General features: G+C 43.1%; 51 protein-coding genes and 1 other annotated feature (1 of these 52 running past the window's edge). Of the genes, 37 read left to right on the top strand and 14 right to left on the bottom strand.

All coding sequences use genetic code 11. The features are described from left to right. The 3 genes from ACQKL6_RS04895 to ACQKL6_RS04885 form a co-directional block, all read left to right on the top strand. Positions 1 to 1,432 carry the 3' portion of an acyl-CoA carboxylase subunit beta gene (locus tag ACQKL6_RS04895; protein ID WP_402874847.1) on the top strand. Its footprint begins 146 nt before the window's first position, so the window shows 1,432 of its 1,578 coding nt (coding positions 147–1,578); the start codon falls outside the window, past its left edge; its stop codon occupies positions 1,430 to 1,432. 67 nt (positions 1,433 to 1,499) lie between these two features. Beyond that, positions 1,500 to 3,056: an AMP-binding protein gene (locus tag ACQKL6_RS04890; protein ID WP_402957771.1), complete on the top strand. Its 1,557-nt coding sequence runs from the start codon at positions 1,500 to 1,502 to the stop codon at positions 3,054 to 3,056. 103 nt (positions 3,057 to 3,159) lie between these two features. Continuing rightward, positions 3,160 to 4,005 (top strand): YtnP family quorum-quenching lactonase, encoded by an 846-nt coding sequence (locus tag ACQKL6_RS04885; RefSeq protein WP_402957769.1) that lies wholly within the window; start codon positions 3,160 to 3,162, stop codon positions 4,003 to 4,005. 43 nt (positions 4,006 to 4,048) lie between these two features. Here ACQKL6_RS04885 and ACQKL6_RS04880 read toward each other — a convergent pair whose 3' ends face one another. Then, positions 4,049 to 4,366 (bottom strand): PepSY domain-containing protein, encoded by a 318-nt coding sequence (locus ACQKL6_RS04880; RefSeq protein ID WP_402874856.1) that lies wholly within the window; start codon positions 4,364 to 4,366, stop codon positions 4,049 to 4,051. 178 nt (positions 4,367 to 4,544) lie between these two features. On the opposite strand from ACQKL6_RS04880, the gene ACQKL6_RS04875 reads away from it, so the two are divergent. The 3 genes from ACQKL6_RS04875 (at position 4,545) to ACQKL6_RS04865 (ending at position 7,145) form a co-directional block, all read left to right on the top strand. Next, positions 4,545 to 5,618: a M42 family metallopeptidase gene (locus tag ACQKL6_RS04875; RefSeq protein WP_402874859.1), complete on the top strand. Its 1,074-nt coding sequence runs from the start codon at positions 4,545 to 4,547 to the stop codon at positions 5,616 to 5,618. Positions 5,619 to 5,686: 68 nt separating this feature from the next. Further along, complete coding sequence (locus tag ACQKL6_RS04870; RefSeq protein WP_402874861.1) at positions 5,687 to 6,196, top strand: DUF84 family protein; 510 nt, start codon at positions 5,687 to 5,689, stop codon at positions 6,194 to 6,196. An 85-nt stretch (positions 6,197 to 6,281) separates the two neighbouring features. After that, positions 6,282 to 7,145, top strand: coding sequence for an AraC family transcriptional regulator (locus ACQKL6_RS04865; protein WP_402874864.1), 864 nt, complete (start codon positions 6,282 to 6,284; stop codon positions 7,143 to 7,145). 85 nt (positions 7,146 to 7,230) lie between these two features. On the opposite strand, the gene ACQKL6_RS04860 is transcribed toward ACQKL6_RS04865, so the two are convergent. Continuing rightward, positions 7,231 to 7,680 (bottom strand): YtoQ family protein, encoded by a 450-nt coding sequence (locus ACQKL6_RS04860; protein WP_427650684.1) that lies wholly within the window; start codon positions 7,678 to 7,680, stop codon positions 7,231 to 7,233. Positions 7,681 to 7,809: 129 nt separating this feature from the next. Between ACQKL6_RS04860 and ACQKL6_RS04855 the strand changes: the two genes are divergently transcribed. The 5 genes from ACQKL6_RS04855 (at position 7,810) to murC (ending at position 14,412) form a co-directional block, all read left to right on the top strand. After that, positions 7,810 to 8,319, top strand: coding sequence for a hypothetical protein (locus ACQKL6_RS04855; protein WP_407407254.1), 510 nt, complete (start codon positions 7,810 to 7,812; stop codon positions 8,317 to 8,319). 139 nt (positions 8,320 to 8,458) lie between these two features. Next, positions 8,459 to 8,770 carry a thioredoxin family protein gene (locus ACQKL6_RS04850; protein ID WP_427650683.1) on the top strand — a complete coding sequence of 104 codons (312 nt, stop codon included), beginning with the start codon at positions 8,459 to 8,461 and terminating at the stop codon, positions 8,768 to 8,770. A gap of 56 nt (positions 8,771 to 8,826) precedes the next feature. Beyond that, a complete protein-coding gene (locus tag ACQKL6_RS04845; protein WP_427650871.1) occupies positions 8,827 to 9,627 on the top strand; it encodes a DUF1444 domain-containing protein in 801 nt (266 codons plus the stop codon). A gap of 380 nt (positions 9,628 to 10,007) precedes the next feature. Then, positions 10,008 to 12,827, top strand: coding sequence for a DNA translocase FtsK (locus tag ACQKL6_RS04840; protein WP_427650682.1), 2,820 nt, complete (start codon positions 10,008 to 10,010; stop codon positions 12,825 to 12,827). Between the two features lie 280 nt (positions 12,828 to 13,107). Then, positions 13,108 to 14,412, top strand: a complete 1,305-nt coding sequence (murC, locus tag ACQKL6_RS04835; RefSeq protein WP_427650681.1) for a UDP-N-acetylmuramate--L-alanine ligase — start codon at positions 13,108 to 13,110, stop codon at positions 14,410 to 14,412. Positions 14,413 to 14,481: 69 nt separating this feature from the next. Here murC and ACQKL6_RS04830 read toward each other — a convergent pair whose 3' ends face one another. Further along, the gene (locus ACQKL6_RS04830) at positions 14,482 to 15,594 is read right to left on the bottom strand and encodes an aminopeptidase (RefSeq protein WP_402874883.1); all 1,113 of its coding nucleotides are present in this window, start codon (positions 15,592 to 15,594) and stop codon (positions 14,482 to 14,484) included. A gap of 224 nt (positions 15,595 to 15,818) precedes the next feature. Between ACQKL6_RS04830 and ACQKL6_RS04825 the strand changes: the two genes are divergently transcribed. The 3 genes from ACQKL6_RS04825 to ytxJ all read left to right on the top strand — a co-directional run bounded on the left by ACQKL6_RS04825 (position 15,819) and on the right by ytxJ (position 17,401). After that, positions 15,819 to 16,328: a DUF948 domain-containing protein gene (locus tag ACQKL6_RS04825; RefSeq protein WP_402874888.1), complete on the top strand. Its 510-nt coding sequence runs from the start codon at positions 15,819 to 15,821 to the stop codon at positions 16,326 to 16,328. A 47-nt stretch (positions 16,329 to 16,375) separates the two neighbouring features. Then, positions 16,376 to 16,957, top strand: a complete 582-nt coding sequence (locus tag ACQKL6_RS04820; RefSeq protein WP_402874890.1) for a YtxH domain-containing protein — start codon at positions 16,376 to 16,378, stop codon at positions 16,955 to 16,957. Between the two features lie 117 nt (positions 16,958 to 17,074). Then, positions 17,075 to 17,401: a bacillithiol system redox-active protein YtxJ gene (gene ytxJ / locus ACQKL6_RS04815; protein WP_402874895.1), complete on the top strand. Its 327-nt coding sequence runs from the start codon at positions 17,075 to 17,077 to the stop codon at positions 17,399 to 17,401. A 69-nt stretch (positions 17,402 to 17,470) separates the two neighbouring features. Here the strand turns inward: ytxJ and ACQKL6_RS04810 are convergent, their stop codons facing one another. After that, positions 17,471 to 19,612 carry a cell division protein FtsA gene (locus ACQKL6_RS04810; protein ID WP_427650680.1) on the bottom strand — a complete coding sequence of 714 codons (2,142 nt, stop codon included), beginning with the start codon at positions 19,610 to 19,612 and terminating at the stop codon, positions 17,471 to 17,473. Between the two features lie 244 nt (positions 19,613 to 19,856). Between ACQKL6_RS04810 and ACQKL6_RS04805 the strand changes: the two genes are divergently transcribed. Next, positions 19,857 to 20,933, top strand: coding sequence for a bifunctional 3-deoxy-7-phosphoheptulonate synthase/chorismate mutase (locus tag ACQKL6_RS04805; RefSeq protein ID WP_402874901.1), 1,077 nt, complete (start codon positions 19,857 to 19,859; stop codon positions 20,931 to 20,933). Positions 20,934 to 21,275: 342 nt separating this feature from the next. Next, positions 21,276 to 22,277 (top strand): catabolite control protein A, encoded by a 1,002-nt coding sequence (ccpA, locus tag ACQKL6_RS04800; RefSeq protein WP_402874904.1) that lies wholly within the window; start codon positions 21,276 to 21,278, stop codon positions 22,275 to 22,277. Between the two features lie 91 nt (positions 22,278 to 22,368). Here the strand turns inward: ccpA and ACQKL6_RS04795 are convergent, their stop codons facing one another. Genes ACQKL6_RS04795 through ACQKL6_RS04785 form a run of 3 tightly spaced genes read right to left on the bottom strand, consistent with a single transcriptional unit; the run spans position 22,369 to position 24,851 of the window. After that, positions 22,369 to 23,547 (bottom strand): acetoin utilization protein AcuC, encoded by a 1,179-nt coding sequence (locus ACQKL6_RS04795; RefSeq protein ID WP_402874974.1) that lies wholly within the window; start codon positions 23,545 to 23,547, stop codon positions 22,369 to 22,371. Further along, positions 23,540 to 24,190 carry an acetoin utilization AcuB family protein gene (locus ACQKL6_RS04790; RefSeq protein WP_402874907.1) on the bottom strand — a complete coding sequence of 217 codons (651 nt, stop codon included), beginning with the start codon at positions 24,188 to 24,190 and terminating at the stop codon, positions 23,540 to 23,542. Before ACQKL6_RS04790 ends, ACQKL6_RS04795 begins: the two co-directional genes overlap by 8 nt. A 28-nt stretch (positions 24,191 to 24,218) precedes the next feature. Continuing rightward, complete coding sequence (locus ACQKL6_RS04785) at positions 24,219 to 24,851, bottom strand: GNAT family N-acetyltransferase (RefSeq protein ID WP_402874910.1); 633 nt, start codon at positions 24,849 to 24,851, stop codon at positions 24,219 to 24,221. Positions 24,852 to 25,173: 322 nt separating this feature from the next. On the opposite strand from ACQKL6_RS04785, the gene acsA reads away from it, so the two are divergent. Next, entirely contained in the window at positions 25,174 to 26,892 is a 1,719-nt protein-coding gene (gene acsA, locus ACQKL6_RS04780) for an acetate--CoA ligase (protein WP_427650679.1), read from the top strand. A gap of 77 nt (positions 26,893 to 26,969) precedes the next feature. Here acsA and ACQKL6_RS04775 read toward each other — a convergent pair whose 3' ends face one another. Further along, positions 26,970 to 29,858, bottom strand: coding sequence for a transglycosylase domain-containing protein (locus ACQKL6_RS04775; protein WP_402957752.1), 2,889 nt, complete (start codon positions 29,856 to 29,858; stop codon positions 26,970 to 26,972). A 140-nt stretch (positions 29,859 to 29,998) separates the two neighbouring features. Then, positions 29,999 to 30,218, top strand: a binding site (T-box leader). A gap of 72 nt (positions 30,219 to 30,290) precedes the next feature. Between ACQKL6_RS04775 and tyrS the strand changes: the two genes are divergently transcribed. After that, complete coding sequence (gene tyrS, locus ACQKL6_RS04770) at positions 30,291 to 31,547, top strand: tyrosine--tRNA ligase (protein WP_402874919.1); 1,257 nt, start codon at positions 30,291 to 30,293, stop codon at positions 31,545 to 31,547. 93 nt (positions 31,548 to 31,640) lie between these two features. On the opposite strand, the gene rpsD is transcribed toward tyrS, so the two are convergent. Continuing rightward, complete coding sequence (gene rpsD / locus ACQKL6_RS04765) at positions 31,641 to 32,243, bottom strand: 30S ribosomal protein S4 (RefSeq protein ID WP_402874922.1); 603 nt, start codon at positions 32,241 to 32,243, stop codon at positions 31,641 to 31,643. Positions 32,244 to 32,724: 481 nt separating this feature from the next. Here rpsD and ACQKL6_RS04760 point away from each other — a divergent pair, with 481 nt between their 5' ends. Next, positions 32,725 to 34,599 (top strand): sensor domain-containing diguanylate cyclase, encoded by a 1,875-nt coding sequence (locus ACQKL6_RS04760; RefSeq protein WP_402957750.1) that lies wholly within the window; start codon positions 32,725 to 32,727, stop codon positions 34,597 to 34,599. Between the two features lie 43 nt (positions 34,600 to 34,642). Here ACQKL6_RS04760 and ACQKL6_RS04755 read toward each other — a convergent pair whose 3' ends face one another. Continuing rightward, complete coding sequence (locus ACQKL6_RS04755) at positions 34,643 to 35,122, bottom strand: GAF domain-containing protein (RefSeq protein WP_427650678.1); 480 nt, start codon at positions 35,120 to 35,122, stop codon at positions 34,643 to 34,645. A gap of 151 nt (positions 35,123 to 35,273) precedes the next feature. Here ACQKL6_RS04755 and refZ point away from each other — a divergent pair, with 151 nt between their 5' ends. Beyond that, positions 35,274 to 35,930 carry a forespore capture DNA-binding protein RefZ gene (refZ, locus tag ACQKL6_RS04750; protein WP_402874931.1) on the top strand — a complete coding sequence of 219 codons (657 nt, stop codon included), beginning with the start codon at positions 35,274 to 35,276 and terminating at the stop codon, positions 35,928 to 35,930. On the opposite strand, the gene hisJ is transcribed toward refZ, so the two are convergent. After that, positions 35,923 to 36,735 carry a histidinol-phosphatase HisJ gene (gene hisJ / locus ACQKL6_RS04745; RefSeq protein WP_402874934.1) on the bottom strand — a complete coding sequence of 271 codons (813 nt, stop codon included), beginning with the start codon at positions 36,733 to 36,735 and terminating at the stop codon, positions 35,923 to 35,925. The genes refZ and hisJ overlap by 8 nt on opposite strands. A gap of 168 nt (positions 36,736 to 36,903) precedes the next feature. On the opposite strand from hisJ, the gene ezrA reads away from it, so the two are divergent. From ezrA to rarD, 6 genes are all read left to right on the top strand, one after another. Beyond that, the gene (ezrA, locus tag ACQKL6_RS04740) at positions 36,904 to 38,607 is read left to right on the top strand and encodes a septation ring formation regulator EzrA (protein WP_427650677.1); all 1,704 of its coding nucleotides are present in this window, start codon (positions 36,904 to 36,906) and stop codon (positions 38,605 to 38,607) included. 321 nt (positions 38,608 to 38,928) lie between these two features. Further along, entirely contained in the window at positions 38,929 to 40,077 is a 1,149-nt protein-coding gene (locus tag ACQKL6_RS04735; RefSeq protein ID WP_402874940.1) for a cysteine desulfurase family protein, read from the top strand. After that, positions 40,074 to 41,285 carry a tRNA uracil 4-sulfurtransferase ThiI gene (gene thiI, locus ACQKL6_RS04730; protein ID WP_427650676.1) on the top strand — a complete coding sequence of 404 codons (1,212 nt, stop codon included), beginning with the start codon at positions 40,074 to 40,076 and terminating at the stop codon, positions 41,283 to 41,285. The genes ACQKL6_RS04735 and thiI overlap by 4 nt, the downstream gene beginning before the upstream one ends. Before the next feature lie 82 nt (positions 41,286 to 41,367). After that, entirely contained in the window at positions 41,368 to 41,574 is a 207-nt protein-coding gene (locus ACQKL6_RS04725) for a small, acid-soluble spore protein, alpha/beta type (protein ID WP_402874945.1), read from the top strand. Positions 41,575 to 41,722: 148 nt separating this feature from the next. Next, positions 41,723 to 43,306 (top strand): acyl-CoA synthetase MbcS, encoded by a 1,584-nt coding sequence (mbcS, locus tag ACQKL6_RS04720; protein ID WP_402874948.1) that lies wholly within the window; start codon positions 41,723 to 41,725, stop codon positions 43,304 to 43,306. A 373-nt stretch (positions 43,307 to 43,679) separates the two neighbouring features. Beyond that, positions 43,680 to 44,609 (top strand): EamA family transporter RarD, encoded by a 930-nt coding sequence (gene rarD, locus ACQKL6_RS04715; RefSeq protein WP_402986612.1) that lies wholly within the window; start codon positions 43,680 to 43,682, stop codon positions 44,607 to 44,609. A gap of 37 nt (positions 44,610 to 44,646) precedes the next feature. Here rarD and ACQKL6_RS04710 read toward each other — a convergent pair whose 3' ends face one another. Then, complete coding sequence (locus ACQKL6_RS04710; protein WP_427650675.1) at positions 44,647 to 45,462, bottom strand: protein-glutamine gamma-glutamyltransferase; 816 nt, start codon at positions 45,460 to 45,462, stop codon at positions 44,647 to 44,649. A gap of 182 nt (positions 45,463 to 45,644) precedes the next feature. Continuing rightward, a complete protein-coding gene (locus ACQKL6_RS04705) occupies positions 45,645 to 46,448 on the bottom strand; it encodes an NAD kinase (RefSeq protein WP_402874957.1) in 804 nt (267 codons plus the stop codon). Positions 46,449 to 46,651: 203 nt separating this feature from the next. Between ACQKL6_RS04705 and sppA the strand changes: the two genes are divergently transcribed. From sppA to ACQKL6_RS04660, 9 genes are all read left to right on the top strand, one after another. Further along, a complete protein-coding gene (gene sppA, locus ACQKL6_RS04700; RefSeq protein WP_427650674.1) occupies positions 46,652 to 47,653 on the top strand; it encodes a signal peptide peptidase SppA in 1,002 nt (333 codons plus the stop codon). A 12-nt stretch (positions 47,654 to 47,665) separates the two neighbouring features. After that, positions 47,666 to 48,196, top strand: coding sequence for an RDD family protein (locus ACQKL6_RS04695; RefSeq protein WP_402874962.1), 531 nt, complete (start codon positions 47,666 to 47,668; stop codon positions 48,194 to 48,196). A 104-nt stretch (positions 48,197 to 48,300) separates the two neighbouring features. Then, positions 48,301 to 48,993: a DUF2953 domain-containing protein gene (locus ACQKL6_RS04690; RefSeq protein ID WP_427650673.1), complete on the top strand. Its 693-nt coding sequence runs from the start codon at positions 48,301 to 48,303 to the stop codon at positions 48,991 to 48,993. A gap of 15 nt (positions 48,994 to 49,008) precedes the next feature. After that, on the top strand, positions 49,009 to 49,482 hold the full coding sequence (gene ytfJ / locus ACQKL6_RS04685) for a GerW family sporulation protein (RefSeq protein ID WP_402874312.1): 474 nt from the start codon (positions 49,009 to 49,011) through the stop codon (positions 49,480 to 49,482). Positions 49,483 to 49,607: 125 nt separating this feature from the next. Continuing rightward, positions 49,608 to 50,108, top strand: a complete 501-nt coding sequence (gene tpx / locus ACQKL6_RS04680; RefSeq protein ID WP_402957736.1) for a thiol peroxidase — start codon at positions 49,608 to 49,610, stop codon at positions 50,106 to 50,108. A 323-nt stretch (positions 50,109 to 50,431) separates the two neighbouring features. Then, positions 50,432 to 51,418 carry a class I SAM-dependent methyltransferase gene (locus ACQKL6_RS04675; protein WP_402874318.1) on the top strand — a complete coding sequence of 329 codons (987 nt, stop codon included), beginning with the start codon at positions 50,432 to 50,434 and terminating at the stop codon, positions 51,416 to 51,418. Between the two features lie 162 nt (positions 51,419 to 51,580). Beyond that, positions 51,581 to 52,795: an acetate kinase gene (locus ACQKL6_RS04670; protein WP_402874320.1), complete on the top strand. Its 1,215-nt coding sequence runs from the start codon at positions 51,581 to 51,583 to the stop codon at positions 52,793 to 52,795. Positions 52,796 to 52,978: 183 nt separating this feature from the next. Continuing rightward, the gene (locus tag ACQKL6_RS04665) at positions 52,979 to 53,821 is read left to right on the top strand and encodes an EcsC family protein (RefSeq protein WP_402874322.1); all 843 of its coding nucleotides are present in this window, start codon (positions 52,979 to 52,981) and stop codon (positions 53,819 to 53,821) included. After that, entirely contained in the window at positions 53,818 to 54,330 is a 513-nt protein-coding gene (locus tag ACQKL6_RS04660) for a MogA/MoaB family molybdenum cofactor biosynthesis protein (protein ID WP_402874324.1), read from the top strand. The genes ACQKL6_RS04665 and ACQKL6_RS04660 overlap by 4 nt, the downstream gene beginning before the upstream one ends. A gap of 61 nt (positions 54,331 to 54,391) precedes the next feature. On the opposite strand, the gene ACQKL6_RS04655 is transcribed toward ACQKL6_RS04660, so the two are convergent. Beyond that, a complete protein-coding gene (locus ACQKL6_RS04655) occupies positions 54,392 to 54,706 on the bottom strand; it encodes a hypothetical protein (protein ID WP_402874326.1) in 315 nt (104 codons plus the stop codon). Between the two features lie 214 nt (positions 54,707 to 54,920). On the opposite strand from ACQKL6_RS04655, the gene ACQKL6_RS04650 reads away from it, so the two are divergent. Further along, positions 54,921 to 56,126, top strand: a complete 1,206-nt coding sequence (locus ACQKL6_RS04650) for an argininosuccinate synthase (protein ID WP_402874329.1) — start codon at positions 54,921 to 54,923, stop codon at positions 56,124 to 56,126. Beyond that, positions 56,069 to 57,502, top strand: a complete 1,434-nt coding sequence (gene argH, locus ACQKL6_RS04645; protein WP_402874332.1) for an argininosuccinate lyase — start codon at positions 56,069 to 56,071, stop codon at positions 57,500 to 57,502. Before ACQKL6_RS04650 ends, argH begins: the two co-directional genes overlap by 58 nt. The last annotated feature ends 169 nt before the right edge of the window (positions 57,503 to 57,671 follow it).

Raw genomic sequence — 57,671 nt, 5'->3', positions numbered from 1 at the left:
TGACCGCTTGAAGTTATATTTTGACAACGGAGAACCCACGTATGAAACGGGGACATTTGCCAACGCGACGAAAAAGGACCTGCCAGCTGATGGAGTCGTCACGGGAGCCGGTAAAATCAATGATAGACTCGTATATTTCACAGCAAGTGACTATACCGTCAAAGCGGGTTCTATTGGCCGCTATCATGGGGAAAAAATCCTGCGTATGCAAGAGGCCGCCATCAAAAGTAAACGCCCGATCGTCTATATGATCGATTCCTCAGGAGGCCGGATTGATGAAGGCGGTGGCTATCATTCCGATAAATATTCAGGCGGGAAGATTTTCTATAATCACAGCATCATGTCAGGAAGGATTCCGCAAATTGGAGTGATGTATGGGCCTTGCTTCGCTGGTACAGCATATATGCCGGTCTTCTGTGATTTCGTCGTCATGCTTGAAGGAAAAGCCGGCATGGCGATTGCTTCACCACGGATGGTACAGATGGCGACAGGTCAAAAAGTCGACATCGAACAACTAGGCGGGGCAAAAATGCATGCAGAAAAAAGTGGAAGCGTCGATTTTGTTGTCCAAACGGAAGAAGAGGCTGCCGAAGTCGTCAAAAAACTATTAAGCTACCTCCCGGATAGTTTCGAAGGCAAGCCACCTAGTGCACCTCCCGTCCCGCCGACTCGTGATCCACTGAATATTGATAATATCATTCCGAAAGAGCCGAACCAGCCCTATGATGTCCACGAACTAATCGAGAGCATTGTTGATGGTGAGAGCTTCCTTGAAGTGAAAAAAAGTTATGCGAAAGAGCTTGTAACAGGTTTTGCACGAATCGATGGACGCGTTGTCGGCATCATTGCCAATCAACCGACGGTCAAAGGAGGCGCCATCTTTCCTGATTCCTCCGATAAAGGGGCAAACTTCGTGTGGCTCTGCGATGCCTATGGGATTCCCTTGCTTTACTTGTGTGATACTCCTGGTTTCATGGTCGGTACACAGGTCGAGGAACAGGGCATTTTACGAAAAGGGAGGAATTTCATATACGCCACATCCGTGGCCAATGTTCCAAAGCTGTGCGTAATCGTACGTAAAGCCTATGGGGCGGGGATTTATGCAATGGCAGGTCCTGCATACGAACCGGATACGACCATTGCGCTTCCTTCGGCTGAGGTAGCAATCATGGGACCTGAAGCAGCCATTAACGCCGTTTATTATAATCAGTTGAGTCAAATTCCTGATCCAAAGCAAAAGGCTGAATTTGTCAAGGCACTGCGTGATCAATATCGTGAAAGCTATGATATTTATAAACTAGCAGGCGACATGCTTGTCGATGACTTGATTATCCCGGGGGACTTGCGAAAAGAACTCATTTCCCGTTATGAGGTGTTCGAGAATAAAGAGTTCCCGCTTCCAAATAAGAAGCATGGTACGATGTTGAGCTAACCCTATACAGACGAGGCAGAAGTAGAATGTCTCGTCTGTATCACTTTAAAACTAAGGAGGGAAAAGCATGAGTGAGATTACCGCGATGAACCGGCTGGCTGTTGGGGATATATTACGCAGGACAACAGGAAGGTTTCCAAACAAGGTGGCGGTCATAGAAGGGGATAAACAATGGAGTTATCGGGAGCTGAACGATGAGGTGAACCGCTTTGCCAACTATTTGCTTGATTCCGGCCTGGAAAAGGGAGATGCGGTCGCGACAATCTGCGGGAATTCCGTCTCATTCATTATCGTCTTTTTCGGCATCGCTAAGGCGGGTCTAGTGTGGGTGCCGCTTAATCCAGGCGTATCCTTTCATGAAAAGAGTTATATTCTTTCAGAGGTAGATTCGAAGTTAGTCATTGTCGATGAAATTTTTCTACAAGGAAAAAAGGAAGAATTGAAAAGTCTTTGTCCGGAACTGTTGATCATTGGGAAAAATGTCTCTCCAGTTGAACGCCTGGAGGAAGCGTATCGGCTCTCCAGTAAGCAAGAACCAGAGGTCCATATTGAGGATCGGGACTTGGCCCAAATTATGTTCACGAGCGGGACGACGGGCATGCCTAAAGGGGTGATGATTTCCCATCTATCGATTTATATCGCCAGCTTGTCCAATATTATTGGTTCCAGTATGAAGCGGGACGATATAGCCAGTGTCATCATGCCTCTCTTCCATTGTGCCCAGCATACCTTGGCCGTTTCCTTTTTCAATGTAGGTGCCACGCTGGTCATTTTGCCGGGATTTGAACCGGAATCCTTCATGAGAACGGTAGAGAAGGAAAAGGTAACTTGGATGTTCGGTCTTCCCATGATCTATAAAGCGATTCTCTATCATCCGAATTTTAAACATTATGATTTAACCTCCTTACGCTTCTGCTTATATGCGATGGCTCCCATGGACCGGGTCACCCTTGAAAAAGGGATGAAGGAGATAGGGGCGGAATTCGCACTGGCTTCTGGACAAACGGAAGTGTACCCGGGAACTTGCATGTTCGAGCCGGAAGATCAACTAAGGAAGCATGGCCCTTACTGGGGTGGGACGGGAATCATCAATGACACCGCCATAATGGACGAAGAAGGGCGGACGTTGGAAAAAGGAGAAATCGGAGAAATTGTTCATAGGGGTCCGAATGTCATGATCGGCTATTTGAATAATCCGGAGGAGACGGAAAAAAGCAAGCGGTTCGGATGGCATCATACTGGCGACTTGGGCTATTTTGATGAAGACGGATTGCTCGTCTTTGTCGACAGGAAAAAAGATATCATTAAATCCGGTGGCGAAAATGTGGCTTCGATCCAGGTAGAGCAGATTCTAGCCTTGCACGAAAAGGTGCTCAATGCTGTGGTTATCGGTCTGCCGCATGAAAGGTGGATAGAAGCTGTGACCGCATTCGTCGTTCCCAAACCGAACGTTACCATTACGAAAGAAGAAATCATCACACATTGTAAAGAGAATCTAGGAACCTTCCAAGTTCCTAAGGAAGTCATCGTGGTCGATCAATTACCGATGACGTCAACCGGTAAGATTCAAAAGCATAAACTTCGGAATCACTATCAACATCTTTATATACCGGCTGGAAAGTAGGGGCACCTTTTAGGTGTCTTGTTTTTTTCTGGGAAAGAGTTACATGTTATCAATTTCAATAAATGGGAGCAGATGTTAAACTGAAGGGTGAGGAGGGGATAAAATGGAAACTTTACAAATAGGGGAAATCAAATTAACATGGCTGAATGGTGGCGTGACCCACCTGGATGGTGGAGCGATGTTCGGTGTCGTACCGAAACCACTGTGGTCCAAGAAATATCCGGTCAATGAAAATAACCAGATTGAATTGCGGACAGATCCGATACTCGTTCAAGTGAACGGATTAAATATGTTGATAGACTCCGGGATCGGGAATGGAAAGCTGAACGACAAACAGAAACGGAATTTTGGCGTGACGGATGAGTCCGGGCTCATAGAGGATTTAGGTCGGCTCGGGATCAAACCAAATGAAATCGATTACATTCTAATGACCCACCTACATTTCGACCATGCCTGTGGGTTGACTAAGCCTGAAGGAGATTCACTGGTCCCGGTTTTCGAACGTGCCGAAATCATCACGACCCAAATCGAATGGGATGAAATGCAGCAACCCAATATCCGCTCAAAAAGTACATACTGGAAGGAAAACTGGGAGGCGATTGCCCACCTTGTCCGTCCTTTTGAAGGAGAACGTGAAATCACGGAAGGCATTAAAATGATTCATACCGGCGGACATAGTGATGGACATGCCATCATCCTGGTTGAAGACGGTAAGGACAAGCTGATCCATTTAGCCGATATCATGCCAACGCACGCCCATGCGAATGTCCTGTGGGTACTGGCTTATGACGACTACCCAATGACTTCGATCTCGGCAAAGGAAAAGTGGATGAAATATGGTCTGGAGAACGGGGCCTGGTACAGCTTTTATCATGATGCCCAGTATTGTGCCATCAAGTGGGATGAAACGGGTAAAGAGGTAAAGGATGAAGTGAAACGGAAACGGTAAGTCATAGAAAAAGGAGGCGATTTGGGTCGCCTCCTTTTTTTGTTCAATCATGTTGTGCATTCAATTCCAATATCGTCCCGGTAGTAGCATCTGCAATGAATTCAAATTGTTCGCGGTTACCATCGGTATTTCTAGTGATGCCGCCTTTATATACTTGGTAGTCCAAATCATTTTTTTGATAGGTTTCGGGTTTCATTAAAATCCAAGATCCATATATACTTCCATCTTTTCTGACTGTTTCCTTCACCTGCGCCAATACTTTGTCAGGAGAAGGCGTATTTGTTTGATTCAAAATTTGTTTTGTAGCATAGCCTGTAGCGAAGCCGGCTGCTGCCCCCAATAGAAACGTTTTCCAATTCATGAATTTCTCCTCCATTGCTTTTTATTACTCACTCTATCTAGTATACATAAGAAGTCTTTCTTTGACTAACGATTTGAAATTTTACCCATTTACTGATAAATTAAAACATGCTAGGTGGTAACTATCGTCTAAGTTAGGTAAAATAGATAGGAAATAAAAGTAGTTAAGGGGTAGAGATATGGATCAAGAGACTTTAACACTATTTAAAACATTGACGGAATTACCAGGGGCTTCAGGAAATGAGCATGCCGTGCGTAATTTTATGAGAAGTGAGCTTGAAAAATATTCAGATGAAATCGTTCAGGACCGCCTTGGAAGTATCTTTGGCGTAAAAAGAGGAAATGAAGAAGGCCCAACTGTAATGGTGGCTGGACATATGGACGAAGTGGGCTTCATGGTCACTTCTGTTACGGAAAATGGCATGATCCGCTTCCAAACACTTGGAGGTTGGTGGAGCCAGGTTCTTTTGGCACAACGAGTGGAAATTATCACGGACAACGGGCCGGTAATCGGGGTCATTGGTTCCATACCTCCGCATTTGCTTGATGAATCGCAGCGTTCGAAACCTATGGATATCAAGAATATGTTGATAGATATCGGTGCGGATGACCAGGAGGATGTGAAGCGGATCGGGGTTAAGCCTGGTCAGCAGATTGTTCCGATTTGCCCTTTCACGCCGATGGCCAACGAAAAGAAAATCCTTGCTAAAGCATGGGATAATCGCTATGGTTGCGGTCTTGCGATTGAACTATTGAAGGATTTGAAGGATGAAAAATTACAGAATATTTTATATTCGGGTGCGACGGTTCAGGAAGAAGTGGGATTACGGGGTGCCCAAACGGCTGCACATATGATCAAACCGGATATCTTCTTCGCCTTGGATGCAAGCCCGGCAAATGATATGTCCGGCAATAAAAGTGAATTTGGACAGCTGGGTAAAGGTGCATTATTGCGTATTTTAGACCGGACGATGGTCACACATCGCGGAATGAGGGAATTCATCCTCGATACGGCCGAATCCAATGATATTCCTTATCAATATTTTGTTTCTCAAGGCGGAACGGATGCAGGAAAGGTCCACATTGCCAATGATGGGATTCCGAGCGGCGTGATTGGGATTTGCTCCCGTTACATTCATACCCATGCATCGATGATCCATATTGATGATTATGCGGCTGCCCGTGAATTGATTGGGAAGTTGGTCCGCGCTTGCGATAAAACGACATTTGAGACATTGAAGAATAACGGATGATAATGAAAGCTGAAATGGAGGGGACACCCTTCCATCAGCTTTTTTTGCATAGAGGGAAGGGCATACATATGAAAATTGTAGTAGGCAGTACAAACCCGGCGAAAGTGCAGGCCGTGATTAACATCTATAAAGAAGCAGAAGTCATCTCGCTACAGGTGGAAAGTGGGGTTTCGGAACAACCATTTTCAGATGAAGAGACCATGAACGGGGCTGTGAACCGGGCCAGAAATTGCTTGCTTGAAAAGGGGGCCGATATCGGAATCGGTCTCGAAGGTGGCGTGGTTAAAATGGAACGCGGCTTATTCGTATGCAACTGGGGGGCAATGGCCACGAAGGATGGCGATATCTTCATTGCCGGAGGCGCGAGAATTCCCCTCCCCGGAATGATTGCGGATCGCTTGGAAAACGGGGAAGAGCTCGGTCCGATTATGGACGATTTCACCAAGAAAGCGAATATCCGCAAGAAAGAAGGGGCTATCGGGGTATTTACGAATGAACGGATTACCCGTGCCGATATGTTCGGAAATATCATGGAAATGCTTGCGGGGCAGTATGAATATAAGAAAAACCATCAATAAAAGAGACTGTCAGAACAAAGCAGAAACAGACAGGATTTAGGATATCGGTGCTGATAATATAGAAAACAAGGGAGGGGAAAGCCATATGGGGTGGGTAGAATCCATTCAGAAGGCCCTTGACTATATAGAGGAGCATTTAATCGACGACTTGACCATCGAGAACATTTCTAGTCAGGCGAATGCATCAGCCTTTCATTTTCAGCGGACGTTCACCATTTTGACGGACATTTCCGTTGGAGAATACATCAGGCGCCGTAGATTGACATTGGCTGCCCAGGAACTTGTAAGCACCAATGGCAAGGTCATTGATGTAGCCTATAAATATGGCTATGACACTCCCGAGGCTTTTTCAAAAGCTTTTCGGCGGCAGCATGGAGTACCTCCTAGCGAAGCCCGAAAGTATATGGGAAAGCTGACATTCTATGAACGCCTGGTTATCCAGGTGCTTCTAAAAGGGGCGGAACCGATGAAGTATAATATCGTGGAAAGAGATTCTTTTCGAGTGGTCGGTATCAAGCGGGAGTTTTCACTAGAGAACGAAGAAAATCTGATAGGAATCCCGAAGCTTTGGGACGAAGTGAACTCGGATGGTACCAGCAATCGGTTAGGAAAATTGAATAACGGCCGAATCAAAGGGTTGCTAGGGATATGTGTCGATTCCCCTGAAGATGAGCGGAATTCAATCGATTATTGGGTGGCCACGGAGTATGACGGAAGCGTCCCAAATGATTATTCTGGCTTGACGATACCTGCATCCAAGTGGGTTGTGTTCGAGGTCAATGGACCGATGCCCGAGGCGATGCAAAAGGTTTGGAAACACATCTTTTCCGAATGGTTTCCGGCAAGCGGACATGAACATGCAGGAACACCGGAAATGGAGGTATACGTTGAAGATGATGCTTCAGCCACAGATTATTACTCCGAGATATGGATCCCTATTAAGAGATAAAGGATGGGCTTGTAGGCAAAGACTGTGTCCTACAAGCTTTTTTATCCATGTAAAAAGCACTCCATAAGAGTGCCTTTAACTTCATTCATTTTCCATCTTCGAATATATAAGAAAGGACTTTTAAGGCTTGGTTCACCGATTCGACTGTGACGCTTGCTTTTTCAGATAATTCTTTTAGCGCGTGGTGATGGGATTCTGGGCGGATCAAGATAAGTGGTTTGCCAAGTGAGACCGCGGTGCTTGCATCCATGGCAGTATTCCACTGCTTATATTTCTCTCCAAATAGGGCAACGACAAGGTCAGCTTGCTTCATCAAAAGACCTGTACGCAAATTATTGATTTGAGAAGCTGCCATATCCTTTAAAACGGGGGTCGGCTGTTTCCCGATAATATCTTCCCCGATATTATCGGAGCGTTCATGATTTTCCATTGGGCCGACAAATTCTAAAGGAAGCTTTAAAGCGGCCGCCTTCTCTTTTAATTCACTTCTCCAATTTGAATGGATTTCTCCAGCCAGGTAAACCGTTACTTTCATGATGATCCTCCTTATTATCTAATTTGCTTACATTGTATCATGTTTTAAGAAAATGGATGGATTTCATAAATTAGGATATAAGTAAAGACAAGAGGGTAACGGTAGATTGTTGAAAAGGAGGGGGAAGTCTTGAAGGTCCCACCCCAAAAAAAAATTCTGATCGTCTTTTTGATGAGCATCCTGGCAGTCGGTTGTTCAGGCATTGAAAGGCAGGTGGATAAGGCCGTGACAGCAACGGTTTCCGCTTTTCGGGATGAAGCGCCGCAACCGAATACAAAAGTGGGGCTTATAAAGGTGTATCTGCCTAAAAATTTCAAGATAGAAGAGGAACATGAGAATAACTTGATCCTGAAAAGTGGTCAACAGGCTTATATATTATTTGTCAATCCAAATGAAAACAGCGAAAGCTCGCAATTATTTTTGACGGCAAAGGAGCAGAAAACTCATTATTTGACACTGGAATCCTTTCAGAATGATGATAAGTTCGGTTTTATTTCCATCATGGAATTATCGGAAGAGAAATATGAGCTTTCCGTAGGAAGCGGCGGGGTCAAGCTCACAACCAAGACGGGGAAAGAGGATTTAAAGGATGAGGCGGAGAAAATGATGGAAATCGTTTCTTCCGTTCCACAGAGGTGAAAGAAGGTCCGGCGTACCCATACCGGACCTTTTGTGCTCTCTATTACAATCCGTATTGATGGTTGATTGAAGCGGAGTCTGGTATGATGGAATTATAAAATAACTAGATGGATTTCATAAGAGCTGGAGGAATAATAAGATGGAAAACTTACAAACTGTTGAACAATACGATGCATTAAAAAATGAAGGAAAACATATTTTCCTTTTCTCGGCAACATGGTGTGGCGATTGCCGAGTGATTGAACCAATCCTACCGGAAATAGAAGCGAAGTTCCCTGAATTCACGTTCATTCATGTAGATCGCGATAAATTCATCGATGTTTGCGCTGCTAATGATGTTTTTGGAATTCCTAGCTTCATCGGATATGATAACGGTAAAGAGCTAGGCAGATATGTGAGCAGGGACCGTAAAACACAAGAACAGATTGAAGAATTCATTTCATCATTATAATGTAAGGTCCCCTTCTTTAGGGGATTTTTCAATGGATAGGAGGGTCAGCCATGAAAATGGATAGCATAAAGCTGAAGAACATATTAAAAGAACGCTTAGCGGATGAAAATCGTACGTTCAAATTCGATAGCAAGAAGGACACGTTACGGATTGAAAATATAAAGACCGGTAAAGGCATCACGGTTGAACTTCCGCCGGTGCTTGCAAATTACGAAAATATCCAAGAAAAAGCCATTGATGAAGTCATCTATTACGTAGATGAGGCACTGAATGTAATGGGGGAAGAACATAGCATGGAGGGCAAGGAGAAATTCATTTTTCCTGTAATCCGATCGACTTCTTTTCCAATGGAGGCAGAAGAGGGCAATCCCTTTTTGTTCGACGACCATACGGCGGAAACACGTGTCTTTTATGCGTTGGATTTGGGCAAGACCTACCGTTTGATCGATGAGAAAATGCTCAAGCGCGAAGACTGGCAGGGAGATAGGATCCGGGAGATTGCCCGTTTCAACGTCCGCTCCCTCTCGACTAAATTGAAGTCGGATATCGTAGCGGGGAACACCTTTTATTTCTTGAATACAAATGATGGCTATGATGCGAGCCGGATTCTTAATGAATCATGGCTTCGTGAAATGAAGGAAAAGATATCGGGGACCATGGCAGTGGCCATTCCTCATCAAGATGTCATCATCATTGCCGATGTGCAAAATGATACTGGCTATGATGTACTCGCACAAATGGCGATGAGCTTTTTCGCCAGTGGCCACGTACCGATTACGGCGTTATCTTTCCTTTATGAGGAAGATGAGCTAGAGCCGGTCTTCATTATGGGTAAAAATAAAAAGCGTGAACAATAAGTAAGCGGATGGATGAATAATGATAGGGCTCCTGTCTCTTTGGATGGATTTCCAAACTCGGCAGGGGCTTATTTTGTTATACCCTAGGGAATATAATATTTTGTATTAAAACTTAATCTCATTGTAAACTCTGTTTAACAGAGGTGTTTTAATTAAATAGTAGACTATATAATTAGAACGTGTTTAAACTCATATGAAAAGGGGTTTAAATAGGTTAAGAGTTATGTGAAATTGGGATGATTCCTGCGGAAATTTGCAAAAAACTACATATATATCCCTATTAACCTTAATTTCTCTCGATATTTCAAAAAATACTGGTAGAATTAGTTACATAATTACAGATAGTAGAAAGAGTGATAGGTTTGAAGTGGCTAAATAAAATGAAAAAGTGGTTCCAAGCAGAGGAAATTATTGAGATTGAAGAAATAATAATAGATGAACCGATCGATAAAGAGACTTTAAAGAAGATGGACTTTTCTAAACTTCCCAAGACAAAGAAGGAAGAAATCGAAGCATACAATCAAACGGTGGCAAAAATGTCCCAAACGAAAGATCCGGATACGAAGATCTTGTTTCAATATCCAAAAGGGGAATTTAAATTCCCTCTGATACCTGATAAGGAACAACGTGTGAGAAAGCCTAGGGAAAAGAGAAGAGAGGAGCGGGAGCATAAACAGGATACGGAATCTTATGAATCCAAAAGGCCTAAGCAGAGTCCCGAGCAGAAACGGAAGAACGCTGAACGGATCGCTACTCAAAAGATCCTGCCATCCAATACCCCGTTCCGACCGACGGAAATCCCTTCACCTGTTTATGGGTTTCGGCGACCGGAAAAAAAAGTGGTCAAATCGGTCGAATTTGAATTAGAGAGCAAATTTCCTGTTCTTAAAAAAGAAGAGCCTGAGGTTCCAAGGATTATTCCGAACGAGGTAAAGGAAGAGGTTTATGAGGAATTGACCCGTGAACCTTCCGTTCTTGTACCAGAACAGATAGAGGAAAAAAAAGAAGAAGCCATTTCCGAGGTTCCTGCCTATATGCGCCGGAATGAGGATACGGACCCCAAGGCGGCGACAAGTGAGCCGGAACCAGTTGCTTCAGAATTTCCGGTAGATCAAGAAGTTGAAGGGCAAGAAACGGAGCAAGTGGAATTTGGGCAGGAAGTGGCGGTCGGGATAATGGAAGCCGTTGAACCTACTGTCGTTCCAGCCGAAGAGGGTAAGCCTGAGGCCCCGGCATATATCGCCGAGGATCCTGTTGATCCCGAAGTCCTTGATCAGGGGACGGAACCGAAAACCGAGGAATCGCCTAAACGCCCGAAAAAGCATATCCCCTTTAATGTCATGATGTTAAAGCAGGATAAAGAAAAGGCTACATTCCTAAATCCTTTTAAAGCGGAAAAAAAAAGCCCTGAAATCGAAAGGGGAGTAGTGGCTGTTGAAACGAGCCCCATTGAAAAGCCTGTAACATCATGGACTACGTTGGAAAGCGAACACGTACCCGTTGCTACAGGAGTGAAGGTTGAGGAAGAAGCCATTCAAGAACGGACGGATACAGCCGAACCACAAAGGGCTGAGGAAGTTCGGTATGAACCCGTAACTCCTTCGCTACCTGAGCACGAGAAACAATCGCATTTCGAGACGAACGAGGTTCCCATTTCTCCGGTTATTCCAGAAGCGGAAGTTGTTGAACATGAAGAAAAACAGGAGGTTGCTGTTCCAGAGCCTATGGAAGCAGCCCATCCCGTCAGTACGGGACTAGTCGATTCTGTAGAAGATGAGGAAAATCCGTATTATGTATTCCCAAAGATCGAGTTATTGACTCCTCCCACATATGCCGAACATGATGATGAGTGGCTCGAAGAACAGACCGTATTGCTGGACGAGACACTGAAAAACTTCAATGTCCGGGCAAAAGTCGTGAACGTGACGCAAGGTCCGGCGGTCACTCGTTTCGAGGTCCATCCTGAACCGGGTGTGAAAGTGAATAAAGTGACGAACCTCATGGATGATATCAAGTTAAGTCTGGCGGCTCAGGATATGCGAATGGAAGCTCCCATTCCAGGTAAGCATACCATCGGCATTGAAATTCCGAATCGGAAGAGCAAGCCTGTATTTTTGCGTGAGGTTTTGGAGAGTACTGAGTTTCAAGAGCATGAATCACCGCTCGCTGTTGCGCTGGGACTAGATATTTCAGGCCAGCCGATCATCACCGATTTAAGAAAGATGCCGCATGGCCTGATTGCGGGGCAAACGGGATCGGGAAAAAGCGTGTGCATCAATACGATGTTGGTTAGTTTACTGTATAAAGCAACGCCTCAGGAACTGAAATTGATGTTGATTGATCCAAAAATGGTTGAGCTTGCTCCATATAACCAAATTCCCCATTTGGTCAGTCCGGTCATCACTGATGTGAAAGCTGCCACTGCGGCCTTGAAATGGGCAGTGGAGGAAATGGAACGCCGCTATGAACTATTTGTCCATGCAGGAGTTAGGGATATCAGCCGTTTTAATGACCAGGCTGAAAAAGCCGGCCAATATTCCAATAAGCTGCCATATATCTTGGTAATCATTGACGAATTGGCCGATTTAATGATGATGTCCCCGGCAGATGTCGAGGAAGCGATTTGCCGCATCGCTCAAAAGGCCCGTGCTTGTGGCATTCACTTAATTGTGGCGACACAGCGTCCGTCCGTGGATGTTATCACTGGTTTAATCAAGGCGAATATCCCGACTCGAATCGCTTTTTCCGTTTCATCCCAAGTCGACTCGCGAACCATCATTGATAGCGGTGGGGCAGAGAAACTGTTAGGAAAAGGGGATATGTTGTTTGCGGAAAACGGTTCATCAAAAACGGTCCGTCTGCAAGGGACTTTTGTAAGCGATGAAGAAATCGATCAAGTGGTCAATCATGTGAAACTGGAACAGAAGCCAAAATATTTATTTGAACAAGAAGATTTGTTGAATCGTGCCCAAGTGACGGAAGAAGCGGACGAGTTATTCTTTGAGGCATGTGAATTCGTCGTTCATCAGCAGGCCGCTTCGGCTTCTAGTGTCCAAAGGCGTTTCCGAGTAGGATACAACCGTGCAGCTCGTCTGATAGAAATGATGGAACAGCAGGGCGTCGTTTCTGAATCGAGGGGAAGCAGGCCACGGGATGTACTGATTACCGAGGAAGAACTTGAATTTTTACACGTAAATTAAGAGAACCTATACTAGGGTTCTGTATATAATGTGAAGGGCGAGATATAAATTCTAAAGCGAATGGAATAGAAAAGCCAATGATTTGATAAAATGGCATCTCCCTGACATGGATGTATGAATAAAAAGGTGATATAATATATTTTTGTCGATGAATAAATAAAAAGTACGTATAAAAACCTAGGCGAAAAGTACAATTCGAGCAAGTTTTCGTAATGAAAAAACAAATAAACATGACGTCATATACTGTCATACAGATAGACGATTGGTGGAGGTTCGTTATATGACTGCTTACCATTTTGTGGGTATCAAAGGTTCGGGAATGAGTGCGCTTGCTCAAATATTGCATGATATGAATATTCAAGTGCAAGGTTCCGACTATGAAAAAGAATTCTTTACACAAATAGCGTTAGAAAAAGCTGGGATAAAAATCCTTCCTTTCAACGAGGAAAACATTCAGCCTGGAATGACCATCATTGCAGGTAATGCGTTCCCGGATACCCATCCGGAAATCGTGAAAGCAATGGAACTTGGTTTACCAGTGATACGTTATCACCGTTTTCTTGGTGATTTCATGAAGACCTTTACAAGTGTTGCCGTTACCGGGGCACATGGTAAAACGTCGACTACAGGCTTGCTGGCCCATGTCATGGGTGGTGCCAAACCAACATCCTATCTGATTGGGGATGGAACTGGAAAAGGAATCGTGGATTCTACTTACTTCGTATTTGAAGCATGTGAATACCGCCGTCACTTCCTTTCTTATTATCCTGATTATGCAATCATGACGAATATTGACTTCGATCATCCAGATTACTATGCCAATGTGGAAGACGTGTTCGAGGCATTCCAAACGATGGCCCTACAAGTCAATAAAGGGATCATTGCATGCGGGGACGACGAGCATTTACCGCATATTCAAGCAAAAGTACCGGTCATTTTTTACGGATTTGCGGAAGGAAACGATTTTCAAGCGAAAAATGTTTCCGTCACTCCGGAGGGAACGACATTTGATGTGAATGTGAGAAACACGTATTACGATACTTTCTCCATTCCGACTTTTGGCAAGCATAGTGTGTTGAATGCTTTAGGTGTCATTGCACTGTGTAAATATGAAAACCTGGATACGGAAGCCGTGAAGGCTCAGTTACTCACTTTTGAAGGCGTAAAACGCCGGTTCTCCGAAAAGGAAATGGAGAGTCAAATCATCATTGATGATTATGCCCATCATCCTACAGAGATTTCAGCAACCATTGACTCAGCGCGTCAAAAATATCCAGAGCATGAAATAGTAGCGGTCTTCCAACCGCATACTTTCTCAAGAACGCAAGCATTCCTGGATGAGTTTGCCGACAGCCTGAATCTAGCCGATAAAGTATACTTATGTGAAATCTTTGGATCTGCCCGTGAACATCATGGAAAACTATCGATTGAAGATCTTCAGGAGAAAATTCCTGGTGCCGAGCTTATTACAGAGGAAACAACAACGCAATTACAAAAACATAAAAACAGTGTAGTCCTATTCATGGGTGCAGGGGATATTCAAAAATTCCAGGCTGCTTATGAGGAGTCGCTGCAAGTTAAATGAAAAATGACCAACCCATAAATGGGTTGGTCATTTTTTATGGAATCACAAGCATGATCTGCTTGAAGTAGGTCATTTTAAATTTTCTGGATTTAATGATTCAAGTTCAGGTAGAACAAAGCGTCCATCTTTTCGGATCAGCACATCGTCAAAGTAAATTTCCCCACCGCCGTATTCAGGGCGCTGGATATTGACTAAGTCCCAGTGAATACTCGAATGGTTGCCATTAAAGGCGTCATCATAACATTGTCCAGGGGTGAAGTGAAAACTTCCATCAATTTTCTCATCAAAGAGGATATCTTGCATCGGATGTAGAATATAAGGATTTACACCGATAGCAAATTCACCGACATAACGGGCGCCTTCATCTGTATCAAAGATTTTGTTGATGCGTTCAGTATCATTGGCCACCGCCTCAACAATTTTTCCATCCTTGAATGTTAACTTCACGTTTTCGAAAGTAAAGCCCTGATAAGGAGATGGAGTATTGTAAGAAATGACCCCATTAATCGAGTCCTTAACAGGTGCTGTGTACACCTCACCATCAGGAATATTCAGTTCACCTGCACATTTGATGGCTTTAATGTCCTTGATGGAGAAAGATAAGTCTGTCCCGGGACCAGTTAAGCGGACTTTATCGGTCTTATCCATCAAATCAACAAGGCTATCCATGGCTACGCTCATTTTTCCATAATCGAGATTGCAGACTTCGAAATAGAAATCTTCGAAAGCTTCTATACTCATTTTGGCTAATTGAGCCATAGAATTCGTCGGGTAACGGAGCACGACCCATTTCGTTTTCGGAACGCGGATATTTCTATGTACTTTTCCGATCGTTTGACCATGAATCGCCATTTTGTCTGCGGGCACATCGGATTGCTCATTGATATTATCTCCGGCACGAAGCCCGATATATGCATCCATCTGGCTCATCACGTTCGCTTCGAATTCACCCATCATCTTGTATTGTTCTTCCTGTGCACCCATTAATAAGGCGCGATCCACTTGATGGTCCTTTAAGAGGACGAATGGGTACCCATCAGCTGCATACGCTTCTTTTACAAGGGCGTTGACCAGTTCGCGTTGCAATCCAAAGTTTTCTATCAAGAGTTTTTCACCCTTTTGGAGTTTCACTGAATAATTTATCAGATTATGTGCAAGTATCTCGATTCTAGGATCTTTCATGTAGAATACCTCCAATATTTAGTTTTATTATTCTATCATACCTGATTAGCTGTAGAAATTTCATCCATTGGTCCCGATTAGTCGAAATTTTTCGCTATCAATATTTCCAAAACAGGTATAGATAGGGTATATTCACAAATTAAATACGTTTATAATAACGGGGAAGGGGTAATTAATAACTAAACAGTTACTAAATATGTCGATTTTTTTTCGGAGGTGTTCCAATGGAGATCATATTATACGTAAGTGCTGCAGTGGCAGCAATCGCTTTCCTGGTCCTTGTTATCTTCTTAACAAAGGTACTCACATCACTACAAACTACCTTGGACAGCGTGGCCCGGACGCTGACGGGACTTGAAAGCCAAATGCAAGGCATAACGGTTGAAACTACCCAGCTACTACATAAAACAAACTCGTTAGCAGAAGACTTGCAACAGAAATCTGAAAATCTGAACACAGTGGTGGATGCAGTGAAAGATGTAGGTACTTCCATCTCTAGCTTCAATACATCCGTCCAAAAGGTTTCTAATAAAGTGCAGGCAGAAATCGATAACAACCAAGAACGAATTTCCCAAATCGTTCAATGGAGTAACGTGGCCATGGAAATCCGTGATAAATGGAAGGCCAGGAACAAGCAAACCGCTCCAACTGCATATGAACAGGCAGAGATAGAAAGAGAAGCACTTGAAACAGATAACCTACCTAAAAAAAGGTTTTTACGATCTAGATCTTAACACCAGGTAAATAAAAAAAATTCCCAAATTTGAAAGGAGAATGTTACATGACGCAAAAAGAATATCCTACAAGCGAATATCAAAAATCATACGAGGAAGCACGCGATTCCATCAATTCGAAGGACTTCATGATCGGCGCCTTGATCGGCGGAATGATCGGAGCAGCTACAGCTTTATTCATGGCTCCGAAAACAGGCAAGGAATTAAGAAATGATTTCAACGAACAAGCTAAGAGCCTTTCCGAGAAAACAGAGAAGCTAAGACAAACCGCGATGGAAAAAGGTACGGTTTTGGCTGATACCGCTAAAGAAAAAACAGGAACGGTTACTGAATTGGTTTCTAGTAAATCTTCAGATATCGTCAATAAAGTGAAGAACCTAAAAACGGGCAAAGAAGAAAATGGCGATGCAGCTAATGATACTACGAACTCAAGCAATAAGGATATTGATGTAACGGGAACTTCCGATTCGAAAATCGTATCCGTTGAAACCAATATGCCTGAAAGTAAAGACAATAAGTCAAAAAATACACAAGCCGACCCGACTAGCGGAAACAAAAATACGGCAAAGCTAAAATTAGATGAAGCAAAAAAAGCTTTTGATGAAACCGAAAATAAATTAAAAAAATAATGTATGCTTCAATCGCTCAATATTTGCGAAGGTATGCACAATAATTGTCAAAAAAGACGATGAAGTGGTACGATGACTTCATCGTCTTTTTTCTGAAATCGAAAGGGGTTAATACACATGACACTTACTAAAATCGAAACGGAACAACAATTCAATGAGCTCGTAACGGAAGATCTTTTTTTACTTTTTAAGCATAGTGTTACTTGCCCAGTCAGTGCGGAAGCTTTTGAGCACTATCAAAAGTTCATCGCTGAACACCCGGAGTTAAAGACGGCCTACTTGGCCGTGCAAGAAGCGCGTCCGCTTTCCAACCATGTGGCGGAAACTTTTGAAATCAAACATCAATCCCCCCAAGCCATCCTATTTAAAAATGGCACGCCTACATGGAATGAATCCCATTGGAGAATTACAGAAGATTCTCTAGGCAAAGCAATCTCTCAATAAATGATGAAAGGCAGGCGTGTTGTTGAATCAACATGCCTGCCTTTTTCATTTTATGAGACTGTTTCTATGTCAACTAGTGGTGGGCCAAAGGATTCTTAATTGGTCACCGGGGGCAAGTTCATCGTGAAAAGTAGTTTCCTGCTCATTTTTAATGAGAATGAATCGGCTATTCCCTGTGGTAGGCATAAAGATTTCAACATGACGGAAAAGGTCTTGAAAGATAAAAGGTTCCACCTTATGTTCGATCATACTCAGGTCATCATTTGGCTGGATGATGTCCGTATCTTTCAATCGCTCGTCACCGCGTCTGAATTCTGCCAGATTTTTAGACAGAATGACTTGTTTGCCTTCAAAAAAAACAGGGACGTTGTAGGTATGTTGGATTTGTAAAGCTTCCATCACCTCTAATAAAGTAGGAGGGGCTGGATTTACCACTTCCAATTCATCGCCATCTTCAAAGGAGTACGTCCGTTTTGTTGCCAGTCCATTTTTGCTGATTTTACCCGTCCACGAGGGAAGCTGAATGGACTTTCCGTTCAATTTAATAGATAACGGTTCAAGGCAAGCAAGAAGTTCGGATAAGTGAAGCTCTTTAATCAACTCATTAATCGTTACTGGTATCCTGCAAGTTATTTGATCATGATCCTCGATTAATTCATGGATGGAGGCGACTTTGCCATTTCTGGTAATGGAGGCTTCGATGGTATACTTTGTACCGTTAAGGATCACGGTTTTTCTAGGGATATCATCCAATACATCGAGTATGCGCAAAATGGCCGGTTCACCGTCTTCCCCTTTTGAGGTTACGATGACGTCTTCATCCTTCACTTCATCATCTAAAGAAGCTTCCGTTCCGTTTAAGGTAATCACCGATTTCTTTCCATGATTTCCGGGAAGGGTAAATTGATTTCCGTTGATCGTGACGATTTTGGCCATGCCGGGTTTTCCATATAAAGAACTCATCTTAATACCTGCTGTGAGCAGGCAATCCCCCACTGTTGTTCGTTTCATATCAAACAAGCGGATGGGGTGCCCGTCAACGGTGATGCTCATGTATTGAATCGGATTTTTATCGGCAGCAATGGCAATCCCAATCGGTGTTACCAATTCAGGCCCTTTTTGGATTTCAGACGAAATGCCAAGGTTCTGGATCGCATCGACGCCCCGGATTGCCACACGGTTACTTGGCAAGTTTAGTTTTTCAGCTAAAAGTCGGCATAATTCCGGTGTTTGGCTTCCACCTCCGACAAGCATCACCGCTTTTGGTGAACACTCATTATTCAAGGAGAGAATTTCTAAACGGATGGCTTCAGCCAACCTATCGAGTGCAGGATGAATATGTTCGATGATATCACTCTTGGCAATCTCGGTGGAAAATCCAAGAATATCAGTGACCGTTATCGAATCTTGATCGAGCAATTCCCTTTTCGCCTTTTCTGCAAGAGGAAAGTCCAGGAGCAGGTAGTCACTTATGGCCTCGGTAATTTCATCCCCAGCGATTGGTACCATTCCATAAGCGATGACGGTCCCTGAATCGGTCAAGGCGATATCGGAAGTCCCCGCCCCTATATCGACCAAGGCGACGTTAAGGCGGCGCATAGAGGCCGGGATGAGGACATTGATGGCCGCAATCGGCTCAAGCGTAAGAGCCTGCATTTCCAATCCCGATCTTTTCAAGGCAGCTAAAAGGGATTCCACAACGACCTTGGGCAGGAAGGTGGCGATGATCTCAACTGACGCTTCTTCCCCGCTCTGATCGATCAGGCTTCCGATTTCCTGTCCATCGAGGCGATAGTATAAAACCGAATAACCAACACAATAATAAGTGGACCGGGAGTCTGATTGTTCTGCCACGGTCGCCTGGGCTTCCTGGACAGCACTGAATTCGAGGTGGAGGATATCCTCATGTGTCAGCATCGGTTTCCCAACTATATCGACAGACGTCTTCGCCCGTTCGGTTTTCAATGCCCTACCGGCTGCAGCGACAGAAACCTTTCTTAGGGGACCGTGAGTTTCCTCCAGTTTGCCCTTAATGTGAGAGATGACTTTAGCCACAGCTAGAACATCATGTATTTGACCGTCCAGCATGGCCCGCTCCGAATGCTCTTCTGATAGAATATCGATAATATTATAGCTTTCCTGTTCTTTTTCTAATATAATTCCTACAACGGAACGCGTTCCAATGTCCAAGGCAAACATTTTTTCGTGCATCAGTGACACCTTCTTTTATGTAATATATTACTTTAGTACTTAAAAGCGTTTAATTAATAAAGAAAAAAGTAGTGACATTTACAAGAATTTCATTTATAATTGTTTTTAATTATACATGAATTATTATAAAATTTTCATAGCTTAAATTATCGATTGAAATGAGTGAAAATTCGAACAGGTAAAAAGTACGGGTTTTCCATCGTGAAATCGTTGATATTTTTAAAATCGAAGGGATGGATTTGGAATGAGCAATAGAGAGCTTGATGGATTGCGTAATCAATTGGATGATGTAAACCTTCAGTTATTGCAACTGATTAATCAACGGGCGGGACTAGTACAGGAAATCGGCCGCGTTAAAGAAAAACAGGGCGTAAACCGCTACGATCCAGTCCGTGAAAGAATCATGTTGGATCTTATTGAAGCGAATCATCAAGGTCCTCTTGACCTAGGTTCGATTAAACATATCTTCAAGGAAATCTTTAAATTAGGCTTAGAACTTCAAAAAGATGATCAGAAGAAGACGCTTCTTGTTTCCAGAAAACAAAAACCGGAAGATACAATCATCGACATCAAAGGTGAACTTATCGGGAACGGGATTCCTAGTTTCGTATTCGGTCCATGTGCCGTGGAATCTTATGAACAAACGGCTGCAGTTGCTGAAGTCATCAAAGCAAAAGGCCTGAAGCTTATGCGTGGTGGTGCATTCAAACCGCGTACATCGCCATACGACTTCCAAGGACTTGGTTTAGAGGGATTACAGATCCTTAAGCGGGTTGCAGATGAATATGGTTTGGCAGTCATCAGTGAAATCGTAAGTGCAAATGATATGGAAGCAGCGGTTGAACATATCGATGTCATCCAAATCGGTGCACGTAACATGCAAAACTTCGATTTATTGAAAGCGGCAGGTGCCGTAAACAAACCAGTCCTTCTAAAACGTGGACTTGCAGCTACGATCGAAGAATTCATCCATGCAGCGGAATACATCATGTCGCAGGGTAATGGAAACATCATCCTTTGTGAACGTGGTATCCGTACGTACGAAAAAGCAACAAGAAATACGCTTGATATTTCTGCTGTTCCGATCTTGAAACAAGAAACGCATTTACCTGTCATGGTGGATGTAACCCATTCTACCGGACGTCGTGACCTTCTTCTTCCAACGGCTAAAGCAGCTCTTGCCATTGGTGCAGATGGAGTGATGGCGGAAGTTCATCCAGATCCTTCTGTTGCTTTATCTGATTCTGCACAGCAGATGGACTTCAAGCAATTTGATGATTTCTATAACGAAATTAAACGATTGAACTGGGTAACGGTTTAAGAAAGAATATTTGAAATATATGTACATTCGGCCCTTACCATCTTGGCAAGGGCTTTTTTTAATGGTAAAATACTTGTTTTTGCAGAAAAAGTCCTGAAAAAGACACTATTGGATTGCAGGAAGCATTCTACTATCGTATGATAAGTTAAAAGATGAGGACTGTTCTGAGTTAGAATCATACATAATGAAGATATCTATATAAGCTATGCTTATATAAAAATTAATAGAAAGACTTCCGTTAACCGATTAATTTTCCGTATAAGAAAAATACGTATAATAGAATCTTCTTTGAAATATTTGATGCTTTATTGGAAAAAATGAAACAAATGGAGGAATGTAATAATGAATAATATAACCATTTATGATGTGGCCCGCGAAGCAAATGTTTCGATGGCCACCGTTTCTCGCGTAGTAAACGGGAATCCGAATGTTAAACCTGCGACAAGGAAAAAAGTCGCAGATGTGATTAACCGGTTAGGGTATCGCCCTAATGCAGTGGCACGTGGGCTAGCCAGCAAGAAGACAACGACGGTAGGTGTCGTGATTCCGGATATCTCCAGCATCTTTTTTGCGGAGTTGGCACGTGGTATTGAAGATATAGCGTCCATGTATAAATACAATATCATTCTCAGCAGTTCTGATGAAAACATAGATAAGGAATTTCATTTATTGAATACGATGCTAGGTAAACAAGTAGATGGTATCGTATTCATGAGTGGAAACATCACGGACGAGCATGTCAAGGAGTTTAAGAACTCACCGGTTCCCATCGTATTGGCCGGTTCCGTCGAAGAAAGCGGGCAAGTGCCATCGGTCAATATTGATTATGAAGCGGCAGCGTTTGATGCCGTGATGTCCTTTGCCAAAAATGGCCACAAGCGAATAGGTTATGTGAGCGGGAATCTGTCCGCGCCTATTAATGAGAAGAAATTAACTGGTTACAAACAGGGATTGAAAGAAGCGGGGCTTTCTTTCGATGAAAGTTTACTGGTGGAAGGCGATTATACATATGATTCAGGAATTGAATCATTTGATAAGTTTCTTGAAGCCGAAGATCGGCCGACAGCAATCATAGTCGGAGCCGATGAAATGGCACTTGGCATCGTTCATGCCGCTCAGGATAAAGGGTTTAATGTACCAGGGGACTTTGAGGTAATCAGCTTCGACAATACACGGTTAACCTTGATGGTCCGCCCGCAGATCACGACCATCGTTCAGCCTTTATACGATATCGGGGCCGTATCCATGAGGTTGCTAACTAAATTGATGAATCAGGAATTGGTGGAGGGGCAAGAAAAAGTGATTCTGCCGCACCGCATCGAAAAACGTCAATCAACGAAATAATCCAGTATGAGAGTGTCCTTATGGGCACTCTCTTTTCATAAGGTGAAACTTGTCTTGAAATGGAGACTGGAAACACTCTTTTTTTGGCCATTTAATCCTCCGTGCTGGTGGTCGTTTGTCTGTTAGAACGGATGGGGTAGAGCGCTTTTTCGAGCGTTTGGGCATTTTTCTCGGTAATGGCCGGCTTCCGGGGAATGGGTTCATAAATATCCTGTAGGTCATCCCACTCATCCGGAAGGGTCACAGGAGCCTCAGGCTGCCACGTGTCGATCCATTCCCTTGATAAGGGTCCAGATATATCATTATTGGTCATTTCGAGCCAGACCCTGGACCAGGCGCGTGGTACGACGCGCCAGATATCGTAGCCACCGCCACCGACGGCAATCCAGCGCCCCTCACAATACTTATGGGCCATTTCATGCGCTAATTTCGGGATTTCCCTATAAATCTTCATGGTAGCCGACAAGTGGGTGAGTGGGTCATAATAATGAGAATCAGCACCGTTTTGCGTCAAGATGACGTCTGGCTTAAAGAATTCAATCACTTCCTTGAATGCGGCTGTATAGCATTCGAGCCATGATTCATCTTCCGTGAATGCATCCACCGGGATGTTGAACGAATAGCCATAGCCTTTGCCCTGCCCCCGTTCATTGATATTGCCTGTACCGGGAAACAAATAGCGTCCCGTTTCATGGATGGAAAGGGTGCAGACTTCAGGGTCATCATAAAAGGACCACTGTACACCATCACCATGATGGGCATCCGTATCGACATAGAGGACGCGTGCACCATATTTTTTTTGTAAATATTTAATCGCGACCGAGCTATCATTATAAATGCAAAAGCCTGAAGCTTTGCCTCGAAAACCATGATGGAGCCCCCCGCCAAGGTTAAGGGCATGTAGGGACTGACCAGTCATGACGGCATCCACCGCCGTAAGGGTTCCGCCAACAAGCAGGGCACTTGCTTCGTGCATATTAGGAAAGATGGGGGTATCTTCTGTACCTAAACCATAGTTTCCCGCTTTTTCGGGAAGAAGCTTTCCCTGTCCAGCCAGTCTGACAGCGTTTACATAATGCTGGTCATGAACCAGTTGTAATTCCTCATCGGTCGCCATTCGCGGCTTGATGATCTGATCTTCACGGATGGCATGGTGTTTTTTTAGGAGGTCCAGCGTGAGCTGAAGCCGTTTTTGATTGAATGGGTGCTCGTCATTGAATTTGTAGGTCAGCAATTCATCGGAATAGACAAACAAGGATTGATCAGTCATGAGACGCACCTGGCAGGCAAGGCCATAAAACGGTATAGCCTTCTTTCTTTAAGTCTTCCACGACCATGAATGGATTCATGGTTTGTACCCGGACAACGAGAATCTTGTAATCGGATTCATCTTTTTCGGGATAGACAAGCGTGCTCAGAATGTTCGCTTTGCGCAATTTGAAGATGGAGGTAATGTCGTGTAGCGTTCCCGCCGTATTGGGAATCCTGATTTCAATTTGGGAACCGGGCTGATTGACTCCCGTCAGTTCAACGAAAGAATGAAGCAAATCAGTTCCGGTTATGATGCCCACTAACCTTTTTTCCTTTAGGATGGGAAGACAGCTGATGTTATTTTCACAAAATACGGCACCAATCTCTTCTACAAAGTCCAGGGGATGTCCTGTGATGATATCGGTTTTCATGATACTTCCCAGTGATTTTTCTAAATCCTTTTTGTATTCTTCGGTGCGGAAAATAGAAGGAGAAGCGTCTCGTATGTCACGGTCACTAACTAATCCGACGAGGTGAAAGCTTTCATCGACAATTGGGATATGGCGAATCCGTTTCTCTTTTAAGATTAAGACAGCACTATGAATGGTATCTGTTGGTGTTAAGGCAATGACATCTTCATTCATTATTTTTTCAACAATCATACGTAGTTCCTCCTCTTTACTCGCCTCTTTAATACATGAAACGATTCATGAATCGTAATTGGTCAAACTTTTCGATGGACTCCGGAGGCACTCTCTTTCCTATACGCGCCATCAGGCAGTTTGCTGGATGTGAACTGATTTCCGGGTCATCCGTTGCATAATAAACCAGCCCGCCAGCACTCATCATTTTTTCCATGACCTTTCGATAGTCCCAAACGTTCAATCCCGTCCCCCTCAAATCCCAATGCCAATAATATTCAGTCGTGATGATAATGAAGTCCTCTACCGAATCATCCTCCGTAGACAGCTGAACTAAATTCTTTCCTACAGCGGCACCACGGTATTTGGGAATGACTTCAATTGCACCAAGCTCGATCAGGTCATCCATCTTGATTTCTGACCAGCGCTCCAATGGGTCGGGATATAGATAAGTCACATAACCAACGATGGTCCGTTCCTCGCGGGCTATAAAGATTCGGCCCTCAGGTAAATCGGCGATTTCAATCAATGCCTTATGCTGTTGTGCAGGAGGGCGAAAGGCGACCAAGTCTTCATGAAAATCGTATCCGGCCATCATTTCTCCGGTTAGCGGCCCTTCAATCAGAAGTGTTCCGCTTGATGTCTGGAGTTCTTTTTTGTAATAGGTCTTGCTATATTCCATTTCTTCACCACCCTAGTAAAATACCAATCTTGTATACTGATCATCCAAATAGATGGAAACCTTACATAAATTATACATAAAAAACAAGTGACAAGATGATGAAAGCTCTCTCATTTTTAAACCTTTTGTTACAGTTGAGCCTGAAGAATGAAAGGATAAAGCCATTCCTAACTAACTATACCAAGATTTACCCTGAATGTTCAAAAATATCAAGAAATATTTTCCTTGAATTTATAAAAAGGTAAATATTTTAAAAATTGAGAAAAATAGTTTTTTATACTATAATAAGAGCTATAAAGCAAAAAGAAGGGGGATTATTTGTATGAATATGAAAGCGCTACCAGCAGTGCGGGGCAATTATAATTTAGTGAATTACGATGAGAAGTACAAGCATTTTGACTGGTCTGAAACGGAGAAGGAATTCTCCTGGTCCGAAACCGGAAAAGTGAACCTTGCTTATGAAGCCATTGACCGACATGCTGAGACATACAGAAAGAATAAAATCGCCCTTTATTTTAAAGATGAAAAAAGAAACGAGAAGTATACCTTTAAGGAAATGAAAGAATACACAAACCAAGCGGCCAATGTATTTCAGAACCTTGCTGAAGTGAAGAAGGGAGACCGCGTTTTCATTTTCATGCCACGGTCCCCGGAACTTTATTTTGCGTTGCTCGGTGCAATCAAAACGGGAGCTGTCGTCGGGCCACTATTCGAAGCCTTCATGGAGGGGGCGGTGCGGGATCGCCTTGAAGACAGTGAAGCGAGCGTATTGGTGACGACACCTGAATTGTTGCCTCGTGTACCGGTAGACGACCTGCCCCATTTAAAACATATTTTCTTAGTGGGGGAGAACATCCAGGAGGAAGGGAAATACCATAACTTCAATAAAAAAGTAAAAGAAGCCGACAAGCACTTTGACATTGAATGGGTGGATCGTGAAGATGGATTGATTCTTCACTACACATCCGGGTCAACGGGTAAGCCAAAAGGGGTGCTTCATGTACATAATGCGATGATCCAGCATTATCAAACGGCTAAATGGGTCCTCGATTTACAGGAGGATGACGTATATTGGTGCACAGCGGATCCCGGATGGGTGACAGGGACGTCCTATGGTATTTTCGGACCATGGCTAACCGGTACTTCAAATGTGGTCGTAGGTGGTCGTTTCAAGCCTGAGTCATGGTACAAGACGCTTGAGGAATTCGGGGTTTCGGTCTGGTATAGCGCACCGACTGCCTTCAGGATGTTGATGGGGGCAGGGGATGAGATCGTCAAACGTTTCGATTTGGGTTCACTTCGTCATGTCCTTAGTGTAGGGGAGCCGTTGAATCCTGAAGTGGTGCGTTGGGGAATGAAAGTATTTAATCGACGCATACATGATACGTGGTGGATGACGGAGACTGGCGCCCAGCTTATCTGTAATTACCCCTGCCTGGAAATCAAACCCGGTTCGATGGGTAAACCGATTCCAGGCGTGGAGGCGGCTATCGTGGATGATCAAGGAAACGTACTGCCTCCACATCGAATGGGGAACCTTGCTATTAAAAAAGGGTGGCCATCCATGATGAAGACGGTCTGGAATAATGAGTCGAAGTTTGAATCGTACTTCATGCCAGGTGACTGGTATGTATCAGGGGACTCTGCCTTCATGGATGAAGAGGGATTCTTCTGGTTTCAAGGTCGTGTCGATGACGTCATCATGACAGCTGGTGAAAGGGTCGGTCCGTTTGAGGTGGAAAGTAAGCTGCTTGAGCATCCGGCCGTTGCGGAAGCAGGGGTCATTGGAAAGCCGGATCCAGTCCGTGGCGAGATTATTAAAGCATTCATTGCCCTCCGTGATGGGTATGTTGCGAATGATGGATTAATAGATGAAATCCGGCAATTTGTGAAGCATGGATTGGCGGCCCATGCAGCACCTCGTGAAATCGAGTTCCGTGATAAGCTTCCTAAGACCAGAAGCGGTAAAATCATGCGTCGTGTCCTGAAAGCTTGGGAACTGGATTTGCCGACTGGTGATTTATCATCCATGGAAGACTAAAAGTGCTACATTATCAAAAAAAGAGGCAACCGGAAACTTCCCGGTTGCCTCTTTTTCAGATGGGAAGCAGGGGTGTTTCATTCCTCTTCTTCCGCTATATCCTTTTCGACTTTATCAGTAATGTCGTGATCTTTATCTTTTGTATCTTCTTTTTTTTCGTCTTTTTCTTGATCGCTGGAATCAGTTTCCGTATCCTTCTTATTCACGAAGGTGCTCGACTTTTTAGCGACAGTCTGAACGCTTTGTGATGGAGCGGATTCTTTCCCGACAATGTCTACGGCGGTTACGTAATAAGAACCTCCATCAGCACTTGCCTTATAGACCAAATCTGAACCGGCACTGATGCTGGCGACTTTCTGTCCATTACGGTAAACGCGATAGCCAACCACATCTCCTTCAGGATGGAGACCCCAGGTAATGATCGTATCAGTCACCGTGACGGAAAGGGGATCGGGCACTTTTCCATTATCGTTGAGCGTCGCACTTGTACCCGCGATATCTCCCCATTTCTCGCCACCTGGTATCAAGGCGCCGGGATCATCCACGTATTTTAATCCGATTTCATCAATGGACTTGGGATCCAACATAAACCCTCCACTTGTGAATTCACTTGGTGTTTCTGAAAGGGCAGCATAACGTCTGCTTCCGACTGAAACATATTGACCATCTATCAAACTAGCGTCGCCTTTAGCTGGGACTTGGTTTGAAATGAATAAGTCTGTCTTAACAAGCCCTGCTTTTTGACAGGAGTCTGATGGCAGAAGTCCTGTTGCTGCACAGAAGGAACGACTGACGATTCCCCCAGGCATTTCAAAGCGTTTGTCAGGATCCACCAGCTTCGAATCCACTTCATAGGCAGCATTCATTAAGTCGGCCCAATAATAGATATTACGGTTATTGTACTGGAGGCCATTGTATGTTCCTTGCAAAGATTTAGGTGTATCATAACCAATCCAAGTGCCGAACGTCACATTCGGGTTAGTGGCTACGAACCATGCATCCTTATAATCCTGTCCGGTCCCGGTCTTGCCAGCCCAGTCACTGGAGAAGGCAAGGCGGTTTTTGACGGAAGCGGCCGTACCGCTGTTTACGACATCCCGCATCATATCAAGTGTCAAGTAGGCAGCCTGTGGTGAGAAAACTTCAACTGGCTTCACTTTATGCTGGTAGATGACTTCGCCGTCTTTGGATTCGATTTTATCGATCATGTAGGCATCGATGAATTCACCCGAGTTGGCAAAAGTGGTATAGGCATTGACATTTTCTTCTACGGTTACGCCATTTGTCATTGCGCCCAAAGACAGGGATGGATTGCTGTAATCGGATTTGGATAGGCTTGTGAAGCCCATTTTTTCTAAATAGGAAACAGGATTCTGGTTAAGAATTTTCATATAAAATAGCGCGGTCGGGATATTATACGAGTTCTTTAGAGTCTCCCGGGCTGTCGCTATACCAGTAAGGCTTCCACCGCCGTAGTTCCTAGGCTTCCATAACCTTCCGCTTCCATCCGGTATGGAGACAGGGACATTGGACGTCACGCTTCCTGGTGAGATCTTCCCGAGATCGATGCCTGGGCCAAATACGAGAAGCGGCTTCATCGTCGATCCATTTGGGCGGAGTGCTGCGGTTGCATGGTTGGTCTGTTCCCGTTTAAAGTCTCGTCCGCCGACAAAACTGATGATTTTACCTGTCTTGTTTTCGATGAGGACGGCACCAGTCTCAACCGGTTCCTGAACGATTTTCGATTCTTTCGTATCGGGATCGATGATGGTTTGGTTTTTATCATATCCGAAGTTCGGGTAGTTTTTCGTCACTTTCTGCATTTTATTATAGATTTTCTTATTGATGGTCGAATAGATTTTATAGCCGTTTTGACGCAAGTTTCGATCTGCTAGCGCTAGGTATTGCTCGTGCAAATCATCATTTTTTAAATCTTTTTCTTCATATCCATCTTCTTTTGCAAGGTAGACTGATAGGATATCGATAGATCGTTTTTCAATTTCATAGGTAAGCCATGGATATTTCTCGGTAGGTAATGTTTTCTTGCCAATAAAGTCTTTTGTGATATCGTATGTTTTGGCTTTTTCGTATTGTTTCTTTGTTATGTATCCGTTGCTGTGCATCCTTTTCAATACGGTTTTCATCCGGTTGATGCCTGGTTCGAGATCATCCTTGATCTCTCCCTGTTGCGTATAGGGAGTATAGCCAAAAGGACTTTGTGGCAACCCGGCAATGAAAGCAGATTGTGCGAGATTCAAGTCTTTGGCGTCTTTACCAAAAATCCCTTCCGCTGCTGCTTGGACACCAGCAATGTTTCTGCCTGATGAATTTCTTCCCAAAGTGGAGACATTTAGGTAAGTCTCTAATATCTCTTCTTTTTCAAAGAACTTTTCCACCCGGAGTGCTAGTAAAATTTCTTTTGCTTTTCGTTCGAAGGAGACTTCGTTTGTCAACACTTGGTTCTTGATGAGTTGCTGTGTTAACGTACTTCCCCCGGATTGGACGGCCGCGTTCGAAAATTCTTGATAAACCGCCCGGAGAATCGCTTTTGGTACAACGCCATCGTGTTCATAAAAGTACTCGTCTTCCGTAGCGATGACGGCATTCTTCAGGTGATCGGAAACTTTATCGATGGACACTTCTTCACGCTCAAGATCGCTTGTGAGCTTGCCTAGATATACTTTATCTGCAAAATATATCTCAGAGGTCTCTTCATAATTATAAATATCCTTTTTTAAATCTTCTTTTGAGCGCACTGGCTCATCCTTGACGAGGGCAGCGAAATAGCCGGCTCCAACACCACCGGCGAATGAAAAGCCTAGAATTCCAACAATAATTACGATCAATGTCAAATTCCAAACCACTTGGTAGGAGACTCTGGCATTCCTTATTGTTTTTTCACTTTTGAAAAATCGGTTCACTTGTTTCCATGCCGATTGAATTCTATCTTTTTGATTATTATTCATCGTATCAACCCCCTGAAATCACATATATTATAGCATATAACATCTAGGTAAAAAGGAAACTTCTACATTTTTCTGGCTTCAGCTAGGGTGCTGTTGACAATGTACGGCAGGTATGATAAAAATTTAGTATTATCTTTATTGAATTAGCGATGATAGGACCCAGTAGTTAAGCTATCCCTGTTTTAGAGAGCCGGTGGTTGGTGAAAACCGGTACAAATAGTGAGATGAATTACTTCCTTGAGCATTTGTTGTGAACCTAAATTAGTAGCGACAAACGGGTGACGACCGTTATTCGTCTCGAGCGGAGGGCATATTTTTGTCCTCAAGTTGGGTGGTACCGCGAATTTATTCGTCCCTTCATTTATATGAAGGGGCGTTTTTGTATGGTTTTTGCGGAAATTTTCAGGATATATATGAAGGAGGAAAAATGGAATGGAATTACTTAAGGATCTCGAGTGGCGGGGAATCATGTACCAACAAACGGATGAAGAAGGACTCAAGGATATTTTGGATAAAGAGAAGATTTCCCTATATTGCGGGGTGGATCCAACTGCAGATAGCATGCATATTGGGCATTTGCTTCCATTCTTAACATTGCGCCGGTTCCAAAAGCATGGACACCGTCCTGTTGTGCTTGTGGGCGGAGCGACTGGTCTCATCGGAGATCCAAGTGGTAAGAAAGAAGAAAGACAGCTGCAAACGTTGGAAAAGGTTCTTTATAATGCAGACTGCATTAAGGGACAGCTTTCCCAAATCTTCGAATTTGAAGGTGAAAATGGTGCAGTGATGGTTAATAACTATGACTGGATCGGCAAAATTGATATGGTGACGTTCCTGCGTGATTATGGAAAATATATTGGTGTGAATTACATGCTTGCCAAAGATACGGTTGCTTCTCGTTTGGAAACAGGAATTTCCTTTACTGAATTTGCGTACACAATTTTACAAGGCATTGATTTCAACCACTTGTACGACAATCATAACTGTAAGCTGCAAATTGGTGGAAGCGATCAGTGGGGGAATATCACCACAGGACTTGAAATGATCCGCAAGTCGCATGATGAAGAGACAAAAGCATACGGCATGACAATTCCACTTGTAACTAAAGCGGATGGCACGAAGTTTGGGAAAACGGAAGGCGGAGCAATCTGGTTGGATCCAGAAAAAACGACACCTTATGAATTTTACCAATTCTGGATTAACACAGCGGACGCTGATGTCGTGAAATACTTGAAGTTCTTCACATTCTTGTCGCGTGAAGTCATTGAGGACTTAGAGAAATCCATGGAAACCGAACCGCACTTACGTAAAGCGCAAAAAGCTTTAGGAGAAGAAATGACACGGATGATCCATGGTCAAGAAGCTCTAGATCAAGCGATCAAAATCTCTGCTGCTTTATTCAGTGGTGACGTGAAGAATCTAAGTGCGGCCGAAATTAAAGTCGGGTTTAAAGATTTTCCAAGTTTTGAACGTGAAAGTGACGAAGATATTTCGTTAGTGGACTTAATTGTAGAAGCGAAGATTTCTCCATCTAAACGTCAAGCACGTGAAGATATCCAGAATGGAGCCATCTCCATCAACGGAGAAAAAGTCACTGATTTACAATATATAGTAAACGAAGAGGCTAAGATTGAAGGGGAATTCATCCTAATACGTCGTGGGAAAAAGAAATACACATTAGTGAAATAAGATAGAGAAAGCCGGCTGAATCCCAGCCGGCTTTTATTTGTATTGAATTCCAAGCATAAAAAAACCCCATCCAAGGATGAGGTTCCGAAGGTATTAACGAGAGTAGAACTCAACGATAAGAGCTTCGTTAATTTCAGCTGGCAATTCAGAACGTTCTGGTAAACGAGTGAATGTACCTTCTAATTTCTCAGCATCGAAAGTAAGGAAGTCAGGAACGAAGTTAGTCGCTTCAACTGATTCTTTGATGATTGAGAAGTTACGTGATTTTTCACGAACGCTGATTACTTGTCCAAGAGACACTTTGTAAGAAGGAATGTCTACGCGTTTTCCATCTACAGTGATGTGACCGTGGTTAACAAGTTGACGTGCTTGACGACGTGTACGAGCTAAACCAAGACGGTAAACAAGGTTATCAAGACGTGATTCAAGAAGAACCATGAAGTTTTCACCATGAACACCTTTGATTTTGCCAGCGCGGTCGAACATTGAACGGAATTGACGTTCAGTGATTCCGTACATGTGACGAAGTTTTTGTTTCTCTTGTAGTTGCATTCCGTATTCAGAAATTTTTCTACGTTGGTTAGGACCGTGTTGTCCTGGTGCGTAAGGACGTTTTTCTAATTCTTTACCAGTACCTGTTAGGGAAATCCCTAAACGACGGGATAGTTTCCAGCTTGGGCCAGTATAACGAGCCATAGGATGACTCCTCCTTCGAATGTTTTTATTTTGGTAAAATAAAAACCGTGTGTGAATGAACAATCATGACCATTTTGTTTTCATGTACCTTCGCCCTAGCAGCAGAGAGTTACGAGATACACCTCTGTATGGAGGAACAAAATGAGAACATAAAGGCTGTCACATAGGCTGCAATATTTTACACAAGGAATATTGTATAATACTCTGCCAAGTGAGTCAAGCGGAATCGGATGATAATTATGATTTAGGTAGAGAATGAAATTCAAAATCTTATAAAAAATACTAGAATAAGGGAGAAATTTCAGGGTAGAAGCGTTATAATAAAGTAATAACCTAAAATGAATATTGTCAATCGTTTCCATTATTTCAGGGAGATATGGTATGATCTTGATTACATGTAGTTCTTTTGGACTAATATTTTTTAAATATTTCGTATTTATAAGTTTGCTTAAAAATAGGCTGTGATATAGGGATGATGGAGATGAAGATTAAAACAGTGCAGTTATTGAATGAATTAAGGATACTTTTCTTTCAGCATATGAAAAGTTCGGAAGGGGACCTCCATTTCCAGAAGTTTTTAGAAGGTTTTTTAATAGAGACAAAAGAGCAGCTTTATATGGAAGAGGTATCTTTCTTTAAATTTGATGAGTGGAAGCTACAATATTATAAAGAGGCTTCGACAGGCAGTGTTGAGGACTATATTATGAAGGCGCCCGCACAGGAACATATTGAGAAGGCAATGAACGAAAATAAGAATGACGAAGCATCGTTTGTATTTATGCCGAAGGATTTCCGAGATTTCCAAACGATCATTCCTCTTTGGGATCAGGGGAAGGTCAACGGATTGATAGCCCTGAAAGAACAGGGGATTTCTTTCAGGAGTCTGACAGAGGAGCAAGGGACTGATTTTGCAGGAGAATTCGCAACCATCTTGAAATCGGCTTTATCAATTTCCAAGATGTCAGTCGAGGAGAAACGGAATAAACGGTTGTTCAAGGTCACGGAAAAGTTCCATTCTTCGATGAATATGGATGCGGTCCTGGGAGAAATCATTTCGACCTTGCATACCGTGTATCCAACCTTTGATTATTTCCTGCTTCTCTCCCATGATAATGATAGTCATGAAAATCTGCCGATTAAGGATCTAGAATATGATAGCGAGAATGTGGCGGCCCTGCAAGCTTATGTAACAGGCACCATACAATTCGATGATCACCCCTCTGACGATCATTCTATCTTATATGCACCTCTAAAAGGTAAACAGGGGGTATATGGGGTTTTGCAAGTCATTGCGCCTAACACGCTCATGTTTCCTGAAAGCGAAATCGAGTTCATTGCGTTATTGGCGAATACTGCCGGAAGTGCCCTGGAAAATGCCCAATTGTATCAGCAATCGAAACGTCTCGTATCGGATTTGCAGTTGATTAACGAAACATCTCACCATTTGAATTCCAATCTACGCTTAAGTGAGACGATGGAGTATATGAAACAGCAAATCATGAAGTCCTTTGACGCAGACCAGACAGGTTTTATCTTGCTTCTGCCAGGGGAAAACGTGAATTTATTGACAGGAAGCTCTGATTTTTTTGATTCAGAGGAATCGGAACTGTATGTATCATTCATGAAAGACAAGATTGATAAAGACAAGGAATCATTATTTATAGGGGACTTAAGCGTGAAATGCCCGGGTGTTGATGTGAGGTATCACTCCCTGATGGCTGTTCCGATGATGGAAAGCAACGATGTTAAGGGGTTTGCCTTAGTATTACACGAAGAACCCTATTTCTTTTCCTTTGAAATGTTCAAACTTTTGCAATCACTCATACATCATTCAAGTTTGGCCATGGCGAATTCCATGCTCCGTGAAGAATTGGAAAAGATGGTCATAACAGATCATCTGACTCGGCTATATTCAAGGAGTTATCTCGATGATAAGATGTCCCAGTCGATGGAAGTGGATGAAGAAGGGACATTCATCCTTATTGACATTGATAACTTTAAGAAAGTGAATGACACGTATGGGCACCAAGTTGGGGATGATATCCTCATCCAGGTTGCCAATCTCATTCAGCATAACATCCGTGATACAGATATAGGGGCTAGGTGGGGTGGCGAAGAAATGGCCATTTACCTCCCACGCATACCCTTGGAAACTGGCGTCAAGATTGCGGAACGTTTAAAAGATAAGGTTGGGGAGGAATCCAGTCCGAAAGTGACCATTTCCTGTGGCGTCTCTTACTGGGCAAAAGAGCAGTTCGATAACGTTAAGGAAGTATTCAAACGGGCGGATGAAGCGTTGTATATGGCGAAGAACTCCGGGAAAAATAGGGTGAATGTAAAGGAATGGCGACTTTAAAAGACGAAGGGGAGTGACATTGTCACTCCCCTTCGTCTTGTTTCTATAAATAGTTGCAAAGGATGTCCGTTATTTTCTCCAACCCTTGCTGATCGCTTTCATCGAATCGGTTTGTGATCGGGCTGTCGATATCAAGCACGCCAATTAGCTTGTCATCCTTCATGAGCGGGACGACTATTTCCGATCTCGTGGCAGCATCGCAGGCAATATGTCCCGGGAATTGATGGACGTCCTCAACCCTCATGGTTTTCCGCTCAGCTGCTGAGGTCCCACATACACCTTTGCCGATTGGAATGCGGACGCACGCTGGAAGGCCTTGGAAAGGACCTAAGACCAATTCGTCTTTTTCGAGTAAATAAAATCCAACCCAATTGATTTCGCCCAAGAATTGGTTGAGCAAGGCGGATGCATTACTTAAGTTGGCAATCATGTTCGGTTCATCTTCGATAAGGGCTATGAGCTGTTTTTGTACGAGCGCATAGTTTTCTACTTTATTTCCTTGATACATTTCGACATTAAACAAAAGGATTCACCTGTCTTCCGCATTATATTACAGGACTTTCTTGACAAGCCACTGGATGAAGAGAAATTGTCGAGAACTTACTAAAGGAGTTGGCCGGTTTCATACAGAATTAATCCACAAGACTTGTCTCAAAGAAAGCGAGGGATTGCCGATGAATCGCCAGACGCCAACGAAACAAGCTATTGTGGAAGCTGCCCTACATTTATTTCATTTAAAGGGCTACCATGCAACATCCATACGGGATATCGCCAATAAAGCAAAAGTGAATGCTGCCAATATTGCCTACTATTTCAAGAATAAGCAGGGACTGTTGGAGTTCTGCTTCATTTCCTATTTAGAAGAATACCTTCTAGTCCTTGAAAGGAATATGGAACAACTGGAGATTAAAGGTCCACAAGAGTGCCTGATGAATCTAGTGAAGGATATCCTTACGTTTCAGAGAAAGAATTTTTTGGCGGCCCGATTCATCTATGGGGAATCGTCACTTGATTCCAACTTGAACCGTGAAATTCATTCGACCTATTTTACAAAAGAAAAATCTTACTTTCAATATATTCTGGAACAAGGGATTAAAAGCAGGAACTTCCATTCGGTTTCCATCCCCATGTTCATGTTGCAGTTAAAAGGCCTATTAACAGCGCCGGTCCTTCATACCCATTATGCAATGGAAGTCCTGCATGTGTTCCCTCAGGAAGCCTATTATACGAATCTATATGCAGAGGAAGTCGGTCGGTTCCTGGAAGATACATTATTCATTTCGGAAGAGCTGCAACCCCTGCTAGCGGGAAGACCCGAAATGTTTACTTGAATGAGCCCTTGAATTCCGGAATGAGCGACTCGAAACCCTGTCCTAAATCCTTGGCTTGATGAGCATCGGAACCATAAACGAGCGGGATGCCGAGATCCATGGCCCGTCTGGCAAAGCGCTCCGGAGGATAAGGCTCACCACAAAGTGGTTTTACGAAACCAGCTCCGTTATAATCAAGTGAATACCCCTGTTCCTTGATTAAACCCAAAACTCGGTATACGCGGTCGTCAAAATTGTTTTCAGGCGGATATCGATGCTGGAATTTATGAACAAGGGTAATGTGCCCGATTCGTTTTGGTTTATAGATTCCTAGATCAGCACGAATTGATTTTTCTAAGGTATCGTAATATTTGGCATATACAGCATCGATGGATCCTAATTCGGTCGCAATCGAACGGAATGTAGCATCACTGAAATCGATGCAGTGCCAGTTCTGTTCCTGCTTGATGAAATGGACGGAAAGAATGCTGTCATCTAGGAATTCGCCGACTTCATTGAGGAATTCTTTTGTTTCCTTTTCGAATCCCTCTATAAAGTCAACCTCCAGGCCTCTTTTAATGAGGATTTTGTCTTTGTAATGCTCTTTTAATACATGAAGCTCTTGAAAGTAATCAAGAAGCAGGGTGGGATCCATTCCACTGTCTTTTTCAGGGGTCGGATCTTGAAAACCCGGTGGTAAAGGTGCATGTTCCGTGAACGTAATTTCCTTTAATCCGAGTTCAATTCCCCTTGTAATATAATCATCAAATGTATCCGCTGAACCGTGTGGGCAAAACGAAGTATGCACATGTCTATCAGATTTCATGTTCTTTCCCTCCCATATAAACGGTATTTGTAGCAATTTTCTACAAAAATTATATTTTTCTCGTCAAAAATTATTGCTAACATGGTATCATAAAAGCATTAAATTGAACATTTTTTACATTTATATATAAAAGAGCGTGGCTGTAAGGATTAGAACAGGGGGCTTACCATGGTATTCATATACATACTTGGAATAATAATCGTGTTATTTTTAATTTTCATAGTTTGGGGCTATTTTTACAAAAAGAAATACTTCAAGGAAATCGATCGTCTTGAATCCTGGAAGATCAGTATCTTGCATCGCCCCGTTTTAGAAGAACTATCCAAAGTCAAACAATTGAACATGACAGGTGAAACAGAAGAAATGTTCGAAAACTGGCGCGTGGAATGGGATGCCATCATTACGGATCATATGCCGAAAGTTGAAGAGCTCTTGTTCGATGCGGAGGAATTTGTCGATAAATTCCGTTTCAGCCGTTCGAAAGAGACACAGCGACAAATTACGTTAAAACTCGATGAAATTGAAGAAATGATCAAAAAAATCTTGTACGAATTGAATGAACTTGTTGGCAGTGAAGAAAAGAACCGAGTGGAAATTGAGGACATAAAAGAAACGTATCGCCAATTGAAAAAGACATTGCTTGCCCATCGTCATAATTATGGGAAAGCGGCGGATAAGCTTGAATCCTCCCTTGATGAGGTATTGCAGATCCTCCAGCAGTATGAGGAAGAAACGGTCAATGGGAACTATTTAAATGCGAGGGAACTTGTCCTTTCCATAAAGGAAAAGCTCACTGTCCTGGGTACGAAAATGGAAATGCTCCCTAAGTTATTGGTTGATAGCCAATCCGAGTTACATTCGCATCTTAGTGAATTGAAAGACGGATATCAGGAGATGGCCGGTCAGGGTTATCTATTGAGCCATATCCAATTCGAACAGGAAATCTCCCGTTTGGAGAATGAACTGGACCTATATAAGACACAATTGGAAAATGCAGAAACGGAAGCGGTTGAAATGGGAATCAAGGATGTCAGGGAAAGCATTGAGGTGCTATACGACCTACTGGAGAAAGAAGTGCTTTCCAAACAGTACATCCTGAAGAATGATGAAGTGCTCCGGAATATGATAAATGACCTTGAAGAAGAAATCGATGAGCAAAAAACAGAAACCGTGCATGTTCAAGAAACGTATCATCTCACTGAAAATGAATTGGAAGCACAACGGAAGATGGAAAAGCAAATTGCCCAGATTTCCAAACGCTATCAATTGCTTGTCTTGAAAATTGAAGATAATGTAATGGCGAGCTCGCTGATCAGTGAAGAAATGCAAAGCCTTGCCAAACAGCTGAACGAATTGCAAGAAAGCCAAAAGGACTTCAGTATTAAATTACAGGATTTAAGAAAAGATGAAATGGATGCAAGGGACTCACTGGCCGATTTGAAACGGAAAATGATCGAAACCAGCCGATTGATTACCAAGAGCAACATTCCCGGTCTGCCTGAAGAGTATAAATTGGTGCTTCAGGATGCTAAGGAAAGCGTGAGTGACGTTCAAAGCAAACTGGAGGAAAAACCTCTTGATATGTCCGCTGTCTATATCTACCTAGAAAAAGCCGTTGAACAGGTCAACAAGGTTTATGATAAGGCACATGAACTCATTGAACATATGTATCTCGCAGAAAAAGTGATTCAATTCGGTAATCGGTACCGTAGCAGTCATGAGACGGTTGCTGAAAGCTTGAGACAAGCTGAAGCCAAATTCAGGAGCTATGAGTATCAAGCTGCATTGGAAACGGCTGCCACCGCGATTGAAAAGGTCGACCCAGGCAGCTTACGAAAAATCGGAGCGAATCTAGAAGAAGTTCTTTCCTGAAAACCCGCTATGGCGGGTTTTTTCGTGTGATCACAAAGTAGATGATAGCGAGGCTTGGTTGAAGGCCCTTCAGAACGTTTTTAAATCCCGAGAGGCTTATTTAATCAAGATTGTAATGTCATGCTCCATATAAGCCTCAGGATGGCTAAAAAGCGGAGGGAAAGGATGAAGCAAGCGAAAAGATGGGGGTAACTTGTTTACCTAGGTGTTTCCATTCTCTTTCAATTTCAATTATGTTAAAATTAGAAGTTGCAAGTGCAACATATGAAACGGACTAAAGACGATTTACATCATAGATACAAGAACATGGAAGGTGAAACCATGATTTATTTTGATAATAGTGCAACAACAAAACCATATCCAGAAGTGATTGAGTCATTCATAAAGGTGTCTACTGATTATTTCGGTAACCCATCTTCCCTTCATGGGCTTGGAGTGCAGGCCGAAAAATTATTGTCTGCAGCTAGAAAGCAGATGGCTGAATTGCTAAAGGTGAAAAGCTCGGAAATTTATTTCACGTCCGGTGGGACGGAATCGAATAACCTGGCGATCAAAGGGGTGGCACAGGCGTACGCTAACCGGGGGAAACATATCATCACGACGGCCATTGAACATCCATCCGTCGGTGATGCATGCCACTCTTTGGAGGAACAGGGATTTGAATTGACCTACTTGCCTGTCGATGAGCAAGGTCGAATTTCACTCTCCGACCTTGAACTCGCATTACGGGAAGATACGATTTTAGTATCGATCATGCATGTGAATAACGAAGTGGGTTCCATTCAGCCCATTGCGGAGATCGGTAGCTTGCTGAAACGTTACCCAAAAGCGCTTTTCCATGTTGACCATGTACAGGGAGCCGGTAAGGTTGATTTGCCAATAAGGGAAAGTAATATAGACCTCTGTTCCATTTCTGGCCATAAAGTTCATGGGTTGAAGGGAACGGGCATCCTTTATATCCGCGATGGTGTCCGTATTCAATCCTTGTTCCATGGAGGCAATCAAGAGACGAAAATAAGAAGTGGCACAGAAAATGTGGCCGGCATTGTCGCTCTTTCCAAAGCTTTTCGCATTAGTATGAACAATCAACAGCTGTATCATGATAAGATGCAACAAATCCGGGATTATTTATACGAGGGCCTTATGAAAATGGATGGAGTCTTGGTAAACAGCCCATTAAATGGGGCTCTTCATATCCTGAATTTTTCCGTGCCCGGTCTTAAGTCGGAAGTATTGCTTCATGCTCTTGAAGCTGAGGGAATAGTTGTCTCGACTACAAGTGCCTGTTCTTCTAAAAAAAGGACGTCAAGCAAAACGGTGGAAGCGATGTTTCATGACTCCGTCCGTTCCGAGAGCGTGATTCGGATTAGCACCACTTATAGTAATCAATTGGAAGAAGCAGAGAAAGTCCTGGCAGCGATCCAGAAAATAGTCGCTAATTTAGAAAAAATAATGAGGGTTGCGAAATGAAATTTGATCATATAATTATCCGCTACGGCGAAATCTCGACGAAGAAAAGAAACCGCAAAGGCTTCGTGGACAAGATGAAGGCACATGTCCGCTGGAGTTTAAAGGATATCGAGGGCGTGCAGTTGACTTCGAATCGGGAACGGATGTATGTCCTGTTAAATGGGGTCGATCACAAGCCGGTCATAGAACGATTGAAAGGGATTTTTGGCATTCAGTCCTTGAGCCCCGCGGTTAAAATTGAACGGGACCTGGAAGTGATGAAAAATGCGGCTTTGTATTATTTGAACAATACACTTGGGGAAGTCGCTACATTTAAAATTACGACAAAACGGTCCGATAAGGATTTTCCATACAATACGGATGAAATAAATCGGGCGCTAGGCGGTCATTTGCTTCGTAATACCGAAGATTTAAAAGTGGATGTAAAAAACCCAGATCTGAATTTACTTGTGGAAGTGCGACGGGAAGCAGTGTATTTAACAGGTGAAATCATTCCAGGAGCCGGCGGTCTGCCATTTGGTTCAAGTGGTAAAGCAATGTTGATGCTCTCAGGTGGAATCGACAGTCCTGTTGCCGGATTCCTATCAATGAAACGTGGATTGGATGTGGAAGCGATCCACTTTTACAGTCCTCCTTTCACAAGTGAACGTTCCCGCCAAAAGGTGATAGACCTCGCAGGGAAGCTTGCTGAAATTAGTGGCAGTATGAAGGTCCATATCGTACCATTCACGGAAATCCAGTTACTGATCCAGAAACAGATCCCGGAGAACTACTCCATGACGACAACACGCCGCTTAATGATGCGTGTTGCGGACAAAATTCGTGAGAAAGAAGATGCAATGGCACTGATCACGGGTGAAAGCCTTGGACAGGTAGCAAGTCAGACGATGAGCAGTATGTATGCCATCAATGAAGTGACGAATACGCCCATTCTTCGTCCGTTAATCACAATGGATAAAACGGAAATCATCAAAATGGCTAGAGAGCTGGATACATTTGAAATTTCGAACCTTCCATTCGAGGATTGCTGTACGGTCTTCACACCGGCAAGTCCGAAGACAAAGCCGAAACGCGAAAAAGTCAATTATTATGAAAGCTTCGTGGACTTCGAAACATTGATTGAAAAAGCGGTATCCGACACAGAGATTGTGACGGTCCAACCTGGACAGTTTTTCGACGATAATGAAGCGCTGGAAGACCTCTTTTAAAACCCTACAATTACCAATAAATAAGTAGGAATGAAGCCATGTGTTTTAACACACTCTATAATCACAAGGAGGTGAAAAACACATGGCAAACAACAACAGCTCAAACGACTTATTGGTACCTGGAGTAGAACAAGCTCTAGAACAAATGAAATACGAAATCGCTTCAGAATTCGGTGTGCAACTTGGTGCAGATACAACTTCTCGCGCTAACGGATCAGTGGGTGGAGAAATTACAAAGCGTCTAGTTCAAATGGCTGAACAACAATTAGGCGGCGGATTCAGACGATAAGATAATTGAATAAATATGGCTGCAGAGAGCGGGGGTTCCCCCGCTCTCTTTATTTTATTTCAGAAAAAAACATCGTTAAGATATTAAAATGGGGAAGTATCTTGTATAATGAGTAGGTACTAAGAGTTCATGAATGGAGGAGAAGAGAATGAAGCGTGAAGAATTATTGGCTCCGGAACATTACAACTTAGTGAGTGAAATGGAACGTTTTGCATCAAATCCGGAAAAAGTGGCAGTACTTTGGGAAAACGAAACCGGGCACAGAAAACAACTTACATATGAGAACTTATTAAAAAGCGCAAATAAATTCGGTAATGTCTTTATAAAAATGGGACTGGAAAAAGGGGATACGGTTCTGATCATCATCCCTCGTTTAGTTGAAGCGTATCAAGTATATTTAGCCGCCCTTAAAATCGGGGTGGTTGTCATTCCTTGCTCCGAGATGCTCCGTGCAAAAGATTTAAAATATCGGATCAATCACGGTGATGTAAAGGGCATTGTCAGTTATCATGAATACACCCATGAATTCAATGAAATTAAAGAAACAGAAAATCTCTTGAAATTCTCGATAGGACAACAAGTGGATGGGTGGCATGATTTGAATGGATTAGCTGAAGATGAGTCCGAACAGCTTGCTTTGGCTGATACGAAAAGTGAGGATATGGCCTTCTTATCCTATACTTCAGGTACGACAGGAAATCCTAAGGGAGTTGTACATACACATGGTTGGGCTTATGCCCATTTAAAGACATCGGCGGCAAACTGGTTGGGAATTAGCGAGGGAGATGTCGTCTGGGCAACCGCTGGACCCGGGTGGCAGAAGTGGATTTGGAGTCCGTTCCTGGCAGTCCTGGGGACCGGTGCAACTGGGCTTGCATATCATGGGAGATTTGAACCGAAGAAGTATTTGCAGTTGCTGCAGGATTACAAAGTGAATGCCCTTTGTTGTACGCCTACAGAATACCGTCTGATGGCGAAAGTGGATAATCTCGATGATTATGACTTATCTGCTCTCCATAGCGCTGTATCGGCCGGGGAACCGTTAAATCAAAAGGTGTTTGAAGTGTTTAAGAATCATTTTAACATCGAAGTGCGTGACGGATATGGCCAAACGGAAAATACGCTTTTGGTCGGTGTGATAAAAGGCATGGAAATTAAAATGGGCTCAATGGGCAAACCGACTCCAGGAAATCATGTCGAGATCATCGATGATGCCGGAAAGCCATGTCTTCCTGGCGTGGTAGGGGATATCGCGGTGCATGTGGATACGCCTGCCCTCTTCAAAGAGTATTTTAAGGATCCGGAACGCACGGCGAGACAATTTCGCGGTGACTATTATGTAACAGGGGATCAGGCTAAGAAAGATGAAGAAGGTTATTTCTGGTTTGAAGGCCGTTCCGATGATATCATCATCAGTTCGGGGTATACAATCGGGCCCTTTGAAGTCGAAGATGCGCTCATTAAGCATCCCTTCGTGAAAGAATGTGCAGTCGTAGCAAGTCCGGATGAAGTGCGGGGGAGTGTTGTTAAAGCATACATTGTCTTGATTGATAGTGTAGACCCTCATCGTCCAGATTTAATAAAGACGCTTCAGCAACATGTGAAAGACATGACGGCTCCTTATAAATACCCTAGAAAAATAGAATTTTTAAAGGAACTTCCTAAAACGACGTCCGGTAAGATCAAGCGGGTCGACTTACGTAAAATGGAAGAAAGACTCCTGGAAAAGTAGGAGGAAACTCGAACGTCAGCCATTGTGCTGGCGTTTTTTTAGTGAAGCAAAAATGTGGGATTAAATCAAATGAGGTGATACACTTACTGCATATTATGGGAAACTTACGTGCTAAAGAAGATCGGCAAGTTAGGGAGAGGCAGGCTTCTTATGGAAAAATGATGTCTGCAATATTTCCGGGGAAATCGACCTGAAAGGACAATGTTTGCTTTCTAAGTAGGTGGTCCTTGTCGTTTAAGGAAGACAATCGAATCGGAAGGGGAAAAGGGTAAGGGGTAAGTCATCAAAGAAATGAAGGTACAGAAAAAATCGTTCCATTAGAGCAAATTTGAGCGTGACTATGGAATGATGCAAAGGGAAAGAAGGAAAGGTTATGAAAGTAAGCGAACAAAAAGAAGGGGCGATTTATGCAGCCGTTTCTTATATGATGTGGGGCATTGTCCCGATATATTGGAAATTTCTTCAGGGCGTTGGGGCAGCGGAAATTTTAGCTCAGCGGGTATTATGGTCCTTCGTCTTCATGGTGGTTTTATTGGCATTCATGAAAAAATGGCGGGCTTTTGTCGATTATGTTAAAGAAATCCTAGGCAACCCCAAATTATTTGCCGCATTATTGACGGCCTCGCTATTGGTCTCAGCTAACTGGGGAGTGTTCATATGGGCTGTTAACTCAGAACGAATCCTCGACACGAGCCTTGGTTATTATATCAATCCGCTTGTCAGCGTTTTGTTGGGAGTCATCGTCTTGAAAGAAAAACTAAGCCGATCGCAGGTCGTTTCATTCATCCTCGCTGGAATTGGTGTCTTGATCCTTGGTATCCACTTTGGAACGATTCCATGGGTATCGCTCATCCTGGCCATCACGTTTGGACTCTATGGCTTGGCGAAAAAGATGATCAAGGCCGAATCAGCCGTGGGACTGACGCTTGAAACGATGATGGTGACGCCACTTGCGTTGGGTTACTGGATATATTTGATGCTCCATTCGGATTCGCAATTTTTCGCATCCAGCGGAACGAGCCTGATGTTGATGGGTGGGGGAATCGTAACGGCACTACCCTTACTGTACTTTGCGAAAGGTGCAGAGAAGGTGCCTTTGTCCATGCTTGGCATCCTGCAGTACATTGCCCCAACCTTGACTTTGCTCCTAGGGGTGTTCGTATATCATGAAAGCTTTACAAAAGCACACTTCTTGGCCTTTATCTTCATCTGGTCCGCATTGGTCGTTTATACACTTTCCATTACGAAATGGGGAAAAGTGGGTGCTGGTAGATTTAAAGGAAAAAGAAATATAGGTGCCTAAAAAAGCGCTTGGAGGGATGATTCCCTCCAGGCGCTTTTTAGGTTAAATAGGTGTTGGAACCTATCTCGCCAACGATCATATTATCGAGTGAATCCGTATCGTCACGTTCACTTTTTATGGAGTAGGGCCGATAAGCGGAACTGTCGATTTGGATAATATGTGTTGTCAGGTAGGCGGAGATCATGGATCCCCAAATTCTGTTACTATTCAATTCGGTAATGATTTCTTGTTGATCGGTGACTCCGATACCATGCGCAAAGAAGAGGTTCTGGCCTAACATGATTGCATTTTCCCCTTGCCATTCCGGGGTGTTCGGAGCAAAGTCCGGATTTTTGAAGTATAAGCAGTCACCAGGTAAATAATCTATCCCCTCATGGACAAGGATGGAAAGATGATGATGATAGTGCCAGTTGTAAAGAAACAGATCAGGAAAAATACGATCGAAATTCTTAGGTCCGATTGAATCCAGTATCGCTTTATAAAATACGACCAATATGGCTGTTCCGCATTCGAAAGAGTATAGTCTGCCGTTTATGAATATGTCATTCAATGCCATGTGTGGAGGGATATTCGGCCAGAGTTCAAAAGCCCGGTCTTTCGTGAGTTGCCAAACTTGTGGATTGCATAGGGAATCTTCGAGGATCGTAAATTCGGCCCCACTTTCCTCTAACAATACGGAAGCCTGAATGGCCTTCATACGTATTTTTAAGTCGAAACGAAAATCTTCCAATGTGTCAAACTCAAAAACGGTAGGATATATGGCCATCAGCTGAATAATGGTTGATAGGTTCTTGTTTGTTATACCGGCTAGCAGCTGGCTAGCGTCGATCGGTTTGTGATTGATTTTTATCATGATGATATCCGCCTTTTGGTGAAGTTAATGTAAGGGGTGTTTGCATATACATGATAATTATATGAGTACTTGCATGAAAGTGTTAGACGACTAGACTCTTTTCCGGACTTTATCCTTAACAGGAGTGCAATCATAAAAAAGGCTTGGAAGAAACATCCTCCAAACCTGCAAATCTAGGCGTTTTATAAAAAGGTGCGTTTTACTTTTTCCCAATAGGAATTATCCTTTAATTTGACCGTTTTCATGACTTTCTTGCTTAAGCGGATCTTGATTTTCTCTATATTGCGAATACTCAGGGCCTCGTTGTCCAAGCCAATGATCGGGTAGCTTGGCCCGTTTTGCCCAAGGTGGACGGTCAGCGTTCGGTCGCCGCTCAGGATGAAGGACGAGCCTAAGGTCCGGTAGGTATTATTGTTGATCGAAGCGAGTTCACTGACCTGGAAGCATGGTAGAAGCGGATCGACTACTGCTCCATTCACGGACTTATTATAGGCGGTGCTGCCCGTCGGGGTCGCGATGATGATTCCATCTCCGCGCAGTGTTTCAAAATGGATGTGATCAATGAAAATGTCCATGATAAAGGTTTTGATGACGGATGTGCGGATGCTGAGCTCGTTCAAGGCATAGAAAAAGGGTTGGTCATCGAGCTGGATATCGATAACAGGATATTTACGGACCTCGATTTGTTCGTTCGTCATGGCAACGATCATTCTGTTTACGTCTTCCATGTAAAAATCACAATACATGTTCAAGTTGCCTGTGGTAGAAACGCCTGCATATAAACAGTCATCCCGAAACCCGGTTTTCCGGACGGCTTGTAGAAAGGTGCCGTCATCACCGATGCTAACGATGATGTTGGCCTTTCTATAATCCTTGACGACTTCAAATGAATATTGTTGCGCCAACTCCGTCAATCTCTTGACGTTCTTTATCATCTGCTCGTTCTGTACATGAAAAAAATAAATATTCCGGCGATTGGTCATCATGATTCCCCCATTAAATATGTATAGTCTTGTTAGGGCCTACTCAATAAAATCAAGGAAAAAGTTGATAGAACAAGATGCCTTGCCATTTCCAATTTGAGGATTATTTGCTACAATTTTAAGATGGTCTCATTTTATCATGGATTGAAACTTTTTTGTTTACAGTTCGTAAGATAAGAGTGATAGAAATTTAAGGGGGAACACATATGAATGGGAAGCGTTGGGCTGCTCTGGGTATCGCAGCCGTTTTATTTTTTGTTTCTATTGGCGTAGGTCTAGCCACCACTTTATTTGCAACCGATACAGAAAGTGTTTTCGAAGATTTTTTTGCGTCCGATAGCGGATTTTACGAAGAAGTCATAGAAGGCGAAGATCCAACCAATGTCATCGCGGTATTGGATGTAGAAGGAACGATTCAGGATACAGGGGAAGCTTCCCTGTTAAGTTCGGAAACCTACAATCACCGGGATTTCATGGACAAGCTGCAAATGGCGGAAGAGAATGACAATATCAAAGGAATTATCCTTCGAGTGAATTCACCAGGCGGCGGGGTTGTGGAAAGCGCTGAAATCTACGACAAAATCCTTGATATTAAAAAGGTGAAAAAGCCCGTATATGTGTCCATGGGTTCCATGGCGGCATCCGGTGGGTATTATATTTCTGCACCAGCCGATAAAATCTTTGCCAGCCCCGAAACCATGACAGGTTCACTTGGTGTCATCATGCAGGGGTACAATTACGAGAAATTAGCCGAGAAATATGGTGTCGAATTTGAAACGATCAAAAGCGGTACATACAAAGACATTATGAGTCCGACGAGGGAAATGACCAATGATGAACGGAAAATCCTCCAAAATATGATCGATAATTCTTATGATCAATTCGTCAAGATCATTGCCAATGGACGTGGCATGTCCGAAAAAGAAGTAAGGAAGATTGCGGATGGGCGGATCTATGATGGACGTCAGGCGAAAGAAGTTCATTTAATTGATGACTTCGGCCATTTGGATGATGTGATTGCTGCCATGAAAAACGATATCGGTCAAAAAAATGCGCAAGTCATTCGTTATACAGGTGAAGCCGGATTAGGTTCATTGTTCAGTATGGGAGCGCAAAAAATATTGGGAAATGATGTGGAAACGGCCGTGTTGACAAAAATCCTTTCCTCTTCAAATTCCCCACGCTTGATGTATTTGTATGCGGAATAGGGGGGCTGAAGAATGACGGAACAAAATGATAGCAATGAAAGAATCGTACCATCCAATCTAGCATCGGAGCAGGGACCCATACAGCCAGAGCTTTTGCCAGTCCAACCTCTAGAGGATGATGGCGATGTGAAAGTCGTGTGTTTTGCCGGTTTTTGGATGAGATTTTGGGCCTATTTAGCGGACTTGTTTGTGATTGGCAGTTTGAATCGCATCTTGATTCACCCCATCTTTAAGTTTTATAATGAGTCAGATAACCTTTGGTTTTCTGCTGAGGCCTTATTGACGGCCATTGTCTTTTTCCTTTATTTCATCCTGATGACCAAATTCTTCAATCAGACATTAGGCAAGATGATTTTTGGTTTGAAGGTAGTGGCCTTGAAGGAAGAGACGATTACCTGGGGTACGGTATTATTCAGGGAATTGTTTGGACGTTATATTTCCAAAGTTACCTGGGTCGGCTACCTTTTGGCAGGCCTATTACCTAAGAAACAGGCTTTGCATGATATCTTTGCGGACACGAGCGTCGTTTTAATTAGAAGATGATGACCTTTTTTAATAAATAAACCTGCCGGACTGCCATTTTAGGTCCAATAGGTTTATTTTTTTTTGACGAGGCCGATAATGAATGGCTGAAAGGGTGTGGATATGTGAAATGGATTGTAATGATATTGGCTATCCTCATAGCGGTGTTGCTTCTTCTCATTTTCACTAAAGTCAGGGTGCATTTTACCTATAAGCGTATTCAAAAAGATGATCTTATCCATATGAAAATGACGGCCTGGCATGGCTTATTGCATTACACATTGAAGGTGCCAGTCATAAAGAAAGACGATGAATCGACGGCTCTCATCGTGGAGAAAGAAACGGACACGATGAATGATACGGAAAAGAAGTCGACGGCCAAGCTTACACCGGAAGAGTTCATGGATGGTTTAAGCGATATGCGGGCCTTGATCAACCATATAGTTGATTTGCATCGGATCATTCGGCACTTCCTCGGGAAAGTCCAAGTGAAAGAGTTTGCATGGCATAGTATGATAGGGACGAAACATGCTGCCCAAACAGGGATATTAACAGGTAACTGTTGGGCCCTTAAAGGATCAATCATTGGTTTATTGACCACCTATCTGAATTTTCGGGTCATGCCATCCTATACGATTACACCGGATTTTTATCGAAAACAGGCCAATACGTCCATTGCTTGCATATTAGAATTCAGAGTCGGGCAAGCTATACTGACTGGGATAAAACTGCTTCGCTACTGGAAAGGCGGTAAAGTGAAATTCAAGTCTAAGAAATTAGCGAAGCTAACTGGAGATTCCAATAATCAATCGATGTAGAGTGGAGGAATTTAGATGTCTGATCACCCAATACAAGGTTTAATGAAAGAAGCCATGGAGAACTTGAAAGAGATGGTCGATGTTAACACGATCATCGGAGACCCGGTGGAAACCCCCGATGGAAGTGTCATTTTAACGGTTTCCAAAGTGGGCTTCGGATTTGCCGCTGGAGGCAGTGAATTTGTGATCGATGGTAACCATCAAGGTCAACAGGGCGACTCAAAGCAACCATTTGGTGGGGGTAGTGGTGGTGGAGTATCCATTACGCCTATAGCTTTCCTTATTGTTGGTACACATGGCGTGAAGATGATTCATTTAGATGAAGGTACGCATCTTTTAGAAAAAATGATGGATTTAGCACCGCAGGTCGTTGATAAGATCCAATCGATGCTAGCTAAAAAAGATAATAATCAATCAAGGCAAGATAGCGGTCAAAGGAATTCAATGAACATGAACAATCAACAACCTAAACAGGATTTGGATTTCTAATGCGACTCGGCGTCCGCCGAGTTTTTCTTTTTGATGTAAAATTCTAAAATCCAATTAATTGCAAAATTACGATAAAACAAATATCATAAAGCTTGTACATAAAGCATATAAAGGAGGAATTTTTAATGGCTTCAGTTACTTTTAAAAACAACCCGGTCACTTTAGTGGGACCAGAACTTAAAGTTGGGGATAAAGCACCTGATTTTACAGTATTGGCTAATGATTTAACACCGGTTACATTAAACGACTCAAAAGGCACAGTCCGCATTATCAGTGTCGTTCCGTCCGTTGATACAGGCGTTTGTGATGCACAGACACGCAAATTCAATGAAGAGGCTGCCAAATTGGATAATGTGAAAGTATTGACGATCAGCAATGACCTTCCATTCGCACAAAAACGCTGGTGTGCTGCAAGCGGACTCGACAATGTCCAAGTCCTTTCCGATCACCGCGACCTTTCTTTTGGGGAAGCTTACGGTGTTGTGATGAAGGAACTTCGTTTACTGGCACGTTCCGTATTCGTCGTGAACAGTAACGATGAAATCACTTATGTTGAATATGTAAGTGAAGGTACGACTCATCCAAACTATGAAGGTGCCATTGAGGCAGCTAAAGCAGCAAAGTAAGGACTGAGCTCACTGAACCAGGCGCTGATGTGCCTGGTTTTTCTATTGGGTCGAACATCCTAAAAACAGGAAGATTGACTTATGATGAATAAAGATAGAACCCCTCAAAACCAGACCTTTTCCTCATTCCCCAAAGAAACGCCTACCTGTGAGTTCACTGACAGACATTGCTTCAACCCAATGATAGGATAGCATGTACCGAATGGCTCCAATAAGGAAACATTCTGTCAAATAACTGATGAATGATAAACGGGGCTTACGACTTGTAAGTCTTACTCCTTACCTTTAAAATAAGGACAGAAGCAAACAGGAGGAATAAATAAGTGAAGTCTACCCCAGTTGAAGAACTATTTTATGAATTTGATGAAACAACCAAAATATTGCAAGATGAACTGTCGTGCACGTATCTCGATGCTTTGGGCGAGACCGGAGAGAATTTTTTCCAAGGGAAAGTGATGCAGGAAGAAATCAGTGAAGAATCAAAGAAAAGTTTAATGAAGCATTATGCTGAATTTTCATTGGAAAAGTATGAAAAGGAAGCCATCCGTAAAGCATACCAGCTGGCCATCCTTAAAGGCATGCAACAAAGCGTACAACCTAACCATCACATGACACCGGATGCCGTCGGGATTTTTGTCAGTTACTTAGTCGGCAAATTCACGAAGGATCAAAAAGAGATCGTCATGCTCGATCCAGCTGTTGGGACAGGAAACCTACTCTTTGCGATCATGAACCAGTTGACCGATAAAAACATGGCGTCATTTGGTGTGGAAATCGACGAAACCTTGATCAGACTTGCATATGCCGGGGCTAATCTTCAAGAGCATCCCTTATCATTTTTCAATCAGGACAGCCTAGAGCCGCTTTTCATTGACCCAGCGGATGTGGTAGTCAGTGACTTGCCGATTGGGTATTACCCGAATGATGTCCGTGCAGCGGAATACGAACTGAAGGCAGAAAACGGCCATTCCTATGCACATCATCTATTCATAGAGCAAAGTGTCAAACATGTGAAAGATGGAGGATATCTATTCTTCATTGTCCCGAATAATTTATTTGTCTCGGAAGAAGCACCTAAACTCAATGACTATTTGAAAAAAAATACTCACATTCAAGGAATGGTGCAGCTTCCGCTTACCATGTTTAAAAACGAAGCGGCTGCCAAGAGCATTTTAATCCTTCAAAAGAAAAAGGATGGCGTCGAGGCTCCTAAGAAAGCCTTGTTGGTACAACTTCCGAAGCTATCTGACTTCGATGCGACTAGGTCGGTCATGAACCAGATGGACGATTGGTTTAAGGAAGAAAAATAAAAACAAAAGCTGATGCCAAAAGGCATCGGCTTTTGTTTTTAGAAGATAAAGAGTTTTTTAAATTATTAAATTTTTTATTGGTGGAATCCATTTGCCATGATAAGATATATACATTATATACTGCACGTTTGTAGACTAGCTTAGAGTAAAGGAGCAGGATGGATGTCTAAAATTATGGCTATAAACGCAGGCAGCTCTTCTTTGAAGTTTCAGCTTTTTGAGATGCCTAGTGAACATGTTATTACGAAAGGTCTTGTGGAAAGGATCGGTTTGAAAAACTCCACATTCACCTTGAGTGTTGAAGGCGAGAAGATTTCTGAAACGTTACACATCCCAAATCATGAAGTGGCTGTCGGGCTTTTACTAGAAAAACTGATTCACCACCAAATCATACACTCTTTCGAAGAAATAGATGGCATGGGCCATCGAGTTGTGCATGGTGGTGAAGTGTTTAGCGACTCCGTCTTAATCACAGAGGAAGTTATAGAAGAAATAGAGAAGCTTTCGGATTTAGCTCCCCTTCATAATCCTGCCAATATAACGGGCATCAAGGCGTTTAAGCAAATATTGGGTGAAGTGCCGGCGGTTGCTGTCTTTGATACGGCCTTCCATCAAACCATGGAACCCAGTTCGTATATGTATAGCTTGCCATTTGAGTACTATGAGAAATACGGTATCAGGAAATATGGATTCCATGGTACATCACATAAATATGTTTCCCAACGTGCAGCGGAAATGATAGGAAGACCGATAGAACAGTTACGGTTGATATCCTGTCATTTGGGAAATGGCGCTAGCATCACGGCCATCGAGGGAGGAAAGTCGATTGACACGTCGATGGGATTCACTCCATTGGCCGGCGTGACGATGGGTACACGTTCAGGGAATATCGATCCAGCTTTGATTCCTTACATCATGGAGAAAACGGGGACAACGGCAGATGAAGTACTGGATGTCTTGAATAAGAAAAGTGGGATCCTTGCACTGTCTGGCTTCTCCAGCGACTTACGCGATATCCAATTGGAAGCCGATAAAGGAAATGAGCGGGCTGAGCTTGCGCTAGAGGTATTTGCTGGCCGCATTCATAAATACATAGGTTCTTATACAGCAAAAATGGGCGGCGTGGATGGAATCATCTTTACGGCCGGCATTGGTGAAAATAGCCAGGACATCCGGGGGAGGATCTTGGATGGACTTGAATTCATGGGAGTTTATTGGGATGAAGACCTGAATCGTACCTCTGGTGAGGAAGCCTTCATCAATTCCCCATTTTCCCCGGTGAAAATCATGGTCATTCCTACGAATGAAGAAGTCATGATTGTCAGAGATACGATGAATATCACAATGAATGAAAGTTTAGAAGATATGCTTTCCTAGAAGAAAAAAGCCTCCATGCCCATCAAGGGAATGGAGGCTTTTTTACGTGCGGATTTGCCCGGAGTTCTGTTTAGATGTTGATTTTCGGTTAGGTTGTAAGCTGCTTCATATTCTTGAAAAGCTGTGCCGTATGGTATACTTAAAGGGAGAATCCACCAATTCTTTATAAAGGAGGCTTGTTGCATGGAATTCACAAATCGGGACATGAAAACTTGGAATGAAATTAGTGAATGGCAAGATAAACTGAACCAATATAATCCGACAGACCTGGCATCATTATATGATAAATGGCTAGAGCAAAGTTTTTCACGGTTGCCTGAAGATGTTCAACAACAATTTTTTGAAAAGCTTGATACTTGGTTATTTCACTTGCATGCGATGGTACAGAGCTCATCCATTCAAATAGACGCAAGAGACCGCATTTTGGCCTCGGCACGCGTATTCAATGATGAGATTGAGGAGATCAAGGATGTACACCTTTTAACAATCGACCAGTTGAACTACATAGCGAACCAGCATATTGCGAAGCATCGTTTATATTCTTTTGTGCAGGGAGGAATAAGCGGTCGTGGAGGGTTGCTCCTACTGGGAAGTGATATCCCGGCCATGACAGTCATTAATGTTCGAACCGTACAGCTGATAGCGATGTCTTATGGTTTTGAAGGGAATACACCCTTTGAAATGATGATGGCCTTAAAGGTATTCAATGCAGGGGCGATGCCTAAGCGGCTCCAAGGAGTGGCTTGGGAAGAATTGGTCCGGGAAATTCAGACTGCGGAAGATGAATATTGGTATATGGGAATAGAGGAGCTGACGAATCCAAAGTGGATGGAACAGCCATTAAAGCAATTATTAAAAGCTGTATCCATCACGGTTTTCAGGAAAAAACTATTGGGCGGCGTACCGCTTATCAGTATGGCCATTGGCGCCGGGGCTAATTACCAAATGACGAAAGATGTCAGTGAATTCGCCCAGAAATTCTATCAGTATCGTTATTTACAGGGAAAGAAGGCCGATGAAGAATGAGTGTCAAGGAACATAAAAAGGCCACTACGGAGCCGATTCGATGCAAGGTGATCACGGTCAGTGATACGCGAAACGAAGAAACGGATAAAAGCGGATCCTTGATGATGGACCTCCTAAAATCACAGGGCCATGTAGTGACAGAATATGAAATCGTGAAGGACGAACGTGGTGCAATCCAAGAGGCGATTACGGCCGGCGGAAAAAGCAATCAAGTCGATGCCATCCTAACCAATGGCGGTACAGGCATCGCCAACAGGGATGTCACGATTGAAGCGGTAAAAGAATTGATGACTAAAGAGATACCCGGTTTTGGTGAGCTTTTCCGTATGTTGAGCTATCAAGAAGATATCGGATCGGCAGCCATCCTATCAAGGGCGATTGCTGGAGTGGCATTTAATAAAGCGATCTTTTCGACTCCTGGTTCATCTGGGGCGGTTCGCCTTGCGATGAATAAACTAATACTTCCGGAATTGGGCCATGTTGTCGGGGAAATTCGGAAGGATACATAAGGAAACGGACAAAAAAAGCCCCGGTTTTAAAAACCGGGGCTTTTTTTGCATGGAAATGGGCTTAATTATGCATCTTTTCACTTATCCCCTGATCGGTCCGATACCAAAGCCAAAGATCATTTATCACGGAAGCCAGTTCGGAGATTTCCGTGTTGAGTTGGCATGACAAGACAAAATTACTTTCATCAGAGAGCTGTGTCTGTTTCCGATTGATAATGGCTTCCAGCTCCTGTATACGGTCCGGGATATGACCCCGGATAGTTTCCCAGTGTGCGAGTATGCGGTGCTGCTTTCCTTTAGAGTATTCATCCCATTCCATGGGGAGGTCGGGGATGGAGATTCCAAGCCGTTCATCATACGTAAAAAGTTCTTTCATAATGCCTCCTGTAATCACAGTTTTCATACTCTTAGATTACTATATTTTAACCGATGTATCCATTGTGTAAATTATTTGGAATATCGAAAAAATTTTACTGAAATCAGTAAAATACCCCTTGTATTCCTTGTATAAAAATGATAAAGTACTAAACATAGATTGAATAAAAATAACAACGAATGAATTTTTATTCACACGAAAGGGACGATAAAACATGGGAAATCAAAAAGTAGTTTTAGCTTATTCTGGAGGATTAGATACCTCTGTTGCAATTAAATGGTTACAAGATCAAGGATACGACGTAGTGGCATGCTGTTTGGATGTCGGTGAAGGAAAAGATTTAGACTTTATTAAAGAAAAAGCAATCACTGTCGGAGCGGTTAGTTCTTATGTAATTGATGCAAAAGACGAATTCGCCGATGAATTCGCATTGACGGCTCTTCAAGCCCATACACTATATGAAGGAAAATATCCTTTAGTATCAGCTCTATCGCGTCCACTTATCGCGAAGAAGCTAGTGGAAGTGGCTGAAGAAGAAAATGCAGTAGCCGTTGCGCACGGTTGTACGGGAAAAGGAAATGACCAAGTGCGTTTCGAAGTATCCATTTCGGCTTTAAACCCTAATTTACAAGTTCTTGCACCTGTACGTGACTGGAGATGGTCTCGTGAAGAGGAAATCGAATATGCTGCCAAGAATGGAATTCCTGTTCCAATCGGTTTAGCCAGCCCTTACTCAATCGACCAAAACCTATGGGGAAGAAGTAACGAATGTGGAATCCTTGAAGATCCATGGGCTGCTCCTCCGGAAGAGGCATATGATCTGACAACAAGCCTTGAAAACACACCGGATACTGCCGATATCATTGAAATCGGATTTGAACAAGGTGTACCGGTTACACTGAACGACAAGAACTACAAATTGGCTGATTTGATTGTTGAATTGAATCAAATTGCCGGTAAACACGGTGTCGGACGTATCGACCACGTGGAAAATAGATTAGTAGGTATCAAATCTCGTGAAGTATACGAAGCTCCAGGTGCCATGACATTGATCGCTGCACATAAAGAACTTGAAGATATTACTTTGGTAAAAGAACTTGCCCATTTCAAACCAGTGATTGAGAAGAAAATGACGGAATTGATCTATGAAGGACTTTGGTTCTCACCACTTCAAAAAGCGTTGGCTGCATTCTTGAAAGAGACACAAGTGAACGTTACGGGTACTGTCCGTGTGAAACTGTTCAAAGGCCATGCCATTGTCGAAGGAAGAAAATCAGAGTACTCTCTATACAATGAAAAACTAGCAACCTATACAAAAGCGGACGAATTCGATCATGAGGCAGCAGTTGGTTTCATTAAATTATGGGGACTTCCAACGAAAGTGAACAGCATGGTCAACAACAAGAAGGTGACAGTGTGAGCAGCAAGCTTTGGGGAGGAAGATTCACGAAATCTGCCGAAGAATGGGTAGATGAGTTCGGGGCTTCCATATCCTTTGATCAGGAACTTGTCCTTGAAGATATTCAAGGCAGCTTGGCACATGTCACCATGCTGAAGACATGCCAGATCCTGCCAGAAGAGGACGCTGATCAGATCATTGTGGGACTGAAGGGTTTACAGGAAAAAGCGGAAAAAGGTGAATTGACTTTCAAGGTGGAGATGGAAGATATCCATCTTAACCTTGAAAGCATGCTCATTGAAGCGATCGGCCCGGTCGGAGGCAAATTGCATACTGGCAGAAGCCGTAACGACCAAGTAGCAACAGACCTTCATCTTTACATGCGCAACCAAACGAAAGTGATTCTGGAACTCATTAATGGACTCCAAGGAGCAATTTTGGAACAGGCTAAAAAGAATGTGGAAACACTCATTCCAGGGTATACGCATTTACAGCGTGCCCAGCCAATTTCATTCGCTCACCATTTAATGGCTTATTTCTGGATGCTGGAGCGCGATAAACAACGTTTCACTGAAAGCTTCAAGAGAATCAACATTTCTCCCTTGGGTGCAGGAGCGCTTGCTGGGACGACTTTTCCGATTGACCGTGCGTTAAGTGCAGAGCTACTTGGCTTTGATGGCATATATGAAAATAGTCTGGATGCAGTGAGTGATCGTGATTTCGCCCTGGAATTCATGAGTAACAGCGCAACGATGATGATGCATTTATCTCGTTTCAGCGAAGAAATCATTCTTTGGTCAAGCCAGGAATTCCAATTCGTTGAACTGGATGATGCTTTCTCAACGGGAAGCAGCATCATGCCACAAAAGAAAAACCCTGATATGGCGGAGCTGATCCGCGGTAAAACAGGACGGGTTTACGGGAATCTAACAGGGTTACTGACTGTATTAAAAGGACTGCCACTTGCTTATAACAAAGATATGCAAGAAGATAAAGAAGGCGTTTTTGATACGGTTAAAACGATTGTTGGTTCACTTAAAATCTTCGCAGGCATGATTTCAACGATGAAAGTGAAAAAAGACGTGATGGAAAAAGCAACGAAAAATGACTTTTCCAATGCAACCGAATTGGCCGATTATCTGGCTTCGAAAGGCATGCCTTTCCGTAAAGCCCATGAAGTCGTCGGCAAACTTGTTTTATTCTGTGTACAAAACGGCTGCTATTTAGTTGACCTTAGCATGGAACAATTCAAGGAGGCATCCGAGTTGTTTGAAGAGGATATTTACGACGCATTAAATCCATACGAAGCAGTTAAACGCCGTAATAGTGCAGGTGGTACTGGGTTTGCCCAAGTGCAGCTTGCGATTGAAAAAGCGGAGAAACTCATAAGTGCATAACAAATGAAAAGATCGTACACCGATTTGGTGTACGATCTCAGACTGTAGACAAACTCGATGAAAATCGACTTTGTCTACAGTCTTTTTTATTTTAAAATAAAAGTATTAAAACTTGAGGTGATAAAGATGCTTTCGAAACATGATTCTATTCAGCGAGATCAACTTGAAA

This window comes from Peribacillus sp. NPDC097197, from assembly GCF_050278025.1.
Lineage (GTDB): Bacteria > Bacillota > Bacilli > Bacillales > DSM-1321 > Peribacillus.
Note: the sequence above shows the minus strand (reverse complement) of the source record. Positions and strands in the feature narration are given on the sequence as shown.

Bases quoted from the DNA above. Each gene is read 5' to 3' on its own strand.
- ACQKL6_RS04890 (WP_402957771.1), top strand. From the start codon at position 1,500: ATGAGTGAGATTACCGCGATGAACCGGCTGGCTGTTGGGGATATATTA.
- ACQKL6_RS04885 (WP_402957769.1), top strand. From the start codon at position 3,160: ATGGAAACTTTACAAATAGGGGAAATCAAATTAACATGGCTGAATGGT.
- ACQKL6_RS04880 (WP_402874856.1), bottom strand. From the start codon at position 4,366: ATGAATTGGAAAACGTTTCTATTGGGGGCAGCAGCCGGCTTCGCTACA.
- ACQKL6_RS04875 (WP_402874859.1), top strand. From the start codon at position 4,545: ATGGATCAAGAGACTTTAACACTATTTAAAACATTGACGGAATTACCA.
- ACQKL6_RS04870 (WP_402874861.1), top strand. From the start codon at position 5,687: ATGAAAATTGTAGTAGGCAGTACAAACCCGGCGAAAGTGCAGGCCGTG.
- ACQKL6_RS04865 (WP_402874864.1), top strand. From the start codon at position 6,282: ATGGGGTGGGTAGAATCCATTCAGAAGGCCCTTGACTATATAGAGGAG.
- ACQKL6_RS04860 (WP_427650684.1), bottom strand. From the start codon at position 7,680: ATGAAAGTAACGGTTTACCTGGCTGGAGAAATCCATTCAAATTGGAGA.
- ACQKL6_RS04850 (WP_427650683.1), top strand. From the start codon at position 8,459: ATGGAAAACTTACAAACTGTTGAACAATACGATGCATTAAAAAATGAA.
- ACQKL6_RS04845 (WP_427650871.1), top strand. From the start codon at position 8,827: ATGGATAGCATAAAGCTGAAGAACATATTAAAAGAACGCTTAGCGGAT.
- ACQKL6_RS04840 (WP_427650682.1), top strand. From the start codon at position 10,008: ATGAAAAAGTGGTTCCAAGCAGAGGAAATTATTGAGATTGAAGAAATA.
- murC (WP_427650681.1), top strand. From the start codon at position 13,108: ATGACTGCTTACCATTTTGTGGGTATCAAAGGTTCGGGAATGAGTGCG.
- ACQKL6_RS04830 (WP_402874883.1), bottom strand. From the start codon at position 15,594: ATGAAAGATCCTAGAATCGAGATACTTGCACATAATCTGATAAATTAT.
- ACQKL6_RS04825 (WP_402874888.1), top strand. From the start codon at position 15,819: ATGGAGATCATATTATACGTAAGTGCTGCAGTGGCAGCAATCGCTTTC.
- ACQKL6_RS04820 (WP_402874890.1), top strand. From the start codon at position 16,376: ATGACGCAAAAAGAATATCCTACAAGCGAATATCAAAAATCATACGAG.
- ytxJ (WP_402874895.1), top strand. From the start codon at position 17,075: ATGACACTTACTAAAATCGAAACGGAACAACAATTCAATGAGCTCGTA.
- ACQKL6_RS04810 (WP_427650680.1), bottom strand. From the start codon at position 19,612: ATGCACGAAAAAATGTTTGCCTTGGACATTGGAACGCGTTCCGTTGTA.
- ACQKL6_RS04805 (WP_402874901.1), top strand. From the start codon at position 19,857: ATGAGCAATAGAGAGCTTGATGGATTGCGTAATCAATTGGATGATGTA.
- ccpA (WP_402874904.1), top strand. From the start codon at position 21,276: ATGAATAATATAACCATTTATGATGTGGCCCGCGAAGCAAATGTTTCG.
- ACQKL6_RS04795 (WP_402874974.1), bottom strand. From the start codon at position 23,547: ATGACTGATCAATCCTTGTTTGTCTATTCCGATGAATTGCTGACCTAC.
- ACQKL6_RS04790 (WP_402874907.1), bottom strand. From the start codon at position 24,190: ATGATTGTTGAAAAAATAATGAATGAAGATGTCATTGCCTTAACACCA.
- ACQKL6_RS04785 (WP_402874910.1), bottom strand. From the start codon at position 24,851: ATGGAATATAGCAAGACCTATTACAAAAAAGAACTCCAGACATCAAGC.
- acsA (WP_427650679.1), top strand. From the start codon at position 25,174: ATGAATATGAAAGCGCTACCAGCAGTGCGGGGCAATTATAATTTAGTG.
- ACQKL6_RS04775 (WP_402957752.1), bottom strand. From the start codon at position 29,858: ATGAATAATAATCAAAAAGATAGAATTCAATCGGCATGGAAACAAGTG.
- tyrS (WP_402874919.1), top strand. From the start codon at position 30,291: ATGGAATTACTTAAGGATCTCGAGTGGCGGGGAATCATGTACCAACAA.
- rpsD (WP_402874922.1), bottom strand. From the start codon at position 32,243: ATGGCTCGTTATACTGGCCCAAGCTGGAAACTATCCCGTCGTTTAGGG.
- ACQKL6_RS04760 (WP_402957750.1), top strand. From the start codon at position 32,725: ATGAAGATTAAAACAGTGCAGTTATTGAATGAATTAAGGATACTTTTC.
- refZ (WP_402874931.1), top strand. From the start codon at position 35,274: ATGAATCGCCAGACGCCAACGAAACAAGCTATTGTGGAAGCTGCCCTA.
- hisJ (WP_402874934.1), bottom strand. From the start codon at position 36,735: ATGAAATCTGATAGACATGTGCATACTTCGTTTTGCCCACACGGTTCA.
- ezrA (WP_427650677.1), top strand. From the start codon at position 36,904: ATGGTATTCATATACATACTTGGAATAATAATCGTGTTATTTTTAATT.
- ACQKL6_RS04735 (WP_402874940.1), top strand. From the start codon at position 38,929: ATGATTTATTTTGATAATAGTGCAACAACAAAACCATATCCAGAAGTG.
- thiI (WP_427650676.1), top strand. From the start codon at position 40,074: ATGAAATTTGATCATATAATTATCCGCTACGGCGAAATCTCGACGAAG.
- ACQKL6_RS04725 (WP_402874945.1), top strand. From the start codon at position 41,368: ATGGCAAACAACAACAGCTCAAACGACTTATTGGTACCTGGAGTAGAA.
- mbcS (WP_402874948.1), top strand. From the start codon at position 41,723: ATGAAGCGTGAAGAATTATTGGCTCCGGAACATTACAACTTAGTGAGT.
- rarD (WP_402986612.1), top strand. From the start codon at position 43,680: ATGAAAGTAAGCGAACAAAAAGAAGGGGCGATTTATGCAGCCGTTTCT.
- ACQKL6_RS04710 (WP_427650675.1), bottom strand. From the start codon at position 45,462: ATGATAAAAATCAATCACAAACCGATCGACGCTAGCCAGCTGCTAGCC.
- ACQKL6_RS04705 (WP_402874957.1), bottom strand. From the start codon at position 46,448: ATGATGACCAATCGCCGGAATATTTATTTTTTTCATGTACAGAACGAG.
- sppA (WP_427650674.1), top strand. From the start codon at position 46,652: ATGAATGGGAAGCGTTGGGCTGCTCTGGGTATCGCAGCCGTTTTATTT.
- ACQKL6_RS04695 (WP_402874962.1), top strand. From the start codon at position 47,666: ATGACGGAACAAAATGATAGCAATGAAAGAATCGTACCATCCAATCTA.
- ytfJ (WP_402874312.1), top strand. From the start codon at position 49,009: ATGTCTGATCACCCAATACAAGGTTTAATGAAAGAAGCCATGGAGAAC.
- tpx (WP_402957736.1), top strand. From the start codon at position 49,608: ATGGCTTCAGTTACTTTTAAAAACAACCCGGTCACTTTAGTGGGACCA.
- ACQKL6_RS04670 (WP_402874320.1), top strand. From the start codon at position 51,581: ATGTCTAAAATTATGGCTATAAACGCAGGCAGCTCTTCTTTGAAGTTT.
- ACQKL6_RS04665 (WP_402874322.1), top strand. From the start codon at position 52,979: ATGGAATTCACAAATCGGGACATGAAAACTTGGAATGAAATTAGTGAA.
- ACQKL6_RS04660 (WP_402874324.1), top strand. From the start codon at position 53,818: ATGAGTGTCAAGGAACATAAAAAGGCCACTACGGAGCCGATTCGATGC.
- ACQKL6_RS04655 (WP_402874326.1), bottom strand. From the start codon at position 54,706: ATGAAAGAACTTTTTACGTATGATGAACGGCTTGGAATCTCCATCCCC.
- ACQKL6_RS04650 (WP_402874329.1), top strand. From the start codon at position 54,921: ATGGGAAATCAAAAAGTAGTTTTAGCTTATTCTGGAGGATTAGATACC.
- argH (WP_402874332.1), top strand. From the start codon at position 56,069: ATGGGGACTTCCAACGAAAGTGAACAGCATGGTCAACAACAAGAAGGT.